The sequence below is a fragment of the Kosakonia sp. S42 genome (assembly GCF_016624785.1).
Lineage (GTDB): Bacteria > Pseudomonadota > Gammaproteobacteria > Enterobacterales > Enterobacteriaceae > Kosakonia > Kosakonia cowanii.
Map to the genome: position 1 here is coordinate 230,687 of NZ_JACVTW010000001.1, position 57,335 is coordinate 288,021.

The window sequence follows — 57,335 nt, forward strand, 5'->3', positions numbered from 1 at the left end:
TGCAACACTTTAGCAATCGCTGCAAATTGCCCCTGATTAACCAGCGCCGCACGCAGCGCATCGCCACGTTCGCCCATCAGCACCCGGTAATATAATTCCCGCACTAACTGCGGCCCCAGCACCTGCGCCTCCTGCTTTGACGAGAGCGCTTTCAGTAATCGCAATGCCGTATCGGCAAGATCGGCTTCGAGCGGCGTGGACATAATGCCTTCCGGCGCCGCCTCTGCGCGACCGGGCGGCAGATCCAGCGACAGCATCAGTTCAGAGAGCACCGTCATATCGAGATCCACCGTCAGCGCCAGTAGCGGCTTCTCAGGGCTGGCGTCCGTTTCCGTCGAGAAGGGGAGCGGCACCGATAACACCAGATAGTGCTGTTTATCGTAGTAATAAACGCGATTCGCCAGATAACCCCGTTTCTGCCCCTGGCAGACGATAACAATGCAGGGTTTGTAAACCACCGGTGTGCGCGCCAGCGGGCGGTCTGAGCGCATAAAGCAGACGCTCTCCAGCGTCGATCGTGTAGAGCCTTCGTGCGGTGCAAGCGCCCGCAGTAACGCGACCATCTCCTCCATTATTACTCCTCGTGTCTATTGATATTTGAGCAACCATTCTGCCGATTCACGCGCAACAAGTGAACAATGCGAAGAGAAACAGGCAATCATGGGATAAGAATGCGCCTGTTTTGTGAGTCGCGCGCTGGTTAACCTGCTTGCGTCACTTAATAGGGGAGAAGAGAGATGAGTAATCGCAAAATTATTCTGCTCACTGGCGCAAGCAGTGGGATCGGTGAAGCCACCGCACGTCGCCTGGTGCAGGCGGGTCATCATCTGGTCATTGGCGCGCGCCGCATTGAGCGTTTGCAGGCCCTGCGTGATGAACTGGGTAACATAGACTGTTTAGCCATTGACGTAACTCAGGCGGAGGATCTGGCGAAGATGGCGCAATTCGCGCTGCAGCAGCATGGCCGCATCGATGTTCTGATCAATAACGCTGGTGTCATGCCGCTCTCACCGCTGGCGGCGTTGAAAGTGGAGGAGTGGCGTCAGACTATCGACGTCAACGTTCACGGCGTGCTGAACGGCATTGCGGCAGTGCTGCCGACCATGCAGCAGCAGCGGGCAGGGCAGATCATCAACGTTGCCTCTATTGGCGCGCATGCGGTCTTTCCGCTCTCCGCCGTGTATTGCGCCAGTAAGTTTGCCGTTCGCGCGATCTCCGACGGGCTGCGCCAGGAGAGCGACTATATTCGCGTCACGGTAGTCAGCCCGGGTGTGGTCGCCTCTGAACTGGCCGATCATATTACCGATGCCAGTGCGAAAGCGTCGATGGAGGGTTTTCGCCGTATCGCATTACCCGCAGAGGCGATTGCCGATGCCATCGCGTGGTCCATTGAGCAGCCGGACAGCGTCGATGTCAGCGAGATCATTGTGCGTCATACGCAAAGCCCTTACTGAGCTTCGCATCATTGCAAGGAGCCGCTCGCGGCTCCTTTTTTTGTGATCCAGGGCGGCTGACGTGATTAAAGCGGGATTATCTGCGTCCACTCGCTGTGCGGTTGTGTCACACTTGCCTCATCGGGTTGAGATACAAGGACAAAGGATGAAACGTTTATTCTGGTCAGCCGCCATCGCCGCGGCCCTGGCATTACCCAGCGCGATGGCGCAACAAAAGACACCTGAGGGCTACAGCCTGCAACAGGTGGTGATTGTCAGCCGCCACGGTATTCGCGCGCCGCTGGCAAACAACGGCAGTGCGCTGGCGCAGGCCACCGCCAAACCGTGGCCAACCTGGAAAGTGGCGGGCGGGGAGCTGACGGATCGTGGTGCGCTGGTGGAGATCTTTTTTGCTCACCAGATGCGTAAGTGGATGACCAACGAAAAAGTGCTCTCTACCGAACAGTGCCCGACAAAGAAACAGTTTTTCGTCTGGGCAAACAGCCTGCCGCGCACCCATGACACCGCGCAATTCTTCGTCAGTAACACCTTTATTGCCTGCGATGTGCCGATCTTCCATCAGCGCAAAATGGGCGAAATGGATCCGCTGTTTAATCCGGTTATCACCGAGGACAACGAGGCGTTTCGCCAGCAAGCCGTTGCGGCGATGGAGGCCAGCCGCCAGCGTGTCGATCTAACTGAGAGCTATAAACTGCTGGAGCAGATTGTCGATTATTCAGCCTCGCCGGCTTGCAAAGCGCAAAGCGGCAAACCCTGTACCCTGAGTGATGAAAAGGATTCCTTCCGTGCCGATTACCGGCTGGAGCCCTCCGTCAGCGGGCCATTAAAAACGGCAAATGCGCTGGTGGATGCCTTTACCCTGCAATATTACGAAGGCTTTCCGCAGGATGAAGTTGCCTTTGGCGGGATAAAAAGTGACAAGCAGTGGCAACTGCTGGAGAAGCTGAAAAACAGCTATCAGTCCATTCTCTTTACCACGCCAGAGGTAGCGCGCAATGTGGCCAAACCGCTGCTTGAATACCTCGACCAACAGCTGGTGGAGAAGCCCGCCGCTGCGCCGAAAGTAACGCTGCTGGTTGGTCACGACTCCAATATCGCCTCACTGCTGGCGGCGCTGGATACCAAGCCGTGGCAACTACCCGGTCAGTTTGAGCAGACCCCCATCAGCGGAAAAGTGGTCTTCCAGCGCTGGCATGACAATAAGAGCAACCGCGATCTGATGAAGATTGAGTATCTCTACTTCACCGCCGAGCAGATGCGTAATGTGGCAAAAATGGGGTTTGATTCGCCGGTGCAACGTTACACGCTGGAGCTAACGGGCTGCCCGACCGACAGTAACGGATTCTGTCCGATGGAAAAATTCAGTGAAGTGATGCGTAAAGTCGCGAAGTAAAAAGCAGATACGCTCCCCCAACAATGGGGGAGCCGAAGCGCTACACGTTCTGGCGCTCAATGGTCTGTTCACCCCAGAAGAGGGAGTCTTTATCGGTCTTTTCAAAGGCGCGCATCAACACTTCATCGCTGCCCTCTTCCCAAATTTTCTCGGCGAGAACCTCGTCGTAATCAGCCAGTTCAAAGATCGCCTCGGCGATCTCTGGCGATGTATTACGCAGACTGGCCCATTCACCTACGCGATGAGCTTTTGCTTCCTGAGTTGGCATAAGCGCCTCCTGTTAAAGTTAGCCGTTCAGTTTGACTGCCAGGCCGGCAATCGTTGTCGCGCCATAAGGCCTGCCGCCGCGAATACGCGAAATATCAGAACGCTGTTTCGCGGCGTAGCCGATGGGAACAATCATCATCCCATGATGAGCAAGCGTAGTTCAGACTGAGGAAATTGTATGTTCCTGACTGCGCCAGTGCCGGTATTGGCTGTTGCTCCTGCTACGTTCATTGCGCAGCGATACGCTGCGTACCCTATTAAGGGTACGACGTGATGGCGAGAGTGCAAATCGACACGCGCCATTGCTGATAATTAAGACTATTTCCCCGCGTAAATGCACAGTTACGTTTTGACACATTTTTCGCGTCATTAATTTCCCCATACATAAGAATTATTTATTGGTTTCGCTTAAGTCATTTCTGCCGCTCGGCCCCGAAGCTGTTGCAAAATGTTAATGGAGAAGCACTGATGAGCCCCGTTCCACTAAACTTATTCTCACGCGGCGCAGTTAAAGGGTTAGCTTTAACGTCGTGAGGTGAAAGAGTCCTCTTTTACTGAATGCAGAAAGATGTCTGATATTTCACTAACACCGACTGGAGGTGAAGAGATGGCAAATCATCGTGGTGGTTCAGGTAACTTCGCTGAAGACCGTGAAAGAGCATCAGCAGCAGGTCGCAAAGGCGGCCAGCAGAGCGGGGGGAACTTTAAAAACGATCCTCAGCGCGCCTCAGAAGCAGGTAAAAAAGGGGGCAAAAACAGTCACGGTAGCCGGAGCAACAACGGCAACAACAGCTAGCGAGACCTGTCGGTAAATTTTACAGGTTACCGAAATGCCCGTCGCCGGGGAGACCCGGCGGTTTTTTTTGGCCTGCGATCGCCCATACCATCTTCAATCTTCCACCGGATAAAGCTGCTCAGAGGGTCGAGCCAGACGACGACCTTTGCTATGCTGCAGCCTGGTTAGGGTCATGGAGTGGGTATGGCAAAGGAAATGGGTAAACGTACGCGGGCAGTCAGCGAGAAAAGGCAGGCTATTCTCAGCGCCGCGCTGGAGGTTTTCTCCCGTCTCGGCTTTCACGGTGCGCGTGTCGAGCAGGTGGCCGAGCAGGCTGGCGTCTCGAAAACCAATCTCCTCTACTATTTCCCGTCAAAAGAGGCGCTATATATCGCCGTGCTACGTCAACTGCTCGATGTCTGGCTGGCCCCGCTCCGTGCGTTTCGTTCCGACTTACAGCCGCTTGCGGCGATCAAAGAGTACATTCGCCTGAAGCTGGAGGTTTCGCGCGATCATCCGCAGGCATCCCGTCTTTTCTGCCATGAAATGTTGCAGGGCGCGCCGCTGCTGAAAGCGGAGCTGACCGGCGATTTGAAAACGCTGGTGGAGGAGAAGTCAGCGATTATTGCCGGCTGGATCGCCAGCGGTAAGCTCGCCGCCGTCGATCCACACCATCTGATCTTTATGATCTGGGCCGCCACGCAGCACTACGCTGATTTCGCTACCCAGGTGGAAGCGGTCACTGGCGCGACCCTACAGGATGAAGCCTTTTTTCAGCGTACTGTCGACAACGTTCAGCGCATGATTATTGAAGGCATCCGCGTGCGTTAATTGGCGGGCGGGAGCGGGCAGCTCATATCGCCCTCTTCACACTGCAACAGCGAGGCGAGCCACGCTTCGCGTTCACTGGTTTTATCCGCCAGGCACTGGTTCAATACCATCGGTTGGCCGCTGCTGCCTTCGGTGCCGGAGCCCACAAACGCGCAGTCATTGTCACGTACGGCTATCCAGCTTTTCTCCGCTTTTTTCAACATCTCAGCCTGCTGGGGCGAAGAACGCTTTAGCGCCTCCTGATAAGTCTGGTTGAGCTTCTTATCTGCGGCTTCATATTGCGCAGCGGTACACATATTGAGCGCCGTCTGAGTGGAGGCGTCATCGCACTCATCAGCGTAGAGCGGTTGGCTGAGCAGCAACGCGGTCAGCATCAACAAAGATCGTTTCATTCTATTCCCTCCCTGATCACATTCATTCAGCGAATTTATTAACATAGCCCTTAAAAAATGTCACTTCGCCATTACCCATCCTGATGAACGGATTGCTCTATTCGTTTCAGCTCACAAAACTGATATTTTTCTGCTGGCGAAACGGGGCAGAAGCAGGCGCAAAAAAACCTCTTAAAGAGGCTTTAGTTAACTGGGTGTTAATTTTAAGTTAAAATTTTATCGTTATTTAACAACTAGCACGCGTAATCGTGAGTAGATATTTCTTCTTTTAACTTTAATTTAACTAATTATTTTCTTTAAATTAACATTTTTGGGCATGCATCACATTTATCGCATTTTCGCTGTTTTACCTCTTCCCTTCATTGTTAATCTCTCTCCGCGACTTTCCCTTAAGAAAGGTACAACCATGAAATTCAAACTCGCCCTGATTAGCGCAGCGATGATTTCTGCCAGCATGCTCTCGGGGCAGGCTTTTGCCGCTCAGAAGTATGAGATTGCCGTTGTAGCCAAAGTAACCGGGATCCCGTGGTTTAACCGCATGGAGACCGGCGTCAACGAAGCGGCAAAAAAACTGGATGTTAATGCTTACCAGACCGGGCCTTCCACACCCGATCCGGCGCAGCAGGTGAAAGTGATCGAAGATCTAATCGCGAAAAACGTTAACGCCATTATCGTGGTGCCAAACGACGCGAAGGTGCTGGAGCCGGTGCTGAAAAAAGCGCGCGACAAAGGCATTGTAGTACTGACTCATGAATCCCCGGACCAGCAGATCGGGCAGTGGGATATTGAAACCATCGACAGCGAAAAATATGCGCAGGCTAACGTCGATGAGCTGGCAAAAGATATGGGCGGTAAGGGCGGTTACGCCATTTACGTCGGCTCGCTGACCGTGCCGCTGCACAACGCCTGGGCTGATTACGCCATCAAATACCAGAAAGAGAAGTACCCGGATATGTTTGAAGTCACCTCGCGTTTGCCGGTGGCAGAGAGCATTGATAAATCCTATGCCACCACCCTTGACCTGATGAAAACCTACCCGGATCTGAAAGGGGTAATTGGTTTCGGATCGCTTGGGCCTATTGGCGCAGGGCAGGCCGTTCAGAAGAAACGCGCGAAAGATAAACTGGCGGTTGTTGGCATCGCGATGCCAGCGCAGGCTGCACCTTATCTGATGCGCGGCGACATCAAAAAAGCACTGCTGTGGGACCCGCGTGATGCCGGTTACGCACTGGTGACCGTCGCCGACCAGCTGCTACAAGGAAAAGAAGTGACGTCCGATCTCTCCATCGAGGGGCTGGGCAAAGCCGATGTTGATATGAATAAGAAAGTGATCCGCTTTAATAAGATCCTCGAAGTGACAAAAGAAAACGCTAAAACACTCGGTTTCTGAGCCTCACAGGCCACACCAGGGAACCGGAACGCCGGCCTTTCAGGCCGGCTCTTCCGCCGCAGATTTCATCCTCGCGTCCTTCACGGGCGCTGGCAGAGGTATTGTCGATGACCGACCCCACCGCATTTATCACTCTTGAGAATATCAGCAAGCAATTCCCGGGCGTGCTGGCGCTGGATAAGGTGAATTTAACCCTCAAAAAAGGCGAAGTTCACTGCCTGGCAGGGCAAAACGGCTGCGGGAAAAGCACCATTATCAAAGTGATTTCCGGCGTCTATCACCCGGAAAAAGGCGGCAGCATTGAGCTGGATGGCAAGCTCTTTCATCAGCTGTCGCCGCAGCTCTCCGCCCATTACGGCATTCAGGTGATCTATCAGGATCTCTCGTTATTCCCCAATTTCAGCGTGGCGGAAAATATCGCCCTCCATCGCTATCTGCCCGGTGGCGACATCTGGGTGCGCCGCGGCGCGATGCGCAAACAGGCGCTGGCCGCGATGGCACGCATTGGCGTGCGCCTCGACCCGGATAAAAAGGTCGAAAAACTCTCCATCGCCGACCGCCAGCTGGTGGCGATCTGCCGCGCGATTGCCGCCGAAGCCCGGCTGGTGATCATGGATGAGCCGACCGCATCGTTAACCCGTCAGGAAGTGAATGGGCTGCTGCGCGTAGTCAATGAACTGAAAGCCGCCGGTATCTGCGTCGTGTTTGTCAGCCACCGCCTCGATGAGGTGATGGAAGTAGCGGATCGCATCAGCGTGATGCGCGACGGCAAGCTGGTCGGCACCTGGCCCGCCAGCGAGCTCGATAGCCACGAACTGGCCTATCTGATGACCGGGCAGCGTTTCCACTACAGCCCGCTGCCGGAAAAACCACCGGTCGACCAGCCACCGATGCTGGAGCTGCGTCACTTAAGCCGTAAAGGAAAATACCGCGATATCAATCTGTCGTTGCGCAGCGGCGAGATCGTCTCGATTGTCGGGCTGCTGGGCTCCGGGCGCACCGAACTCTGCATGAGCCTGTTTGGCATGACCCGGCCTGAAGATGGCGAGATCCGCATCAATGATAAGCCGGTAAAAATGCGCAATAACCACGACGCCATTCGCCACGGCATCGGCTATGTCTCGGAAGATCGCTTAACCCAGGGGCTGATTATGGAGCAGTCGATCTATGACAACACCATTGTCACCGTCTTCGACAAGCTCCACACCCGCAGCGGCTTGCTCGATCACGCCAAAGCCGGGCAGCTGGTAAAGGATCTTATCGGTAACCTGAATATCAAAGTCTCCGACCCGCAGCTGCCGGTGAAAACTCTCTCCGGCGGCAATGCCCAGCGTATTGCTATCGCGAAATGGGTCGCCACGCAGCCGCGGATCCTGATCCTCGACTCGCCAACGGTTGGTGTTGATATTGCTAACAAAGAGGGCATCTATCAGATCGCCCGCCAGCTGGCAGAGCAGGGAATGGCCGTATTGATGATTTGTGATGAAATCCCGGAAGCCTATTACAACAGCCACCGCGTGCTGGTGATGCGCCGGGGTGAACTGGTAGCGGAGTTCAATCCGCACCGCTGTAGCGAAGAGGAGATCGCGGAGGTGGTCAATGCGTAACTCGCTCGCCCGCTTGATTGGGCAACATGAGTTCTGGCTTGGCGTGCTGGTGGTTGCGCTGGCGGTCGGTCTGACGATCCGTACCGATGAGTTTTTCACCCTCGGCAATTTAACGGATGTCGCGACCAGTTATGCGATCCTTGGCATTCTGGCCTGCGGGCTGTTTGTGGTGCTGATCTCTGGCGGTATCGACATCTCCTTCCCGGCGATGACGGCGATTGCGCAATATGCGATGGCCAGTTGGGTTATTGCCCACGGCGGCAACTTTGTGCTCGCACTGGCGTTAGCGATGGCGGTTGGCTTGCTGCTCGGCTTGATCAACGGCTTCCTCGTCTACTGGCTGCGCGTACCGGCCATCATTATCACCATTGCCACCCTGAACCTCTTTTACGGCCTGCTGGTCTACGCCACCAAGGGCACCTGGCTGTATGGCTTCCCGGACTGGTTTATGAACGGCATTAGCTGGTTCACCTTTACCGGCGCGGATGGCTATGACTACGGCTTAACCCTGCCGCTTATCTGCCTTGGCGCGACGATTATTTTTACCGCCGTGCTGATGAACTACACCCGTCTGGGACGACAGATCTACGCCATGGGCGGCAACCGCGATGCGGCGTCGCGTCTTGGGCTGAACCTGCTGAAGCTGCACTTCTATGTCTACGGCTATATGGGCATTCTGGCGGGCGTTGCGGCGGTGGTGCAGGCGCAGATCACCCAGTCGGTAGCACCCAATTCACTGTTTGGTTATGAGCTGACGGTGCTGGCGGCAGTGGTGCTGGGCGGGACCAGCATGTCCGGCGGGCGCGGCACCTTAATTGGTACGCTGCTGGGGGTGATTCTGCTCGCCTTCCTGCAGAACGGCTTAACGCTGCTTGGCGTCTCCTCTTACTGGCACACGGTCTTTAGCGGCGCGATCATTCTGGTCAGTATCAGCGCCACCGCGTGGCATGAAAAACGCAAACTCGCAAGGGAGCTATAAGATGAAATCCATCGTCCGAATTCTGCCCGGTGATGCCATCATCCGATTGCAGTGCGTGATTATTGTCGTCGTCGCGCTGATCTTCTCTTTCCTGCTCGGCGGGCGCTTTTTCAGCGTCGCTAACTTCCAGTCTATCGGATCGCAGTTGCCGATCCTCGGCATGCTGGCGCTCGGCATGGGGATAACCATGCTCACCGGCGGTATCAACCTGTCGATCATTGCCGGAGCCAACGCCTGTTCACTGGTGATGGCGGCGGTGATTGTGATGCACCCGGATAATCCGCTCTTTCTGGCATTAGCCCTGTTTGCCGGGCTGCTGACGGCGGTGGCGATTGGCGTGCTGAACGGCACCCTGGTCGCCTGGGTAGGCGTCTCGCCGATCCTCGCTACCCTCGGCACCATGACGCTTATCTCCGGGCTCAATATCCTGCTCTCTAACGGCACGGTGATCTCCGGCTTCCCGGCGGCAATCCAGTACCTCGGGAATGCCACGATTGTTGGTATTCCGGTGGCACTGCTGCTCTTTTTAGTGGTGGCCTTATTGCTGTGGGTGCTGCTGGAGCACACCACGCTCGGGCGCAGCCTCTACCTGGTGGGCTCCAACGAGCAGGCAACGCGCTACAGCGGTGTCAACACCGTGCGTGTGCAGATTGCGGTGTATGTCATCTCCGCGCTGCTCGGCTGGGTTGCCGCCATTCTGATGATGGCGAAATTTAACTCCGCGAAAGCGGGGTATGGCGAATCCTATCTTCTGGTAACCATTCTGGCCTCGGTGCTCGGCGGCATTAACCCGGACGGCGGCTTTGGTCGCGTGCTCGGGCTGGTGCTGGCGCTGGTGGTGCTGCAGATGCTGGAAAGTGGCTTTAATTTATTAGGAATCAGCAGCTATCTGACGATGGCGCTCTGGGGCGCAGTGCTGATCCTCTTTATCGCATTACAGAATCGTAAAGCCTGATTTCGGGAGAAAAAAAATGGCGAGCTACTTTATTGGTGTGGATGTAGGGACCGGCAGCGCCCGCGCGGGCATCTTTGACCTGACGGGCCGGATGGTCAGCCAGGCCAGCAGGAGCATTGAGATCTATCGCCCGCAGGCCGATTTCGTCGAGCAATCCTCCGACAACATCTGGCAGGCGGTCTGTAACGCCGTGCGCGATGCCATCAATCAGGCCGATATCAACCCGATTCAGGTCAAAGGGCTGGGCTTCGACGCCACCTGTTCGCTGGTGGTGCTGGATAAACAGGGCAACCCGCTGACCATCAGCCCCTCCGGGCGCAGCGAACAGAACATTATCGTGTGGATGGATCACCGCGCCATTGCGCAGGCGGATCGCATCAACGCCACCCATCACCGGGTGCTGGATTATGTTGGCGGCATTATCTCCCCGGAGATGCAGACGCCAAAACTGCTGTGGCTAAAACAGCACATGCCGAACACCTGGGCGAACGCGGGCTTCTTCTTCGATCTGCCCGATTTTCTCACCTGGCGCGCCACTGGTGATGATACCCGTTCGCTCTGCTCGACGGTGTGTAAATGGACCTATATGGGCCATGAAGATAAGTGGGATACCAGCTACTTCCGCCAGATTGGCCTTGAAGATCTGCTCGAACATGATGCGGAGAAAATTGGTCGCTACGTGAAAACGATGGGTGAACCGCTTGGGCGCGGGCTGTCGCAGCGCGCTGCTACCGAGATGGGGCTGATGCCGGGCACGGCGGTCAGCGTATCGATTATCGACGCTCACGCCGGTACGCTGGGCACGCTTGGTGCCAGCGGTCCGTCGGGTGAGATGGCGGATTTTGACCGCCGCGTTGCGCTGATTGGCGGCACCTCCACCGGGCATATGGCGATTTCACCGCAGGCGCGCTTTATCGGCGGCGTCTGGGGGCCTTACTACTCAGCGGTGTTGCCGGGCTACTGGCTGAACGAGGGCGGGCAGTCGGCAACCGGGGCGCTGATCGACCACGTCATTCAGTCTCACCCCTGTTACGACACGCTGCTCGCGCAGGCTAAAACCCAGGGGCAGACCATTTATGAAGTGCTCAATGCGCTGCTGCGTAAAATGGCGGGCGAGCCGGAGAATATCGCCTTTCTGACCCGCGATATTCATATCCTGCCGTACTTCCACGGCAACCGCTCGCCGCGTGCTAACCCGACGCTGACCGGCGTGATTAGCGGGCTGAAACTGTCGCGCACGCCGGAAGATATGGCGATGCACTATCTGGCGACCATTCAGGCTATCGCCCTCGGTACGCGGCATATTATCGAAACCATGAATCAAAGCGGTTACAGCATTGATACGGTAATGGCGAGCGGCGGCGGCACCAAAAACCCAATCTTTGTGCAGGAGCACGCCAATGCCACCGGCTGCGCGATGCTGCTGCCGGAGGAGAGCGAAGCGATGCTGCTCGGCGGGGCGATGATGGGCACCATTGCGGCCGGTGTGTTTGACAGCTTCCCGGAAGCGATGTCGGCGATGAGCCGCATTGGTAAAACCGTGACGCCGCAGACCAACCGTATCAAGCTCTATTACGACCGCAAATACACCGTCTTCCATGAGATGTACGCGGATCACATGAAGTACCGCGCGTTGATGCAGGAGGAGGCATGAGCGAAAGCTGGCAGCAGGCGTGCGATGCCTGGCGCATCTACAGCGAAGAGATGACCGCGCTGAGCCGCCATCTTGATCCCGCGACCTGGGCGGCGTTGATGGCTGAACTGCGCGGCTGCAAGGGAAAGGTTGTGGTTACCGGTGTGGGCACCTCCGGCATTGCGGCGCGTAAAATCGCCCATATGCTGGCCTGCGTTGAGCGCCCGGCTATCTATCTGAACGCCACCGATGCCGCGCACGGCGATCTCGGTTTTGTCGGGCCAGACGATCTGGTGATTATGCTCTCGCGCGGCGGCAACTCGGAGGAGTTAACGCGACTGTTGCCGGGCCTGGCGATGAAAGATACGCCGATCCTCTGCGTGACGGAAAACCCCTCCTCGGCGATAGCGCTCGCATCAAGGCTGGTGATCTCCACCGGCGTGCAGCGCGAGATCGATCCGCTCAATATGTTGGCCACCACCTCCATTGTGCTGGTGCTGGCGATTTTTGATGCCGCCTGCGCCTGCCTGATGAGCGAAAGCGGGTATTCGAAAGAGACATTGCTCGCCGTGCACCCCGGCGGTGATGTCGGTTTAACGCTACGAAAAAAAGCGCCGTAAGGCGCTTTTTTATTACAACGATTCTGTCATTCCTGACGCTCTGCCGGATGGCGGCTGATGCCTTATCCGGCCTACAAATGCGGTTCAAATCCACACCGTAGGCCCGATAAGCGCAGCGCCATCGGGCATTTCACCGACTTAACCAATCGTCATCAGGCTGGCGTTGCCACCGGCCGCTGCGGTGTTAACGCTGAGCGAGCGCTCCAGCCACAGGCGTTCGAGCAGGATATTGGTTTCACCCCGCGCAAAGCCCTGAACGGAGACGATCGCGCCATCGCGTGCTGCAACGCTTTCGCACAGATGCACCAGCTGATCGGAGTCGCCGTGGAAGATCACCGCGTCAAACGGCTGCGCCATCAGGCTTTCCGCTTTGGCGAATGTGATCCGCTGGCTGACGGTTTCCGGCAGTTGCTTAGCCAGATCGCGATGCAGCGTGTCATCCTGCCACAGCGCCTGGCTTCCGGAGGCCAGCACGGCGGCAAGCTGCACCAGCGCATCCTGCTCGTTATCGGCCACGCACAATACGCGATCGCGCGGTGCCAGCGTCCAGCTGTTGCGCTCTCCGGTTGGGCCAGGCAGCAGGCGCTGCGTACCCGCCTGCGCCAGTTCGCTAAACTGCTCGCACACCTTGTGTAATTCCGGGCGCTGCGTGGCGGCCCATGCGGTCAGCGCTGCCAGCGGCTGAGTCAGCACGGTTTTTACCTGCGCATCCAGCGGGCGCTCGGCGTCATGACGGTTAAGCGTTTTCAGCACCGCATTCTCCGGGCGGCTGCTCAGCAGGCGATAGAGATAGAGCGGCCCACCGGCTTTTGGCCCGGTGCCCGACAACCCTTCGCCGCCAAATGGCTGCACGCCAACCACTGCGCCGACCATGTTACGGTTCACGTAGAGGTTACCCACGTGAGCATTGCCGGTGACCTGAGCGATGGTTTCATCAATACGCGTGTGAACACCCAGCGTCAGACCGTAGCCGGAGGCATTAATCTGCTCCAGCAGCTGATCGAGCTGATTACGTGAATAACGCACCACGTGCAGCACCGGGCCGAAGATCTCTTTTTTCAGCTCGTCGAAGCTTTCCAGTTCAATCAGCGTTGGCGGCACAAACGTGCCGGTGCGCCACTCGCGGGCATCTTCGCTATTTTCACGCACTGCCTGGTAGACGGTGCGGCCTTTCGCCTGCATCGCCTGAATATGTTTTTCGATATTGGCTTTGGCTTCGACATCAATCACCGGCCCAATATCGGTGGAGAGGCGTCCCGGATTACCCATCCGGCACTCGGCCATCGCGCCGCGCAGCATGGTTAGCGTATGGTCAGCAATATCCTCCTGCAGGCAGAGCACGCGCAGCGCCGAGCAGCGCTGGCCGGCGCTATCAAACGCCGAGGCGACCACATCAATCACCACCTGTTCCGTCAGCGCCGAGGAGTCGACAATCATCGCGTTCATACCGCCTGTTTCGGCGATAAGCGGCGTCGGGCGACCCTGGGCATCCAGGCGGGTAGCGATGTTGCGTTGCAGGAGCGTGGCGACATCGGTCGAGCCGGTAAACATCACCCCACGCACGCGGGCATCGCCGGTCAACTGTGCGCCCACCGTCTCACCGCGGCCTGGCAACAATTGCAGCACGCCTGCCGGTACGCCCGCTTCAAGCAGGATCTTCACACCCTGAGCGGCAATCAGCGGGGTTTGCTCCGCCGGTTTTGCCAGCACGCTGTTACCGGCCGCCAGCGCGGCGGCAATCTGCCCGGTAAAGATCGCCAGCGGGAAGTTCCACGGGCTGATACAGACCACCGGCCCAAGCGGGCGATGGGTCTCATTATCGAAATCGCTGCTGACCTGGCCTGCGTAGTAGTGCAGGAAATCGACCGCTTCACGCACTTCCGCAATCGCGTTGCTGAAGGTTTTGCCCGCTTCGCGCACCAGAATACCAATCAGCGTCTGCAGGTTGTCTTCCATCAGCACCGCGGCGCGCTGCAGGATGGCACCGCGCTCCTGCGGAGGCGTAGCAAACCAGATTGGCGCATGGTTCACCGCGTTCTCCAGCGCCTGGTTCACCTGCGCTTCACTCGCTTCCACCACATAACCGACAACATCTTTCGGCTCTGCCGGGTTGATCACCGCAATCGCTTCGCCCTCCATTACCGCCTCTTCGAGCATCGGATGGGCATACCACTTCTGCGCCGCGCTGTTGAGCAGGGCAGAGGAGAGGGAGGCCAGACGGTGTTCGTTCGCCAGATCGAGACCAGCCGAGTTGATGCGGCCTTCGCCATAGAGCGCGCGTGGCAGGGCGATTTTCGGATGCGGCAGGCCAACCTGGCCCTCCTGGGCGGCGAGTTTTTCCACTTCCGTAACCGGGTCGGCGACCAGCGCATCGAGCGGCAGGGTGTTATCCGCAATGCGGTTAACAAACGAGGTGTTAGCACCGTTTTCCAGCAGACGGCGCACCAGGTAGGCCAGCAGGGTTTCATGGGTGCCGACCGGGGCATAAATACGGCACGGACGGTTGAGCTTGCCATCGGCGACTTTACCGACCACCTGCTCATAGAGCGGCTCACCCATGCCGTGCAGGCACTGGAACTCATACTGGCCGGGATAGTAGTTCTGCCCGGCCAGCTGGTAGATCGCCGCCAGCGTGTGGGCGTTATGGGTCGCGAACTGCGGATAGATCAGGTTCGGCACCGCCAGCAGTTTTTTCGCGCAGGCAAGATAGGAAACATCGGTGTAGACCTTGCGGGTATAGACCGGATAGCCCTCAAGGCCTTCCATCTGCGCACGTTTAATTTCGCTGTCCCAGTAGGCGCCTTTCACCAGGCGAATCATCAGGCGGCGACGGCTGCGGGTTGCCAGTTCAATCAGGTAATCAATCACAAACGGGCAGCGCTTCTGATAAGCCTGAATTACAAAGCCGATGCCGTTCCAGCCCGCCAGCTCTGGCTCGAAGCAGAGTTTTTCCAGCAGGTCGAGGGAGATCTCCAGCCGGTCGGCCTCTTCAGCATCGATATTGATACCGATATCGTACTGACGCGCCAGCAGGGTTAAGGATTTCAGACGTGGATAGAGTTCGTCCATCACGCGGTCGTACTGCGCGCGGCTGTAGCGCGGATGCAGGGCGGAGAGCTTGATGGAGATGCCCGGCCCTTCATAGATGCCGCGTCCGTTCGAGGCTTTACCAATGGCGTGGATCGCCTGCTGGTAAGAGACCATATAGGCCTGCGCATCGGCGGCGGTCAGCGCCGCTTCGCCGAGCATATCGTAGGAGTAACGGAACCCTTTCTCTTCCAGCTTACGGGCGTTGGCCAGCGCTTCAGCGATAGTCTCGCCGGTAACAAACTGCTCGCCCATCAGCCGCATCGCCATATCGACCCCTTTACGGATCAGCGGCTCGCCGCTCTTGCCGATAATGCGGTTCAGCGAACTGGAGAGATTAGCTTCGTTATGGGTAGAGACCAGGCGGCCGGTAAACAGCAGCCCCCAGGTGGCAGCGTTCACAAACAGTGAGGCGCTGCGGCCAATATGGGACTGCCAGTTACCGTTACTGATTTTGTCGCGGATCAGCGCATCGCGCGTCGCTTTATCAGGAATACGCAGCAGCGCTTCGGCGAGGCACATCAGCGCTACGCCCTCCTGCGAGGAGAGGGAGAACTCCTGCAGCAGGCTCTGCACCATGCCCGCGCGGCCGGTCGCTGTTTTTTGATTACGCAATTTTTCTGCCAGCTGGTAGGCCAGCTTATGGGCACTCTCGGCCACCGGCTGCGGCAGACGCGCCTGCTCAAGCAGCATCGGCACGGCATCGGTTTCCGACCAACGCCAGGCGCTGGTGATCGCCGCGCGGGAGACCGACTGCGGCAGGATCTGCTCGGCAAAATCGAGGAACGGCTGCGGGCTTTCGTCAATTACCGCGCTGGTCTCCTCTTCCTGCACGCTATGCGCCTGGGCGCCAGCAAGCTCAGGTAATCCTTCGCTGCTCTCCAGCTTTTCGAGGAAATTAAAAATCGCTTGTTTAATTAACCAGTGCGGCGTGCGGTCAATAGTCGCTGCGGCAGCTTTAATCCTTTCGCGCGTGGCGTCGTCAAGCTTAACCCCCATGGTGGTGGTGCCCATGCGTTGCTCCTGTTTATATGGTTTTTTGCACATTAGGCTGAAATATCCACCATGTTGCAACTTTGTGCAACCTTGTTAATTGTGAGCTGGCTGGCAAGGTGAGAAATGAATGAATTGTTAATTAACTAAACAGGTAACAGGAACGATGTAATCTGCTGCAAAGCCAGGATTTATGCGGTTGCTAACACTTTTCAAAGGTGCAACCTTTAAAAATGTGATGGAGTGCAACCTATAACAAAATCCTATTCCCCGAGGCATATCTTCGATGTAAATGGTGTGTTAAATCAATTGTGAATAACGGAGGGTTCCGGCAGGATACGGGCGCTTCTAATAATACATACGCACCGTCGCTACGTTCCGGCGATGGATAAAAGCGGCAAATAGACATTTGTCGACGAAGATCCTGGAGACTATTTTGATGGCAATAAGCACACCGATGATGGTGACCTTTCTTATTTATATCTTTGGCATGATCCTGATCGGTTTTATTGCCTGGCGATCAACAAAAAACTTTGATGACTATATTCTCGGCGGTCGAAGTCTCGGCCCATTAGTGACGGCGTTATCGGCCGGTGCCTCTGATATGAGCGGCTGGCTGCTGATGGGGCTGCCGGGAGCGATCTTTATCTCCGGCATCTCTGAAAGCTGGATTGCGATTGGCCTCACAGTTGGTGCCTGGGTCAACTGGAAGCTGGTGGCGGGGCGCCTGCGCGTTCATACCGAAGCGAACAATAACGCCCTGACGCTGCCGGATTACTTCACCGGGCGGTTTGAAGATAACAGCCGTCTGCTGCGCATTATCTCGGCGGTGGTAATTCTGGTCTTCTTCACCATCTACTGTGCTTCCGGCATTGTGGCGGGTGCGCGTCTGTTCGAAAGCACCTTCGGCATGAGCTACGAAACGGCGCTGTGGGCCGGTGCGGCGGCAACGATTATTTATACCTTTATCGGCGGTTTCCTTGCGATTAGCTGGACCGACACCGTGCAGGCCAGCCTGATGATCTTCGCCCTGATCCTTACTCCGGTGATTGTGATTATCTCCGTCGGTGGTTTTGGCGATTCGCTGGAAGTGATCAAGCAGAAGAGCATTGAAAACGTCGATATGCTCAAAGGCCTCAACTTTGTCGCCATCGTCTCGTTGATGGGCTGGGGGCTGGGCTACTTCGGCCAGCCACATATTCTGGCGCGCTTTATGGCGGCCGATTCCCACCACACCATTGTGCATGCACGTCGCATCAGCATGACCTGGATGATCCTCTGCCTTGCGGGCGCGGTAGCGGTCGGTTTCTTCGGCATCGCCTACTTTGATACCAATCCGTCGCTGGCGGGCGCGGTAAACCAGAACGCCGAGCGCGTCTTTATCGAACTGGCGCAGCTGCTGTTTAACCCATGGATTGCCGGGATCCTGCTCTCTGCAATCCTCGCGGCGGTGATGTCGACCCTGAGCTGCCAGCTGCTGGTCTGCTCCAGCGCGATTACGGAAGATTTCTACAAAGCATTCCTGCGTAAAGACGCCAGCCAGAAAGAGCTGGTGTGGGTTGGCCGTGCGATGGTGCTGGTGGTCGCGCTGGTGGCGATTGCGCTGGCGGCAAACCCGGAAAACCGCGTGCTTGGCCTGGTAAGCTATGCGTGGGCCGGGTTCGGTGCGGCGTTTGGCCCGGTGGTGCTGCTCTCGGTGATGTGGTCACGCATGACGCGTAACGGCGCGCTGGCGGGGATGATTATCGGCGCGGTCACCGTTATCGTCTGGAAACACTTCGGCTGGCTGGGCCTGTATGAAATCATCCCTGGCTTCATCTTCGGCAGCCTCGGGATTGTGGTCTTCAGCCTGATCGGTAAAGCGCCGTCTGCCGCCATGCAGCAGCGTTTCGCCGAGGCGGATGCCCACTACCACTCTGCGCCGCCGGTTCGCGCGCAGGCGAAGTAAATATTGCTATTAATAAAACCCGCTGCGGCGGGTTTTTTTGTTGCCAAATCATAAGGATTGCGTTGATATCTTCCAACAACAAACCGTGAGGGCAGGGGAATGAAAACAATAAAAGTGGCTATGGCATTGATGGTGGCAGGTCTGCTGGCGGGCTGTAATGCACCGGCGCAAAAGCCGCAACCAATGGCGCAACAGTGCGCACCGGCGGATCGCATGCAGCAAACGACGCTCTATTTCGGCCTTAATCGCCCGGCAGGTAAAGCGATTACCGCCGAGGAGTGGCAGCAGTTTGTCGATGGCGACGTGACGCCGCGTTTTCGTGAGGGGTTAACGGTGTTTGATGCGCGCGGCCAGTGGCTTGGCAACAATGGCAAAGTGGCGCGGGAGCCGAGTAAAGCGCTGATGCTGATCCACGCTGTGGATGCGCAAAGCGATAAAAAGATTGATGAGCTGCGCGGAGTCTATAAATCACGTTTCGCCCAGGAGTCGGTGATGCGCGTCGATCAGCCGGTCTGCGTACAGTTCTGACACACTCCCTCTCCCGCAACGGGAGAGGGAAATCACACCTTAGAGCACTACCCCGGCAAACGCTGCGGAGAGCAGGCTCACCAGCGTCGCGCCATACACCAGACGCAGGCCGAAACGCGAAACCGCATTACCCTGCTGCTCATTCAGCCCCTTGATGGCACCCGCGACGATGCCGATGGAGGCAAAGTTAGCGAAAGAGACCAGGAAGACCGAAAGAATGCCCAGCCCGCGCGGGCTCATCTGCGCCGCGACCTTTTGCAGTTCAATCATCGCCACAAACTCATTCGCCACCAGCTTGGTTGCCATAATGCTGCCAGCCGGGAGCGCATCACTTAGCGGGATGCCAATCAGCCACGCCAGCGGATAGAAGACGTAGCCAAGCAGCTGCTGGAAGCTGATGCCAAACAGCGCTGAGAAGAGGGCGTTAACGGCACTGATCAGCGCAATAAAGCCAATCAGCATCGCCAGAATAATCATCGCCACTTTAAAACCGGCAAGGATGTATTCACCGAGCATTTCGAAGAAGCTTTGCGATTCATGCAGCTTCTCCAGCTTGATCTCCGCTTCCTCCTGCCCGCGCGACGGGTTGATCACCGACAGGATGATAAAGGTGCTGAACATATTGAGCAGCAGCGCCGCGACCACATATTTCGCATCGAGCATCGTCATATAGGCACCGACAATCGACAGCGATACCGTCGACATTGCCGTCGCCGCCATGGTGAACATCCGGCGCGAAGAGAGATCCGCCAGAATGCCTTTATAAGCAATAAAGTTCTCCGACTGGCCGAGGATCAGCGAACTGACGGCGTTGAAGGACTCCAGCTTACCCATGCCGTTAAGCTTCGAGAGCAGTGTCCCAATCAGGCGAATAAAGATCGGCAGAATACGCCAGTGCTGCAAAATGCCAATCAGCGCCGAGATAAAGACGATAGGGCAGAGGACGCCGAGGAAGATAAACGCCAGCCCTTTTTCGCTCATGCCGCCAAAGACAAAACCGGTTCCTTCGGCGGCGAATTTCAGCAGCACTTCAAAGAAGCCAGAGACATATTTAATCATCGTTAACCCGCTCTGGGCATGTAAAAAGAACCAGGCCAGCGCCAGTTCGATCACAATCAGTTGCAGGATGAAACGAAACGGAATGCGCTTGCGGTCAAAACTCACCAGCCAGGCCAGCGCGAGGATCACCACCAGCGCCAGCAGAAAATGTAAAAAATTGAGCATAGTTGGGTGTAGCCAGGTAAACGAAACGGGCGTTTATTTAGCCACAGGCGTGAGGGACGGTAAACAGAAAGATAATGCTTCGTCAGCTAACTTTTTTCTGCTTTTCAACGGCTTCTGCATAAGGTTATGGGGAGAGTCGTTAGCCTGCTGGCTGGTTACATCCGGTTATCATTCTCAACATATTTTTCGCTTGAGTTTCTTCTTGGCGTAATGATAATCACTATCAATGCAATTTACCTTTCTTTGCAACCATTGACGGTGCATAACACAAAGGCGGTTCTATGTTTGTCCCATTCCTTATTATGTTGCGTGAAGGCCTGGAAGCGGCGCTGATTGTAAGCCTGATCGCCAGTTATCTGAAACGCACCCAACGCGGACGCTGGATCAGCGTGATGTGGATCGGCGTGTTTCTCGCCGCCGCGCTCTGTCTGGGCCTTGGTATCGCCATTAATGAAACCACCGGCGAGTTCCCGCAAAGAGAGCAGGAGCTGTTTGAGGGAATTGTCGCGGCGATCGCGGTAGTGATCCTCACCTGGATGGTGTTCTGGATGCGCCGCGTGTCGCGCAACGTCAAAGTGCAGCTGGAGCAGGCCGTCGATACCGCGCTGGCGCGCAGCAATAACCACGGCTGGGCGCTGATCCTGATGGTCTTCTTCGCCGTCGCCCGTGAAGGGCTGGAGTCGGTCTTCTTCCTGCTGGCGGCGTTTCAACAAGATGTCGGCATCTGGCCGCCGCTCGGTGCCGTGCTTGGCCTTGCCACCGCCGTGGTGCTCGGTTTTCTGCTTTACTGGGGCGGCGTGCGCCTCAATCTCGGCGCGTTTTTCAAATGGACCAGCCTGTTTATTCTTTTCGTTGCCGCCGGGCTTGCCGCGGGCGCGATCCGCGCTTTCCACGAAGCGGGCTTGTGGAACCACTTCCAGGATGTGGCCTTTGATTTAAGTAACGTGCTGACCACCCATTCGCTGACCGGCACGCTGCTGGAGGGCATTTTTGGTTACCAGGAGACGCCAAGCGTCAGCGAAGTGGCAGTCTATTTCCTCTATTTGATCCCGGCGCTGGTGCTGTTTGTCATGCCGCCGCGCGCCGGTGCGCAGCCCTCCCGCGCTGCGCCGTAAGCCTCTATAACGATTCTTAGTTACAACACACTTATTAAAGGGAAGGGTCATGGCAATTCTTTTTCGACGTAGCGCAGTACAACTCGGGGTCGCCGCGCTGATGGCGTGCGCGTTCGGGGCACAGGCAGCGGATGTGCCGCAGGTTAAAGTGACGGTGACGGATAAGCAGTGCGAACCGATGAACCTGACGGTCAACGCCGGCAAAACGCAGTTTGTAATCCTCAACCACAGCCAGAAAGCGCTGGAGTGGGAGATCCTTAAAGGCGTGATGGTAGTTGAAGAGCGCGAAAACATCGCGCCGGGCTTCAGCCAGAAGCTTACCGCCAACCTGCAGCCGGGCGAATATGAGATGACCTGCGGCCTGTTAACCAACCCGAAAGGGAAATTAGTGGTCAAAGGTGAAGCGACGGCTGACGCGGCGAAAGGCGATGCCCTGCTGAGCCTTGGCGAAGCGATCACCGGCTATAAAGCCTATGTCGTTGGCGAAACCGCGCAGCTGGTCTCCGGCACCAAAGCCTTTACCGATGCGGTGAAAGCGGGCGATATCGAAAAAGCGAAAGCGCTCTACGCGCCGACGCGCCAGCACTACGAGCGCATTGAGCCGATTGCTGAGCTCTTCTCCGATCTTGATGGCAGCATTGACGCCCGTGAAGATGATTACGAGCAGAAGGCCGCCGACCCGAAATTCACCGGTTTCCACCGCCTTGAGAAGGCGCTGTTTGGCGACAACAGCGTCAAAGGCATGGCGAGCTATGCCGATAAGCTCAATCACGATGTGCTTGAACTGCAAACCCGCATCAATGAGCTGGCTTTCCCGCCGTCAAAAGTAGTGGGCGGCGCAGCCGGGCTGATTGAAGAGGTGGCAGCGAGCAAAATCAGTGGCGAAGAGGATCGTTACAGCCATACCGACCTGTGGGATTTCCAGGCCAATATCGAAGGCGCACAGAAGATTGTCGATCTGTTGCGTCCGCAGCTGCAAAAAGAGAACAGCGCGCTGCTTGCAAAAGTGGATGCCAACTTCAAGAAAGTGAATACCATTTTAGCGAAGTACCGCACCAAAACGGGCTTTGAGACCTATGACAAGCTGACCGATGCCGATCGTAATGCGCTGAAGGGGCCAATCACTACCCTGGCGGAAGATCTGGCGCAGCTGCGCGGCGTACTTGGACTGGATTAATAATGAAGCAGCATGATGAAAACGACGTCAGCGAACCTTCGCGGCGTCGGTTGTTAAAAGGGATGGGCGCGCTGGGTGGCGCGCTTGCTCTCGCCGGCGGTTGTCCGGTCGCCCATGCGGCAAAACCGCAAAGTGCGCCGGGAACATTGTCGCCCGATTCACGTATGGAAAAGCAGCCGTTTTACGGCGATCACCAGGCAGGCATCTTAACGCCGCAGCAGGCCTCGATGATGCTGGTGGCGTTTGATGTGCTGGCGGCGGATAAAGCCGATCTTATCCGCCTGTTTCGCCTGCTCACCGATCGTATTGCCTTCCTGACGGCGGGCGGCCCGGCGCCACAGACACCAAACCCGCGTCTGCCGCCGATGGATTCCGGTATTCTCGGGCCTTTTATCGCGCCGGATAACCTGACGATGACGGTCTCTGTCGGGTCTGCGCTGTTTGATGAACGCTTCGGTCTCTCGGCGCAGAAACCGAAGAAGCTGCAGAAGATGATGCGTTTCCCTAACGACTCGCTCGATGCCGCGCTTTGTCATGGCGATCTGCTACTGCAAATCTGCGCGAATACGCAGGACACGGTGATCCACGCCTTGCGCGATGTGATCAAGCACACGCCGGATCTGCTCAGCGTGCGCTGGAAGCGGGAAGGGTTTATCTCCGACCATGCCGCGCGCAGCCGCGGGAAAGAGACGCCGGTAAACCTGCTCGGCTTTAAAGATGGCACCGCGAACCCCGACAGCAGCAATGCGCCGCTGATGGATGAGATTGTCTGGGTGACCGGCGTTCAGGGCGAGCCAGCATGGGCGGTAGGCGGCAGCTATCAGGCGGTGCGCATTATCCAGTTCCACGTTGAGTTCTGGGATCGCACGCCGCTGAAAGAGCAGCAGACCATTTTCGGGCGCGATAAACAGAGCGGCGCGCCGCTCGGCATGCAGCATGAGCACGATGTGCCCGATTACGCCAGCGATCCCGAGGGCAAGGTTATCGCCCTCGACAGCCATATCCGCCTGGCGAACCCGCGGACGAAAGAGACGCAGGCGAACCTGATGATGCGCCGGGGCTACAGCTACTCCCTCGGCGTCACCAACGCTGGCCAGCTCGATATGGGCCTGCTGTTTGTCTGTTACCAGCACGATCTGGAAAAAGGCTTCCTGACCGTGCAAAAAAGGCTTAATGGCGAAGCGCTGGAGGAGTATATCCGGCCGATTGGCGGCGGTTTCTTCTTCGCGTTACCCGGCGTGAAGTCAACCCAGGGCTATCTTGCCCAGTCTCTTCTCGAAGCGTGAAGATCCTATCCTGCCCGTCCGGGCAGGATATTCTGTTATCTGTAGCAATTTGACATACTTTTTCTGCCATCCACGCATAATTTTAATGTATTAGAAAGTATCTGTTATATTTCTGTAATATTCATCGAAGAGACTCTGTGAAACGACGCAGGGTGTGTGGCTGTTAATGTTTGGTAAAAACATTGTTGCATTGATGCTACGCTTTAGATGAGCAGTTCATTTGGTTATCCCTGCGGTGATGAAGTCTTCTGGAGATCGCGGATGGTAAAGTGCTGTAGTGGACAGACAAAACGACCTCGCAAAACCCGGCCCGGGGAGCACACCTCCGGCAACGACTTTTTCACCCCTGATTTCTCCTCCTCCTGTTTTTTAACTCCTTCTGACGATGTGGCAGACGGTTTTGCTGTTCGTTGCGCCATGTCATTTTTAAAGGCAAGCCATGGCTTACAAGGAAGCCAACCCTCAGACGTTTGTGCGCATAATCGCGTCGATTTCGATGCGTGTGATGTAAACCAACAACTCAAGGTGCTATCCATGGGAAGACAGAAAGCAGTGATCAAAGCTCGTCGTGAAGCGAAACGCGTGCTGAGACGTGATTCACGTAGCCATAAACAGCGTGAAGAAGAGTCGGTCACCTCGCTTGTGCAGATGAGTGGTGTAGAAGCAATTGGCATGGCGCGGGATTGCCGTGATAACTCTCCGATTGCTGCCCGCAATGAGGCTCAGGCGCATTATTTACATGCGATTGAGACTAAGCAGTTGATTTTCGCCACTGGCGAAGCGGGTTGTGGGAAAACGTGGATTAGCGCGGCGAAAGCTGCAGAGGCTCTGATCCATAAGGATGTGGAGCGGATTATCGTGACCCGGCCGGTCCTGCAAGCTGATGAAGATCTCGGCTTCTTACCCGGCGATATCTCGGAGAAGTTCGCACCCTATTTCCGGCCCGTCTACGACGTGCTGTTGAAACGTCTTGGTGCGTCCTTTATGCAATACTGCCTGCGCCCGGAAATAGGCAAGGTAGAGATCGCGCCGTTCGCCTATATGCGCGGACGTACGTTTGAAAATGCGGTGGTCATTCTTGACGAGGCCCAGAACGTCACCGCTGCGCAAATGAAGATGTTTTTGACGCGCCTCGGGGAAAACGTGACCGTGATTGTCAACGGCGATATCACCCAGTGCGATCTGCCCTCCGGTGTTAAATCGGGGCTGAGCGATGCGCTGGCACGTTTTGAAGAGGACGAGATGATTGGTGTGGTGCGCTTTAATAAAGACGACTGCGTACGCTCCGCCCTCTGCCAGCGCACGTTGAAAGCCTACGATTAAGCGGTGCGCAAATTACAGTTAGCGTTAAAACCCGGGAAACCGGGTTTTATTTTTTGTGGGGCAGGGAAGTTGGCCGAGACGCGTAGGCCTGATAAGGCGTAGCCGCCATCAGGCACTGGCTCCGCTGCCGACGCGTGCACCGGGGGGGATTGACTCGCTTCGCTCGCCCTGCGGGCAGCCCACTCGCTGTGCTCGTGGTCTGTCCAACGGGTTTCACCCGTTGTCGAACCCCGGTCGGGGGTTCTCATCCCCCTCGCGCGGAGGTACATGCGAAAAAAAAGCCCGCATTTTCATGCGAGCTCTTCTTCAAATAATGGCGGTGAGGGGGGGATTCGAACCCCCGATACGTTGCCGTATACACACTTTCCAGGCGTGCTCCTTCAGCCACTCGGACACCTCACCACGTTGTATTGTCACCCGCCATACAGGAGGGCAACGGGGCGCTACTATAGGGAGTTGCGCTGAAGCGGTCAAGCAGATTTTCAGCCGTGATGATTGTTCGCTTAAGGTGTGAGCAACGGCGTGGATTGGTGGCAGAAATGCCGAAATTTGCAGGGATAAAAATGCCGGATGGCGCTCACGCTTATCCGGCCTACGGAGCAGAGCAGGTTTGATGGTTGAGAAGGCACAATCACGTAGGCCTGATAAGGCGCAGCCGCCATCAGGCATTTAGACATGGCACGGTGTTGGCATTTTGAAATGTTTGGTGATGCAAGGGGGAGATCTGCGCGTAGGCCTGATAAGGCGCAGCCGCCATCAGGCACTGGCTCCGCTGCCGACGCGTGCACCGGGGGGGATTGACTCGCTTTGCTCGCCCTTCGGGCAGCCCACTCGCTGCGCTCATGGTCTGTCCAACGGGCTGTCGCCCGTTGTCGAACCCCGGTCGGGGATTCTCATCCCCCCTGGCGCGGAGGTACATGCGAAAAAAAAGCCCGCATTTTCATGCGAGCTCTTCTTTGAATAATGGCGGTGAGGGGGGGATTCGAACCCCCGATACGTTGCCGTATACACACTTTCCAGGCGTGCTCCTTCAGCCACTCGGACACCTCACCACATTGTTGTCCCGATGTCGTCGGGACGGGCGCTAATGTAGGGAAAACCCGTAACCGCGTCAATCTTCTTTTGCAATAAAGTAGTGCGTTTAGACAAACTTCAAACAACCTGCTTCTAAAACGTTCTGAAAACGCTTTTTTTCTCGCCCTGGCACTTAACACGCGCGCTGGGGAGGATATTTGTTATGCTTATCAGCCGCATAAAAATGCCTCACCCACAACAAGACCGGAGCGCCGATGGAGATCCTCTTTTATCACCCCTCATTTGATAACGCCTTTTGGGTGAATGCCCTGCGCGAAGCACTGCCGCATGCCAATATCCGTGTCTGGACGCCGGGCGATAATGGCCCCGCTGATTACGCGCTGGTCTGGCATCCGCCCGTGGAGATGCTTGCAGGACGGAAGCTGAAGGCGGTGTTTGCCCTCGGCGCAGGCGTCGATGCGATCCTCGGGCAACTTAAGGCGCATCCGCAGATGCTCGACGCCTCGGTGCCGCTGTTTCGCCTTGAAGACACCGGCATGGCGCAACAGATGCAGGAGTACGCCGTAAGCCAGGTGCTGCACTGGTTCCGCCGTTTCGATGATTACCATGCGCAAAAAGGCGAGGCGAAGTGGCAACCCCTTGAGGAGTATGCACTCAAGGATTTTACCGTCGGCATTCTTGGTGCCGGCGTGCTGGGTGCAAAAGTTGCCGAAGCGCTCCTGACATGGGGATTCCCGCTGCGTTGCTGGAGCCGCAGCCGAAAAGATCTGCCGGGCGTCACCAGTTTTGCCGGTGCACAAGAGCTTGGGGATTTTCTGCATGGCACACGCGTTTTAATCAACCTGCTGCCTAATACGCCGGAGACCGCAGGCATCATCAATCACTCCTTGCTCGCGCAGCTGGAAGAGGGGGGTTATCTGCTTAACCTCGCGCGCGGCGTGCATCTTGTGGAAGCGGATCTTTTGCAGGCGCTTGAGAGCGGCAAGGTGAAGGGCGCGATGCTGGATGTATTTCGTGAAGAGCCGCTGCCTGCGAATAACCCGCTGTGGGCGCACCCGCGCGTCGCCATTACGCCGCATATTGCCGCTGTGACCCGTCCCGATGAAGCGATTGATTATATCTGCCACACCCTTCGCCAGCTTGAGCGCGGCGAGGCGGTAAGCGGTCGCGTTGACCGGGCGCGGGGGTATTGAGACAGGCCCGGTCGTGCCGGGTTTTCATTAAACTGCATAACAATAGCTGCTATTCTTGCGCAATTGACTACAGGAGTGAGCCATGTACCCCGTTGACCTGCATATGCACACCGTCGCCAGCACCCACGCTTACAGCACGCTGCATGACTATATTGCCGAAGCGAAACGCAAAGGCATCAAGCTCTTCGCCATTACCGATCATGGCCCTGACATGGCCGATGCCCCTCACCACTGGCACTTTATCAATATGCGTATCTGGCCGCGGCTGGTCGACGGCGTCGGCATTCTGCGCAGTATCGAAGCCAATATTAAAAACCGCGCGGGCGAAATCGACTGCACCGGGCCGATGGTTGATGCGCTCGATCTGATCGTGGCCGGTTTTCATGAGCCGGTGTTCCCGCCGCAGGATAAAGCCAGCCATACCGAGGCGATGATCGCCACCATTGCCAGCGGTAATGTGCATATCATTAGCCACCCTGGTAACCCCAAGTTTGAGATTGATATTCCGGCGGTAGCCGCCGCGGCCGCGAAGTATGATGTGGCGCTGGAGATTAACAACTCCTCCTTTATCCATTCGCGCAAGGGCAGCGAAGCGAACTGCCGCGCCATTGCCGCTGCCGTGCGTGACGCGGGCGGCTGGGTGGCGCTCGGTTCCGACTCGCACACCGCCTTTACGCTGGGCGACTTCACGGAGTGCCGCAAAGTGCTGGATGAAGTCGGCTTCCCGGAGGATCGCATCCTCAACGTATCACCGCGCCGCATGCTCAGTTTCCTTGAGTCACGCGGTATGGCGCCGATTGATGAATTTGCTGAACTTTAATACTGACTGGAACAACTGAATGAACGAATTTTCTATTCTCTGCCGCGTGTTGGGCTCGCTCTTTTACCGCCAGCCGCAGGATCCGCTGCTGGTGCCGCTCTACACGATGATCCGCGAAGGAAAGCTGGCAGAGAGCTGGCCGCTTGAGCAGGATGCGCTGCTGGAGCGTCTGCAAAAAAGCTGCGATGCCCAGACGCTGGCCGCCGATTACAACGCGCTGTTTGTCGGCGATGAGTGTCGCGTCTCGCCGCTGCGCAGTGCATGGGTTGAAGGGGCGAGCGAAGCGGAGGTGCGCGAGTTTTTATCCAGCCGCGGTATGCCGCTGAGCGCCGCGCCGGCCGATCATATAGGTACGCTCCTGCTGGCCGCTTCATGGCTCGAAGATCACTCTGCGGAAGATGAGAGCGAAGCGCTGGAAACCCTCTTTGCGGAGTACCTGCTGCCGTGGTGCGGCACCTTCTTTGGCAAAGTGGAAGCCCACGCTACGACGCCGTTCTGGCGCACGCTGGCTGAACTCTCCCGCGATGCGATTGCCGCTATGTGGGAAGAGCTTCAGGAAGAGTCAGAGAATGAAGAGTGATTTGAGTCACAAATAATTTGCAACGATGAGTTCGTTGTTTAAATTTATGTGGTGAATGTCACTTTGCAGCGGCGCGAATCTGCTATGATGCGCGCCATGAACAGACTCTTCGCACTCGCATTGACGACAGGTATCCTCTCCGGGCTCTGGGGCTGGGTTGCCGTCGCTTCAGGACTTTTAAGCTGGGCCGGTTTTCTCGGCTGTACGGCCTATTTCGCCTGCCCGCAGGATGGGCTGAAGGGGCTGGCGATCTCTGCCTGCACGGTAATGAGTGGCGTTATCTGGGCGCTGGTGATTATGTACGGAAGCGCACTGGCTCCCCATCTTGAGATTGTGGGCTATCTGATGACCGGTATCGTGGCTTTTCTGATGTGTCTGCAGGCCAAAAACCTGCTGCTCTCTTTTGTTCCCGGCACCTTTATTGGCGCCTGCGCCACCTTTGCCGGGCAGGGCGACTGGAGAGTGGTAGTTCCTTCGCTGGCGGTAGGATTGCTGTTTGGCTATGCCATGAAAAACAGCGGTCTGTGGCTCGCTTCCCGGAGTCGTTCATCCCGCGCGGCGGCAGTGAAAAAAGCGTAATTAGCCGTTCGCTTTCCCTCTCTTCCTGACAATATTTCCTGCCGGCTCGCTTGCGGCGCCACCATTTCCGTTGCGCCAGTATACACTTAGTGCATGATCTCGGTTTTGCACCGACAAGGGAGCCATAATGGAATCACGTATGCAGGTTATTCAGGGGGATATTACAACCCTTGAGGTGGATGTTATTGTCAACGCCGCCAACGCGTCTTTACTCGGCGGCGGCGGGGTTGATGGCGCGATTCATCGCGCAGCCGGTCCGGCGCTGCTTGAGGCGTGCAAACAGGTTCGCCAGCAGCAGGGCGAGTGTCCGCCGGGCCATGCGGTGATCACCGCCGCCGGCAATCTTAACGCCAAAGCGGTGATCCATGCGGTCGGTCCGGTCTGGCGCGGCGGAAATGATAACGAAGCCCATCTGCTTGAAGATGCCTATCGCAACAGCCTGAAGCTGGCGGATGCGAATGGCTACGCCTCTATTGCTTTTCCTGCTATCAGCACCGGCGTGTACGGTTACCCGAAAGCGGCTGCGGCGGAGATCGCCATCAACACCGTTTCGGATTATCTAACCCGCTATTCTCTGTTACGGCAGATATACTTTGTCTGCTATGACGATGAAACTCTGCGACTCTATCAACGCCTACTCACCCAACACGGTGCCGACCCTGCACGCTGATTCCCGGCTTGGGCGCGCCGTTGCACCCGTTTGTGAGGCGCACCCCGGTCTTTGCGGTCTGCATATTCTCGATGACAGTATGGACGCCTTTGTCGCCCGCTACCGGTTAGCGGAGCTGGCGGAGCGCACGCTCGATGTGCAGTACTACATCTGGGAAGATGACACCTCCGGCCGCTTGTTGATGCTGGCACTGCTTGCCGCCGCCGATCGCGGCGTGAAGGTGCGTCTGCTGCTGGATGATAACAACACCCTCGGCATGGATGGCGTGCTGCGCCAGCTTGATAACCACCCCAATATTGAGGTGCGGCTATTTAACCCTTTCTCCTTTCGCTCCCTGCGTGCGCTCGGCTATTTAACGGATTTCGCGCGCCTTAACCGGCGGATGCACAATAAAAGTTTCACCGTTGATGGCGTGGTGACGCTGGTAGGTGGCCGCAATATTGGCGATGCCTATTTTGGCATTGGCGAAGAGCCGCTGTTTACCGATCTCGACGTAATGGCGATCGGCCCGGTGGTGAAAGAGGTGGAGCGGGATTTCTTGCGCTACTGGAACTCGGCCTCGGTCTCATCACTGCGCAGCGTACTCTCGCTGTCGCCGGAGGAGATTGCCGAACGCATTCGTCTGCCGGAGAGCTGGCGGGAAGATATCACCGCCGTGCGCTACCAGGAGAGGCTCGCTTCTACGCATTTCGCCGCGCACCTTGAAAACGGCACGCTGCCGCTGATGTGGGCAAAAACGCGTCTGCTGAGCGATGACCCGCGTAAAGGGGAGGGCAAAGCGCGCGAGCACACGTTATTGCCGCAGCGACTGCTGAATGTGATGGGTAAACCGGATCGGCAGATTGACATCATCTCGGCCTATTTTGTGCCAGGCCGCGCGGGCGTTGCCCTGCTGCTACAGCTGGCGCGTAAAGGGGTGAAGATCGCCATTCTGACCAACTCCCTTGCCGCCAACGATGTCACGGTGGTGCACGCAGGTTATGCGCGCTGGCGCAAAAAGCTGCTGCGCCACGGGATTGAGCTTTATGAGCTAAAGCCGACGCGCGGGGAAGCGCCCATTCACCCGGTGCATGACCGTGGTTTAACCGGTAACTCCGGCTCCAGCCTGCATGCGAAAACCTTCAGTATTGACGGTGAAAAGGTCTTTATCGGCTCGTTTAACTTCGACCCGCGATCCGCGGTGCTGAATACTGAGATGGGCTTTGTCATTGATAGTGAAACGCTGGCAAAGCAGATCCACCACCGTTTTCTGCGCAGCCAGAAAGATATCACCTGGCAACTACGCCTTGACCGCTTTGGTCGTATCAACTGGATTGAACAGCAGGATGGCGAGGAGATTGTGCTGAAAAAGGAGCCGCAAACCCGTTTGTGGCAGCGCATTCTGGTGCGCATGGTCTACTGGCTGCCGGTGGAGTGGCTGCTCTGAGATCAGAGCAGCCATGTGGCTTACCCGGCCTGCACCGGTGATTTCGCGGTCTTCTCCTGCGGCTTGCCGGAGAAGAGGAAGCGCAGCAGTGGGATGCGCAGGTGGATCTCATACAGCACGATGGCAATGCCGATCACAAATACCAGCCCGGTGAAAAAGCCCACCACGTTCGACTGAATATGCGGCGTAATCCATGCGCCGAACAGCAGCGTCAGCGGGTGATGCACCAGGTAGATAAAGAGCGAGGCGTTAACAAAGTAGCTGACGCGGGCAGACTGGAAATTGAGCAGCCGGTGACCAAGCGAGAAGACCACATTCACCATCCAGAAGCCCATCAGCATGGTAATCACCGCTTCTGTTTCATACATCCACCCCTCACCGCTGCCGTAGCGCTGATTGAGCAGGTAGGCGACAAAGGCCAGCGCCGACCCCACCATGCACCAGGGCGATGGCGTAACAAACAGGCTTTTCAGACGCGGGCTGATAAAGGTCAGGGCGCCAAGTAGGAAGAAGGGGATATAAAACAGCGTCTGCATCACGGTGAAATTAAACAGCGCGTCGCGCAATATTTCCGGATAGAAGAGGAAAACGCCGCGACGAAATGCCGCCCAGGCGATACCCAATAGCAGAAACCAGACAGAAAGCTTGCCGAGAGAAATGTCGTTAAGCAGGCGATCGGCGTTGTTTCTGATAGCGCGGAATAACCACAAGCTGATCGTCGTTAATATAACGAGCACCAGCAGGAACCATAAATGGGAGATCAATTCCCATGACAGCGTATTGAATTTGTCATAAGTCGACAGGGTGTGCCAGTTAGCGGTGTTCTCCTTAACATGTTGCAACATAATAAATTGCGGCAACGTCAGCAGTGGAATAGCCGTCAACATGGGAATGCCTACGCGTTCAACACGCACTTTCCACCAGCGTTTAAGCGGGTAGCGCAGGTAGAGCATATAGGAGAAGTAACCCGAAATGACGAAAAAGACCTGCATGCGAAAGGCGTGAATGAAGTCGTTAAACAGCGTCAGCCACCACGACGGATAGGTGCTGTTGACATGCCACATATGGCTCGAGTAAATGAGGGAAATGTGGAACGGGATCCCAAGCAGCATTAACCACGCGCGGATGGAATCAAGGAAATATTCACGTTGTGCGGGGGATTTAGACATATATCTCCGTGCATTCTCAGACTTTTCGTCTTATCCATAAGACAAATAATGATTACATTCCAAACCAACCCTACACTATGTCAGATAACCTGTCTCCAGGATAAGACTGCAAAAGGAAATGGGGGGCCGGATGCATTTGTTTAATCAATGAACGGTACCTGAGAACAAAGCAGGGATTCGGTTGTCGGATTGCCAGAGTTTCCATTAAAATGGATCGGATCGATTTAAGCACACAAAGGGGGAAGTGCTTAGTTATTATGAAACCTAAATTACGAATGATGAAAATGCATTGGGTAGGGGCAGCAGTACTGTTGTCACTTTATACGTCATCAGGCTGGGCCTTTTCTATCGACGATGTCGCAAAACAGGCGCAATCCCTGGCTGGCAAGAGCTATGAAGCACCCAAAAGCAATCTGCCCTCGCTGTTCCGCGACATGAAGTATGCGGACTATCAACAAATTCAGTTCAACCATGATAAAGCTTACTGGAACAAGACCAACACACCGTTCAAGCTTGAGTTCTATCATCAGGGGATGTACTTCGACACGCCGGTAACCATCAACGAAGTGACCGCGACCGCCGTGCATCAGATTAAGTACAGCCCGGATTACTTCAACTTCGGCAACATTCAGCACGACAAAGATACCGTTAAGGATCTCGGCTTTGCCGGTTTCAAAGTGCTTTACCCCATCAATAGCAAAGATAAAAACGACGAAATCGTCAGCATGCTGGGCGCGAGCTACTTCCGCGTGATTGGCGCGGGCCAGGTCTATGGTCTCTCCGCGCGCGGGCTGGCGATCGATACGGCGCTCCCTTCCGGCGAAGAGTTCCCGCGCTTTAAGGAGTTCTGGATTGAGCGTCCGAAACCGACCGACAAGCGTCTGACCATCTATGCGCTGCTCGACTCCCCGCGTGCTACCGGCGCCTACCGTTTTGTCATTATTCCGGGCCGCGACAGCGTGGTTGATGTCCAGTCTAAAGTCTATCTGCGTGACAAAGTGGGCAAACTGGGCGTTGCGCCGCTGACCAGTATGTTCCTGTTCGGGCCGTCTCAGCCCTCGCCGGCAATCAACTACCGTCCTGAGCTGCATGACTCCAACGGTCTGTCGATGCTGGCCGGCAACGGCGAGTGGATCTGGCGTCCGCTGAACAACCCGAAACACCTGGCCGTCAGCAGCTATGCGATGGAAAACCCGCAGGGTTTCGGTCTGCTGCAGCGTGGCCGTGAGTTCTCCCGTTTCGAAGATATCGATGACCGCTACGACCAGCGCCCGAGCGCGTGGGTCACGCCGAAAGGCGAGTGGGGCAAAGGGAAAGTCGAGCTGGTGGAAATCCCGACCAACGACGAAACCAACGACAACATCGTTGCCTACTGGACACCGGATCAGCTGCCGGAGCCGGGCAAAGAGATGAACTTCAAGTACACCATCACCTTTAGCCGTGACGAAGATAAACTGCATGCGCCGGATAATGCCTGGGTTAAGCAGACTCGTCGTTCAACGGGTGATGTGAAGCAGTCCAACCTTATCCGCCAGCCGGACGGTACCATCGCGTTCGTGATCGACTTTACCGGCCAGGATATGAAAAAACTGCCGCAGGATACGCCGGTAACGGCGCAGGCGAGCATTGGCGATAACGGTGAGATCGTTGAAAACGCCGTTCGCTATAATCCAGTGACCCAAGGTTGGCGTTTGACGCTGCGCGTGAAGGTCAAAGATCCGAAGAAAACCACGGATATGCGCGCGGCGCTGGTCAACGCCGATCAGCCCCTGAGTGAAACCTGGAGCTATCAGCTACCTGCCAATGAATAAGATAACTGAGTATATCGACGCGCTGCCGCTCCCCGAGGAGCGAAAAGCAGCGCTGCCGACGGATTCGATTCGCGGCGTGCATGAAGCGCTGGACGCGGAGCACACGGACTGGAAGCGTGAAGATGACACGCCGCTGGGATCGGTGACCGCGCGGCTGGAAAACAGCTGGCCGGATTCGCTGGCGCAAGGGCAACTGGCGAAGGACGACGAGGGACGCGCGCAGCTGCAGGCGATGCCGAAAGCCAAACGCTCCTCGATGTTCCCGGATCCCTGGCGCACCAACCCCCTGGGGCGCTTCTGGGATCGCCTGCGCGGTCGTGAGGTTCTGCCGCGCTATATGTCGCGTCTGACCAAAGAGGAGCAGGTTCGCGAGGAGAAGTGGCGTACCGTTGGCTCTATCCGTCGCTATATCCTGCTCGTGCTGACGATTGCGCAGACGGTGGTTGCGACCTGGTACATGAAAACCATCCTGCCTTATCAGGGCTGGGCGCTGATCAACCCTGCCGATATGGCAGGCCAGGATCTGTGGGTCTCCTTTATGCAACTGCTGCCTTATGTGCTGCAGACCGGGATCCTGATCCTCTTCGCCGTCCTCTTCTGCTGGGTCTCCGCCGGCTTCTGGACGGCGTTGATGGGCTTCCTGCAACTGCTGATTGGGCGCGATAAATACAGTATTTCCGCCTCGACGGTAGGCGATGAACCGCTCAACCCGGAACATCGCACGGCGCTGATCATGCCTATCTGTAACGAAGACGTTGATCGCGTCTTCGCGGGCCTGCGCGCCACCTGGGAGTCGGTGAAAGCCACCGGGCAGCAGAAGCACTTCGACGTCTATATCCTGAGCGATAGCTACAATCCGGATATCTGCGTCGCGGAGCAAAAAGCCTGGATGGAGCTGATTGCCGAAGTGCAGGGCGAAGGGCAGATCTTCTACCGCCGTCGCCGCCGTCGCGTGAAACGTAAGAGCGGCAACATCGATGACTTCTGCCGTCGCTGGGGCAGCCAGTACAGCTACATGGTGGTGCTGGATGCGGACTCGGTGATGACCGGTGACTGCCTGACCGGGCTGGTGCGCCTGATGGAAGCCAACCCGAACGCCGGTATTATCCAGTCTTCGCCGCGCGCGTCCGGTATGGACACGCTCTATGCGCGCTGCCAGCAGTTTGCTACCCGCGTCTATGGCCCGCTCTTTACCGCCGGTCTGCACTTCTGGCAGTTGGGGGAGTCCCACTACTGGGGCCACAACGCGATTATCCGCGTGCAGCCGTTTATCGAGCACTGTGCGCTGGCACCGCTGCCGGGCGAAGGCTCGTTTGCAGGCTCCATCCTCTCCCACGACTTTGTGGAAGCTGCGCTGATGCGCCGCGCCGGTTGGGGTGTGTGGATTGCTTACGATCTGCCTGGTTCTTATGAAGAGCTGCCGCCGAACCTGCTTGATGAGCTGAAACGCGACCGCCGCTGGTGTCACGGCAACCTGATGAACTTCCGTCTGTTCCTCGTGAAAGGAATGCATCCGGTTCACCGCGCGGTGTTCCTGACCGGCGTGATGTCCTATCTCTCGGCACCGCTGTGGTTTATGTTCCTCGCGCTCTCAACGGCGCTACAGGTGGTGCATGCGCTGACCGAGCCGCAGTACTTCCTGCAGCCGCGCCAGCTCTTCCCGGTCTGGCCGCAGTGGCGTCCGGAACTGGCTATCGCGCTGTTTGCCTCGACCATGGTGCTGCTCTTCCTGCCGAAGCTGCTGAGTATCATCCTTGTCTGGTGCAAAGGGCCGAAAGAGTACGGTGGTTTCTTCCGCGTCACGCTGTCGCTGCTGCTGGAAGTGCTCTTCTCCGTGCTGCTGGCGCCGGTACGTATGCTGTTCCACACGGTGTTCGTGGTCAGTGCGTTCCTCGGCTGGGAAGTGGTATGGAACTCGCCGCAGCGTGATGATGACTCCACCCCGTGGGGTGAAGCCTTTATGCGTCACGGCTCGCAGCTGCTGCTGGGCCTGGTGTGGGCAGTAGGGATGGCGTGGCTGGATCTGCGCTTCCTCTTCTGGCTGGCACCGATCGTCTTCTCGCTGATCCTCTCGCCGTTCGTGTCGGTGATCTCGAGCCGCTCAACGGTCGGTCTGCGCACCAAACGCTGGAAACTGTTCCTGATCCCGGAAGAGTACTCTCCGCCGCAGGTGCTGGTTGATACCGACCGCTATCTGGAGCTGAACCGCTCACGCTCGCTGGAAGATGGGTTTATGCACGCCGTGTTTAACCCCTCCTTCAACGCGCTGGCGACAGCGATGGCGACCGCGCGTCACCGTGCCAGTAACGTGCTGGAGATTGCCCGCGACCGTCACGTTGAGCAGGCGCTGAATGAAACGCCTGAGAAGCTCAACCGCGATCGTCGTCTGGTGCTGTTAAGCGACCCGGTTACGCTCTCACGCCTGCACTATCGCGTCTGGGAATCACCAGAGCGCTATTTGTCCTGGGTGAAGCACTACGAAACGTTGTCGCTTAATCCACTGGCGCTGAAGGCGAAATAAGCCATCATTAAGAAAATACCGGCATTAGCCGGTATTTTTTTATCTGCATAATCAGAAGGGGAACGCGGTGAGAGTGATGCTGGTGGTACTCATGGTGTGCGTGTTAAGCGGCTGCGGCAGTATTGTCAGCCGGACGATCCCAGGCCAGGGCCACGGGAATCAGTACTACCCCGGCGTGCAGTGGGACGTACGTGACTCCTCATGGCGTTTCCTGACCGTGCTGGATCTGCCGCTCTCGCTGGTGTTCGACACCCTGCTACTGCCGATAGACGCCCAGCACGGCCCCTACGAGTAATTAACGCTCATCCCACTCATCTGCCGCAGCCTGACCCTCTTCGGTATCCAGCGGCGGTTCGAGCTGGAATTCGCCCTCATCCCACTCGTGCAGGGTGTTCTCTTCCAGCCACTCCTGACGGATCTCGATCTCGTCAAAGTCGCCATCAAAGACGCTCTGTGCTGCTTCGCCGCTGTACATCGGCAGGCACTCGCCCGGTTGCTCTTCGTCGGCAAAAAATTCTGCCTGCCAGACGATATCGCCATCCTGCAGCACATACTTCTGGACATTGAACTGTTGCACATTGAGGTCATCTTCATCGACGTCGGGGTTGTTAGCGATAAACGCTTCGCGCGCCGCGTCAATGGCTTCGGCCAGAGTTGTGTAATAGTTCAGTTCAGAATCAGCCATGTAAAACGCTCCTTGATAACGATAGTAGACATGCAGAAATCTATAGTCGCTGGTGATGCCAGCGTCAAACTTCCTCGTCACTTTTATCGCAGCGCAAACTCGCCAGGCTCGCTGCCACGGCGGCGTTATGGCGCTGCAAATGTTCCGGTGTTTTACAGGGCGGCTGCTTCATCACAAACGCGGTACGGCGAGAGGAGAAGTGGAGATCGTCGGCAAAAAAGTTGCCTCTCATCCTGCTAAGCTCCTCCCGGCGATACGCATCCAGGGGACGCCCACGGCGCATCGCCTCCTGCGCCTGCGCTTTTGCCTTGAGCGAATCGGGCAGGGCGGCAGGCGCAATCATCGCGCTGGCATGGCTTACCACCGTCTCAAGAAACGCCTCGCGCGGGATATCAAGCACCGAGTCGACAAGGCCAAGCGCCGCCGCCTGCCTGGCGCTAATCGGCAGGCAATTCTCACTCAGCGCTACCGCCGCTTCAGCCTCTGCGCGCCAGGGTAGGGTTAAGGTCCAGAACTCCGACCCGTGCAGCCCCATGGTTTTGTAATGCGGATTAATCACCACGCCCGCCCGCATAAAGACCCGATCGGCCGCCAGCATCAGCATTGCACCGCCCGCGCCGGCATTAGCATTGACCGCGCTTATTACCAGCTTGTCGCGACAGGTGAGGATCGCTTCGGCAAAGTCATCGATCGCGTTGATCGATGCCCACCCCTCTTCAGCAGGGTTATCCGCCACATGAATGGAGTTAAGCTCAATGCCGTTTGACCAGAAATCATCTCCCCCGGCCAGCACGATGGCATCCACGCTGCTATCTCCGGCAGCGCGCACAAAGAGCGTGGTGAGGATCTGCGAGTCATGGACGGTAAACGCGCCGTTGAGCAGCGGGAAGTGAAGAATGGCGACACGCCCGCGCGTCTCAAGCCAGGGCTTGTTGGGGTGCTGCGCATCGAGTACCGGCAGCGAAGCGCACGCTGCGAGTTCGTCCCGCAGCGCTACAGCGGCGGGAAGTTTGACCTGCGCACAGGCGTGCTTGTCACTGCGGCGCAGGTGACCGATCCACAGCGCGCCATCGAGGGTGGCCACACAGAGCGCATCGCCGTCGCGGGCGAAAATCTCCCCGACGTGCCCACGTCGGCTGGCGACAGTAGCCTCAGCCTGCCAGGCGTTGAACACCCGCACCGGCACGCCTGCTAACTGCGTCGGCGCACCGGGCAGGCTGTCGCTGGCGCGGATTTTACGCAGCAGCAGGTCGGTGGGATCGCGCTGCCAGTCAAGGGTGCGCGCGCTTAACGGCAGTGCGGCTCTCTCACGGCCGCGCGTGGTGGCGCGGTCATAATCAAGGGGATCGCCATGCTGCTGGCCTTGCTGTAACTTCGCGATCAGCTCCCACAAACAGGCAACGGCAGCATCGGTAACCAGGTGGCGGTAAATACGGCTTTTCGCCATCGGCGGCAGGGGGAAGGTACGCGTCGCCCAGATGTCGCCCGCATCCATCACCGCGTTGGCTTCCAGCAGGGTTACACCCCATTCGAGCCACCCTTCAAGGATCGCCCAGTCAAGGGAGCTGGGGCCGCGGTCGCCAACAATACCCGGGTGCAGAATAAAGCATCGGAAGCGTTGCCAGACGCAGTCAGGGATAGCCCGTTTCAGAAACGGTGCGACGATAATGTCTGGCGGGTTCGCCGCAAGCCGCTGTTCAAGCGCGTCATCGCCGGTAAACACCTCAACGGTGACCTGATGACCGGCATCGGTGAGTTCGACAAAAAAACGTTGTGACAGGCCATTAAAGGCGCTGCAAAGCAGAAAAATATGCATGACTTTCCATCCTGGAAAAGGTATTCCGGTAGGGGATTACTCACCCACTATTTTTTTTCAGGCCTCGGGATAAAACAAGCAGAGCGGCGGTGATGCTGCCAGGCAACTTCTCACCCTGGCGTGAAAACTCTGAATCTGGCCTGTCGCATTCAGCTTCACATGCGGAGCAGGCTCCGCATGTGAAGAGAGAATTACGATTTCTTCTCTGTGCTATCGTAGACCTTCTCGCCGGCAAACCAGGTCTCGGCAATTTTCCAGTTACGGATATCCTGCGGCACCGGATCCTTGATTTTGCCGTCAACAATGGCGAAATCAGCCCACTTGCCGACGGTAATCGAGCCAATCTCTTTATCCCAGCCGCTGATTTTGGCCGGTGCCATGGTGTAGGCGTAGAGCGCTTCGTCGAAGGTGAGGGCGTTTTCGCCATACCACACTTTGCCCTCTTTCAGGCGTAACACGGCATCACCCAGTTGTGTCATTGGATTCTCTTTTGCCGTCGGCCAGTCGCTACCGAATACCAGGTTGCCGCCCGCCGTCAACAGCGATTGCCAGGCGTAACCGCGCTTCAGGCGCTCATTCCCCAGACGTGTCTCAAGGTAGTTAGGCGCAATGGCGTGATCGGGCTGCATCGACGGCACAATGCCGTTCTGCGCAAACTTGTCGATATTGGCGTACTTCGTCAGCTCAATATGTTCGATACGGTTAATTTTATCCTTGCCCTGCGGGCTGTTGCGAAACGCCTCCAGCGCCATGGTCACGGCATTATCGCCGATGGCATGAACGGCAACCGGGAAGCCATACTGATGAGATCGCTGCACCATCTCGTTCATCTTCTCCTGGGTATAGAGCGGGGTGCCGAAGTAGTGATCGTGGCGATCGGAGTAGTGCTCATGCAGAGCGGCGGTGTGGTTCATCAGGGTGCCGTCCATAAAATATTTATGGTAGCCATAGCGGAACTGCGGCCCTTTACCGATCGCTTTCTCTTTATCGGCGGCAAAAGCATTCATCTCTTTCTGCTTATCGGCCTGCGCTTTCCACGCCTCTTCACCACTGTTCTTTTCACTGGTATCAACCATATAGCCGAACCAGATGCGCATCGGGAAGCCACCTTTTTTCAGCATATCGGTGTAGATGTCTCCCGAGTTGGTCCACATATCATGGGCACCGGTGACGCCGAGGCTGTTGAAATGCGCCATCACTTTGCGCAAGCCCTCGCTTTTATCCCCCTGCGCGGCAATCACTTTTGGCGAGCGGTTGTAGATATCCAGGGCGTTCTCCAGCAGGATACCGGTCGCTTTGCCATTTTTATCCCGCTGAATGGTTCCGCCGACCGGATCGGGCGTCTTATCGGTGATCTCCAGCTCTTCCAGCGCTTTGCTGTTCAGCCACATGGTGTGGTAATCGACATCCACCAGTGCGACCGGGTTATCAGGCGCGACTTTGTCGAGTTCGGCTGCCGTGGGTAGCGTTTTCTCTGCGGTTAAGGTGGCGTCCCAGCGTCCGCCGAAAATCCAGCTACCTTTCGGCTGGGCATCCACTTTTTCCTTGATCATCTTCAGCCACGTCTGTTTGCTGCTGACGCCAAACAGGTCGACCCCATTGATGAGATCGATCCCGGCAATCAGGTGCGTGTGGGCATCAATCAGCCCCGGGATCACCGTTTTACCCTTAGCGTCGATCATTTTCGTCTTATCGCTTTGCAGCAGCTTGATATAGTGCGGGCTGCCTACCGCGATAAATTTGCCATCTTTAATCGCCAGCGCCTGCGCGCGCGGTTTGGCGGCATCGGAGGTGCGGATATCGGCATTCATAATAATGATATCGGCAGGGGTTGGTCGGTCATTGGGATCGTTAGGTACATCCTTTGCCGCTGTAGCGTTAAGAGAGGTGCTAATTAATGCCGATAACAGACTCACTTTGATAATTTTCTGTAGTGTACCCGTAGGTTTAAATAAACCCATATTGCGTTCTCCATTTAAAAGGCGGGAATAATAACGTTCGTCGCGATAATAAGCACAAGTGAATAGCGATACAAATGCGCTACCCAGAAAATAACCGCAATAATCGGGTGCTGTGGCAATAATAAAACGTTCTTCCCGGCAAAATGTTCTGTTTATGCAACAGGTGACATTTATTTAAAGATAAATCATGAACGCTTGCTTAAAGTGTTATTTGTTTACTTATAAGTAAAAGCTTAAGCGATGCGGTTTATTGACAATTAATAACGTCATTTGACGCTATTTAGTTATTTGCTTTTCATTTTGTAATTATCTTTATTGGCATGTTAATAGCGCCTTATTAACTCTCTGCAAGAGCGGGTTAAAAGTGACCCACATCAATGTGTTGTAATAAGAAAGCCCTTAAACCTGTTCCTGCGGAATGAGCAGCGGATGCCCTGGCGTCAGGCTCATCACAATAATGGGAAGAGGTAAGGACGCAAACAGCATGAAAAAAAGCGATCTGATTATTGAAAATAAAGCGCTCTGCGCATTTGTCGCCGCCGCAGAAACAGGAAGTTTTCTGCAGGCGGGGCAACGAATGAATCGCTCGAAATCAACAATTAGCCGCTGGATAAAAGAGCTGGAAGATATTCTCGGCTACCCCTTATTTCACACCCGTGGTAATGGGTCGGTGGTCAAAATTAACAGCAACGGCAAGCGACTGTTGCCAAAAGCACAATCAATGGTAAACAGCTGGCAGCGGCTCGAGGCCTTCTCCTTATCATTACAAACACGCCGCGAACCGGAAATCGTCAGGCTGGCCTTTAATGAACTGATCCCGCAAGAGGTGGTGGCCGATATTTTGCTCGCCGTGAAGGCGGCCTATCCGCAGATGCTGCTGCACGTTATCCATACGGACTTATATGACACCGAGGCGAGCTTACGCGCTAAGCGCGTCGACTATGTGCTGGGGCTGCATTTGCCGGTCATGCCCTGCGGGCTGCAGGGCTGCGTGGTGGGCGATCTGCAAACCATACTTATTGCCCATCCTCAGCACTGGCTGGCGCAGCAGCGCCACATCGATGCCTTTCAACTGGATGGTGAGACGCTTATCTATCCCGCCTTTCCGGATGAAAATAATGACCATCGCTATCCGCTGCACGCCCCGGCGGAAGCGATGCTGGTAACGGATTACACGTTGAGCGCGATGCTGGCGAAAAAGGGGCTTGGCATCGCCTGCGTGCCGGATCATATTGCGCGCCCGGAGCTGTTGGCGAAGCGAGCGGTCGCCCTTGATGTCAATAATGATGAATTTAATAACCTGCACTCGCTGATGTTATTCTGGCGCGAAAACGAGGATGACGCGGCGCTACGTTCGCTGATTGTTGGCAGCTTAAAAGAGTGGTTCGGTTATTGTTAAAGGTACCCGGCTTTATTCTGCCGCCAGGCAGACGATTCTGCGCGGGAGAACATTTTGCTTTTGAGATTTGCCTGAGGGTTATGCAAAAAAGCGGAAATGTAACGTCAGCGTTATATTTTCTGGCGCAGCGGTTTATAATCACCGCTTGCAAAGGTTACCCATAATCTGAGTCGGGTGTGCCACACGCGTCGTTAGCGAATTATTTATCTAAGGGATGGAGAAAAGGTGTCAGTGACGATGATTTCGCGCGCAGGAGCAAGGCTGTGAAAGGGATCGCAAAACGTCTGCGCGGGGCCGCGCTCATGCTCTGCTGCTTACTCTCCGGCTGCGGCTTACCGCCCGCTATCCCGATTCTGGGCGCGTCATTTCCCGCCTGGTTCTTCTGTTTTCTCGCCGCCGCGCTGCTGCTTATTCCGTGTCATCTGCTGATTGTGCGTAAAGGCTGGCAGGCGCGTTTTTCGCCGCTGGTTATAAGCTATCTGGCTCTGCTGTTTCTCTTTGCCGCGCTTTTCTGGTTCTTACTTTTTTAGATATGAAGGCCTATGACTGATTCCAGCTCAACGCTGTTACGGAGAAAGTGGCCGCTGCTGCTCATTGTGATTGGCGCTATCGTGGCGCTGATTGCGGTGATCTGGCATCTGCAGACTTCTCCGCAAACCAACGATGCCTATGTCTACACCGATACGATCGATGTCGTGCCGGAAGTGACGGGACGCATTGTCGAGATGCCTGTGCGCGACAACCAGCGCGTGAAAAAAGGCGATCTGCTGTTCCGCATCGATCCGCGACCTTACCAGGCGATGCTGGCGGATGCGAAATCGCGGCTGGCGGCGCTCGATGCGCAAATTACCCTGACCGGACGCACCATCAAAGCGCAGGAGTATAACGCGCAGTCTGTTGCCGCCGCGGTGGCGCGCTCGCAGGCGCTGGTCGATCAGACCCGCTCAACGCGCAGCCGGCTGGAACCGCTGGTGCCGCAAGGGTTCGCTTCGCAGGAGGAGCTGGATCAGGCGCGTACGGCGGAGAAAGCTGCCCGCTCTGAGCTGGCAGCGATCCAACTTCAGGCCAGCCAGGCAGCTTCAGCCGTGCTCGGCGTCGATGCGATGGTGGCCCAGCGGGAAGGGGCGCTGGCGCAGATTGCGCTGGCAGAGCTGCATCTGGAGTTTACCGAGGTGCGCGCGCCCTTTAACGGTGTGGTGGTAGCACTGAAAACCACGGTCGGCCAGTACGCTTCGGCGTTAAAACCGGTCTTCACGCTGATGGATGACGACCGCTGGTATGTGGTGGCCAATTTCCGCGAAACGGATCTACAGGGCATTCGCGCCGGGACACCAGCGGAGATCACCGTGATGACCGACCACAGCCAGCGCTTTAGCGGCCGCGTCGAGTCGGTCGGCTTTGGCGTGCTGCCAGAGGGCGGAACGGTGATTGGCGGTTTACCGATTGTGCCGAAAAGCATTAACTGGGTGCATGTCTCGCAGCGCTTCCCGGTAAAAATCGCCGTTGAACACCCCGATCCGGCGCTGTTCCGCATGGGCGCTTCCGCAAGCGTTACCCTTAAACCGCAGTGAGTATCGCGATGGAGCGCGCCTGGGGCTATCTGCAAAAAGAGCTGCGCGCCACGCCGGGGCGGGGCAACTACACCCTGCGTATGACCCTCAGCTGCGCGATCCTGATTGCGCTGTTTATGAGCCTGCAGATCCCCTTTCTGGCGATAGCCCTGATTGTCGTTTTTTATGTCAGCCAGCCCAACGTAGTGATGATTTCGCTGGTCAGCGTCGCCTTTATGCTGGTGGTGACGCTGGTACTGGGCGGCGTGCTGCTGATTATCAAGTGGACCTATGACTATCCGCTGGTGCGCCTTGTCGCCTCGGTGCTGCTCTTCTCGCTTGCCGTCTATCTGATGCGCATTATGGGCAAGCTGGGGCTGGCCTTTTTTGTCGTGGCGCTGGCGGTGATCTATGCGCAAACTTTCCCCTCCATGACCGGGCAGAGCGAGATCCTCGTGCGCCTGCTGCTGTGGCTGTGGGTGGCGATCAACAGCGCCATTGTGGTGACGCTGCTGGTCAATGCCTGTTTTGCGCAGGCGTTTCCTGGCTGGCAGTTCAAAAGCGCGCTCGCCGCGATGCTGCGCCAGACGGCGACCTGCCTGACGCAAACCGATGCTGACTCCCTCGAACAGACCCGCCCCACCTTTAGCGCCATTGCCCGCCAGGTTGCGCAACTGCACACGCTGTTTAAGCTGGCGCGGCTCTCCAGCACAGAAATTGCTGACAATTTGCAGAAGTGGCAGAGCGTGATGGCGTTTACCCTGCGCAGCTATCAACTGATTGCGCTCCTGCAACCCGGTGCGGACAATGCGGCGCGGCGGCCGCTTGCCGATGCGCTGTTTGCACTGGCGCAGCAGGTGGAGGAGGGCAACCTGCCGGCAGGACAAGAGAGTTGCGATCCCGTTGACAGTAAGCATGATGTGATTGTGCGCGAGATTGCCGAGCTGTTGGCCTCGCTTCAGCGCGGAGAAAGCGTTGCCTTGCCGCCAGGCGAGGGGGAGAAGATAGCCTTAATGCCGCCGGATGCCTGGCGCAACCCGGCCTATCTGCACTTCACTTTGAAAACCGTGCTGGCCACGCTGCTCTGCTACGTCTTCTATACCGCGACGGACTGGCAGGGCATCCACACCATTATGCTGAGCTGCGTGATTGTGGCGCAGCCGGGGCTTGGCGCGACGATGCAGAAGATCGCGCTGCGTATTGGCGGCGCGCTGCTGGCAACCCTGCTGGCGCTGCTGCTGATTCTCTTCATTCAACCGTGGACAGAGTCGCTGGTTGGCCTGCTGGGGATGGCGCTGCCGGTAATGGCGCTGGCCGCCTGGCTGGCGGGCGGTTCAGAGCGCATTGCTTATGCCGGAATCCAGCTGGGTTTTACCTTTGCGCTGGCCTTTTTAAGCTGGTTTGGCCCGCTCACCAACTTAACCGAGCTTCGCGACCGGGTGATCGGTATTCTGCTCGGCGTGCTGGTCTCGTCGCTGATCCACCTCTATTTATGGCCGGACAGCGAAGCGCCACAGCTCAAAGCCAGCCTCGCGCGCCTCTACCGGCGTATTGCCGGGCTGTTGCGGGCGAAAGATCGGGAATCCACGACACCAATGCTGTTTGCGAGCCTGACCGAGAGCGATGCGCTGCTTAACCGTGTTGCCGCCGAGCCGCTCAACACCTGGGCGCATCCTCATGCAGAAGCGAAAGCCTGGCCGCGCGGCGAGACCTTTGCCAGCGCGCAGGAGCTGGTGCGCCTGAGCGAAGGCTATCGCCTCTATGCCGCAGCGGACGATCCCTTTTTACCCCGCTGCGCAGAGTATGTTGAGGCCTACGCCGCGGCTATCGATCATGCGCAGCCGAAGCCGGATCTGAAGGCACTGCGCGCCGATGCAGCAAACCCCTATGGCCCGCCGCTGATGCAGGTGCTCTCCAGCCTGCCTGCGTGGCCATCTCCCTTTTCACTGAGTTCGCGACAGGCAGAGTAAGGTATGCGCGCAAAAATGATCTCTTCGCGTTTTCGCTGCGGCACGCTGGCCGCATTTGGCCTGCTGCTGTTATCGGGTTGTGCGCTGGTGCAGGACGATCCGGGGCAGGTGACCATCGTCAACCCGCAGAAGGCGCAACTGGCGCAGGCGATCCATCTGGCAAACAGCGGCTGGCCCGCGGCACGCTGGTGGGAAAACTATCACGATCGCCAGCTAACCATGCTGGTCAACCGCGCGTTGCAAAACTCGCCCACCATGCAGGCGGCGCGCCTGCGCGTCGGCCAGTCGCAGTCAACGGTGGCGCTGGCGCAGTCGGCAATGGGCGTGCAGGCTGGGGCCGTTGCCGCGCAAAACTACATGCGCGTGTCGGACAGGGATGCGAAAGCGACCTGGCCCTACGCCTATTCGCTGCCGGTTGATAAACAGGGCCCGTGGTACACGCTGAATACGGTGGGCGTGGGCGCGTCGCTCAATCTCGATCTCTGGGGTTCGGACCGCGCGCGCGTGGCAGCCGCGATTGGTGAGCAGAATGCGAGGCTTGCCGAGACGGCGGCGATTGAGCTGGATATCGCCAGCAGCGTTGCTCAGCTCTACTTTGCGATGCAGGCGACTTTCGCGCGCATCGCCCTGCTCAATGAGCAGCAAGAGATTGCCCGCTTCTCCGAGCAGGCGCATCAGCAGCGTGCGGCGCGCGGGCTGGAGGATAGTGTCGATCTCGCCGGTGCGCAGGCTGAACGGCTGGCGGCGCAGCAACAGCTGGTGGAAGCGAACGGCGCGTTAACCCGCTACCGCGAGACCCTGCGGGCGCTGATTGGCGCGGACGCGCAGAGCATGCCTGACATTCATCCGGTGGCGCTGCCGCAACTTCAACAAACGCTGCCCGCGTCGCTCTCCTTTGAACTGCTGGCGCGCCGCCCCGATCTACAGGCGCTGCGCGGGTATGTCACTGCCACCATGAGCCAGGTGGACTCAGCGAAGGCAGCGTTTTACCCGCACTTTGATATCAAAGCTTTCTGGGGTTACAACGCTTTTGATGTCGGCGATCTCTTCCGCTACTCCTTCCAGCAGCTCAATATTCTGCCTGCGCTCACTTTGCCGCTGTTTGACGGCGGGCGGTTAAATGCCCACCTGAAATCAGTCCGTACCGCCAGTAACATCCTGATCAAACAGTACAACCAGGCAGTGCTCGACGCGGTGCGCGACGTGGCGATCACCTCCAGCCAGCTTAACGATCTCAACCAGATGGTGGCGATGCAGCAGGAGAAAGTGCGCGCGGCGATGACGGCAACCAACAGCGCCGCGGCCCATTACCAGCGCGGACTGCTGAGCCGCTTCAGGGCGCAGGAGGCGCGTCGTTTAGCGCTGGCGCAACAGCTTCTGCTGCTCGATATGCAGGCGCAGCAGCTCAGCACCGATATCACGCTGATAAAAGCGCTGGGCGGCGGTTATCGTAACGAGAATGAAAAAGGTGAGGAGAAGCCGTAACAGAAGCGGCTCCGCCCGTGGTTCACAGGCGGAGCGGGGCGGTTAGTAGCGGGAAGGCACGCCCTGCGGGCGGGTTTTGAAGCGGCGATGCAGCCACATATATTGCTCAGGTGCCATCATAATGCAGCGCTCCACCACTTTGTTCATCCACGCGGCGGTGGTTTCGGCATCGTCCAGCGGCGGTGAGCACTCCGGCTCAAGCATAATCAGCTCATACCCTTTACCGCCGGGTTTGCGGCGCGGCACAAACGGCACCACGCAGGCCTGCGACATGCGCGCCAGCATCCAGGTGCCGGAGGTGGAGGCAGCCTGCTCGACGGCGAAAAAGGGGACAAAGACGCTGGCGCGCGGGCCGTAGTCATGATCCGGCGCGTACCACACCACTTCACCCGCTTTCAGTGCGCGGATCATCCCTTTCAGATCTTTACGATCAATCATGCTTTTATTGGAGCGCATGCGCCCCCAGGTTTGCAGCAGATCGATAACCGGGTTGTCATTCGGGCGGTAGACGCCGATGCCCGGCTCATTCAGACCAAACATCCGCGCGCCAATCTCCAGCGTCAGGAAGTGGACGCCAATCAGCAGAATACCGCGGCCCTGCGCCTGTACGTTACGCACATGTTCGAAATGGGAGACATCCATCCAGCGGCGCATGCGGCGATCGGACCAGAACCAGGCCATGCCGGTTTCAATCAGCCCCATGCCGACGGATTCAAAATTCTTCGCCACCATTTTCTGCCGCTCCTCCTCGCTCATCTGCGGGAAGCAGAGCGTCAGGTTGCGGTGCGCAATGTGCGCGCGGCGTTTCATCACGCGCTGTGCAAGGTGGCCGAGCGCGCAGCCTAAGCGGTAAAGGAGCGGATAGGGAAGTTGAACCACCAACCACAGCACGCCGATCCCGAACCAGGTTGCCCAGTAGCGGGGGTGCAGCAGCGATGCCGAAAATTTGGGTAAATGCGTCATGACTGTCCTGTGTATAGCTACAATGGCCTGTATTCTCGCACTTTTTTTGTAATTCGCAAAAACCAGGGGGTAGAGCCGCGTTCCATAAGCGCAACGCGCATTACAGTGTGAAATGAATGGGTTGAAATGTAGCGCAAAATGTGGGGATGTAAATTAACACTATTTGCTTTATGATGCCGCCCGTTTTTCACTCTCCACTCTGCAGGATACGTACACCATGCCAGTGTTACACAACCGCATCTCCAATGATGAACTGAAAGCCCGCATGCTCGCCGAAACCGAGCCGCGCGTCACCGTCTCGTTTTACAAATACTTCACCATTGTGAACCCGCAGGCGACGCGCGATGCGCTCTACCAGACCCTGTCGCAGCTGAGCGTTTTTGGGCGCATCTACCTCGCCCATGAAGGGATCAATGCGCAGATCAGCGTGCCGCAGAGCAAATTCGAGGCGTTTCGCGAAGCGCTCTATACCTTCGATCCGGCGCTGGATGGGCTGCGTCTGAATATCGCCATTGATGATGACGGTAAATCCTTCTGGGTGCTGCGCATGAAGGTGCGTGATCGCATCGTGGCGGACGGCATTGAGGATGAGACTTTTGATGCCAGCGATGTTGGGGATTACCTGAAAGCGGCGGAAGTGAACGCAATGCTTGACGATCCTGACGCGGTGTTTATCGATATGCGCAACCACTACGAATATGAAGTGGGCCACTTCGACGGTGCGATGGAAATTCCGGCCGATACCTTCCGCGAGCAGTTGCCGAAAGCGGTTGAGATGATGCAGGAACACAAAGATAAAAAGATTGTCATGTACTGCACCGGCGGCATTCGCTGCGAGAAAGCGAGCGCCTGGATGAAGCATAACGGCTTCAACAAAGTGTGGCATATCGAAGGCGGTATTATTGAGTACGCCCGCCGCGCCCGCGAGCAGGGTCTGCCGGTGCGCTTTATCGGCAAAAACTTTGTCTTTGACGAGCGTATGGGCGAGCGCATCTCTGACGATGTGATTGCGCACTGCCACCAGTGCGGCACGCCGTGCGATGCCCACACCAACTGCCTGAATGATGGCTGCCACCTGCTGTTTATTCAGTGCCCGAGTTGTGCTGAGAAGTTCGACGGTTGCTGCAGCGAGTTGTGCAAAGAGGAGCGCGCGCTGCCGGAAGAGGAGCAGCGTAAACGCCGCGCCGGGCGCGAGAATGGCAATAAGATCTTCAATAAATCGCGTGGTCGCCTGAACACCAAACTGGGCATTCCGGACCCGGAATAATGCAGAAGGAGAGGGGAACCCCTCTCCTTTTTTTACGCCTGCTTACTTCTGGCGCACACCTTCAACCGAAATAATCAGCTCAACATCCTGCGATGCCGGGCCGAGATCGGTGGTGATGTTAAAGTCTTTCAGCTTGATCTTGCCGGAGGCTTCAAAGCCTGCGCGCACGCCGCCCCACGGGTCATTGCCCTGGCCCAGCAGTTTCGCTTCCAGCTCAACCGGTTTGGTGACGCCGTTCAGGGTCAGGTTGCCGGTAATATCCAGTTCATCACCATCCTTTTTCACCGACGTTGAGGTGAAGGTCGCTTTCGGGAACTTCGCCACGTTGAGGAACTCTGCGCTGCGCAGGTGTTTATCACGCTCGGCGTGGTTGGTGTCGACACTGTTGGTATTGATGGTGACATTCACTTTGTCGGCCGCCGGGTTGGCCTCATCAAAGGTAAAGCTACCGTCGAAGTCCTTAAACGTACCGTATAACCAGCTGTAACCAAGGTGCTGGATACGGAAGTTAACGAAGGCGTGCTGGCCCTCTTTATCGATCTTGTAGTCTGCCGCTACAGCAGAACCGGTGGTGAACAGCAGCGAGGCGAGAGCGAGTCCCGGCAGGATCTTCTTCATACTTATGCTCCAGAGTCAGGTGACGATTTTCCCAGCATCCGCTTGAGAGTGGCGTCTTTATCAATGAAATGGTGTTTAAAGGCAGCAAGGCCGTGCAGCACGGAGAGAACCACTACGCTCCAGGCCAGCCACAGGTGAATGGTTCCGGCGAGATCCGCCTGCGAGCCGGCATCGGCAAGCGTGGCAGGGATCTCAAACAGGCCAAAGACGTTAATCGGTTTACCATCGGCGGTGGAGATGAGATAGCCGCTAAAGACGATGCTAAATAACAGCAGGTAGAGAACGATATGGGCAACCACCGCGGCGATGCGCGTGGCGGTGGAGTAGCTTTTCAACGGCGGCGGTGGCGGGGAGATAAAGCGCCAAAGCAGGCGGATCACCAGGCCAAACATCAGCAGAATGCCGATACTTTTATGGATTTCGGGTGCCTGATGATACCAGCCATCGTAATAGCTAAGCGTGACCATCCATAACCCTAAGGCGAACATGCCATACACTACGATGGCGACCAGCCAATGAAGCGTCACGGAAATAAAACCGTAGCGCGCCGGAGAGTTGCGAAATTGCATAACGGGTCATCACTGTTAACCAAAAGTTAATTTAAAATGGCGTCAGTGAGCAAATATTGCAACTCAAAAATAACGAATTGGATTGTTATTTTTTCTATAACATAAATTTTGAATAAGTTTGTTAGTTTATATTCAGGCTATTAGAAGGTTGAAACGTTTAAGGCGGGATTAGCAGCAGGTTAAGCCTTTTGTCATACTTCTGAAGTATTCAAAAATATTGTCTTTAAAAGGCGAATAAATCGCTAAGTGTCAGCTTTTGTAAGCATTTTGGCGTGCATGAAAGCCAGCAAAATTAATAAAAAGCCGACGGGTGAGAATATATGCCGCCACATTTTCACGCAGGTGATTACTTTATTTGCCACCAAAAGAAACGGCCCCGAAATAGGGCCGCCGTGAAGTTAACGCGTAAAACGGGCGAGAGAGAAGGGCTGTAGATCGAACTCCAGCGTTTTCTGCTGCGCGAAGGCGCTGGCAATCTCGCCGAGCACCGGAGCAAATTTAAAGCCGTGACCGCTCAGGCCGGTAACCACCAGCGTGTTCGGCGCATCTGGCAGGGTATCGATAATAAAGTCTTCATCGGGCGAGTTGTCGTAGGTGCAGGACGCGCCATACAGGCAGCCGCCGATGCCCGGCAGATGCTGGCGTAAAAAGGAGAAGCACTCCGAGCCGTCGCCAGCTTCTGCGCCAAACGGCGTGCGCTCGTCGGCCGCGTTAATCACCTGTCCGCCGTTGTGGCGGCCAATCTTTAACTCATTCTCAACCGCCGGGAAGCCGTAGTAGTGCTCGCCGTTCGGAATCTCACCGGTAAACGCCGGGAAGTTATTTTTCACGCTGTAACGGCCATCGGCCTGGAACCAGGCAAATACTTTGCGCACCGGCTGAATCGGCAGGGTTGGCAGCAGCGTTTTCGCCCAGGTGCCAGCGCTCACCAGCGCTTTTTTGCCGGAGAAGCTCCCTTCCGGGGTATCAATAGTGACGCCATCCTGATGATGGTGCAGGGCGGTCACCGGGCAGTTGAAGAGCTGCGCGCAGCCTGCCTGTTCAGCCAGCTGGACCCAGCTTTTGATCGCCAGTTCACTGTGCAGCACGCCGGAGTCGGCTTCATAGAGACCGATGTAATCATCCGGAACGCGGATCTCCGGCCAGCGGGCCATTAGCGAGGCGGCATCCAGCTTCTCAAGCGTTAGCTTCCACTGTGCGGCACTGGCGGCGACGTTGGCGAGGAAGGAAGAATCAGCCGGGCCAAAATTGATGACGCCAGTGCGCTCAAACACCGCTTCGCCGGTGAGCGTATTCAGTTCATCCCATAACTGCTGGGCGCGCAGCACCAGCGGAACATATTTCTCGCCTTCGCCATAAGCGTGGCGGATCAGGCGCGTATTGCCGTGATGGCTGCCTTCACTGTGCGGTGGCATATGCGCATCGGTCATCAGCACCTTAAGCCCGGCGCGCGTGGCGTAGTAGCCCGCTGCTGCGCCAACGGATCCGCTGCCGATAATAATCAGGTCGTATGTCATGGTTCTCTCCAGGCAAATGCGTGTTCAGGAGGGTAAATAACCTGGGGGGCTTATACAAGGGCAGAAAAAAGAAAGGCACCGCGAGGGTGCCTGATGTTGAGTATGCGCAGATGGTGTTAATGCCTTTTATACTCGTCTTTTTCGTAATCGCCTGATTCAATCTTGGCAATGCCCGCTTCCAGAATCGAAATAAACTGGCGGGCAACATCGGTTGTTAACCATAACGTCTGACCGATTTCAGTCCCTTCCTGAGCGGCTCTGTTCGGGGTCTGGTAATGCAACCGGAGCATCAGTGCGTCATAGCTGTCTACGGTGCTGATGTCCCATCCGACCAGTGGATGGGTCTGGATGACTTCATTATTCTTTACCATCATAACCCCCTGTTTGGCGTGTTTTAATTAGACAACGACGTTCGAGGTTCAATGCGTGTTTTAATTTGAAGCCTTTTCAGTATATCAACAACCCGACCCGGTGATCGAAAAAATAAACACTCTGCAACATCTTTTTTGTAGTCATAGATTTTTCTTAAGGGAGTGGCGAAAAGATAAGCGACTCATTTCGCTAGGAAAATCAGATGTTACGGTTTTGCTTAAAATTGAAGCAAAAAAAGCCGGGGCGACCCGGCAATAACTTCAACTTCAGAGGGAAATTAATCGGTGATAAACCAATCGTCAGCGCTTTCCCAGGTCTCTTGCAGGATTTCGCTAACACGGTCTTTATCTTCTTTCGCGCCGCCAAGGACGGAGAGATTATTTGCTGACGCATAACGGACAGAAATTTTATTTTCGCGATCGGGATAGTGGTCATTCAGACGGCGGGATAACTCACCTGCCAGCGCATCGATAGCGCCTGCGGGTAAAGATGTGGTTCTGGCAATCGTCACTTCAATGCGCATAACAGCCCCCTGTGTAAGATACTGTATGTTTATACAGTTAATCGGAACGCATTACAACAGGGGGCATAAGAATATTTAGCGTTTTACCTGCCAGCGCACGGTTTCACCGGCGAGGAAGGGCACCAGCGTATCGTCCGCCAGCGCAATCGACTCCGGCACCACGTACTCTTCCCGCACCAGTTCAACAAACTCCTCATTCACCGGCAGGCCATAGAAGCGCGGCCCGTTGAGGGAGCAGAAGGCTTCGAAGTGCTGCAGCGCGTTCATCTCTTCAAACACCGTGGCGTAGCTGGCCAGCGCCGTTGGCGCATTGAAACAGCCTGCACAGCCGCAGCTCGCCTCTTTGCGATGGCGGGCATGCGGAGCCGAGTCGGTGCCGAGGAAAACGCGATCGAACCCGCTGGCGACCAATTCACGCAGCGCCTGCTGGTGGATATTACGCTTGAGGATCGGTAAGCAGTAGAGGTGCGGACGCACGCCGCCCACCAGCATATGGTTGCGGTTAAACAGCAAATGCTGCGGGGTGATGGTGGCGGCCAGCCGCTCATTGCCGTCGCGCACATAGTCGGCGGCATCTTTGGTGGTGATGTGCTCGAATACCACCTTCAGGCCCGGCAGACGCTTGCGCAGCGGCTCCATTACTGTCTCAATAAAGCGCGCTTCACGATCGAAAATATCGATCTCGGCGTGGGTCACTTCGCCATGCACCAGCAGCGGCATGCCGAGCTTCTCCATACGCTCAAGCACCGGCATGATGGCATCAATACTGGTGACGCCGTGGCTGGAGTTGGTGGTGGCGTTTGCCGGATAGAGCTTTGCTGCAGTAAACACCTTTTCCGCAAAGCCGCGTTCGATCTCATCAGGATCCAGGCTGTCGGTCAGGTAGCAGGTCATCAGCGGTTCGAAGTGCTGACCGGCAGGCACCGCGTCAAGGATGCGCTGACGATAGGCGATAGCCGCCTCAACGGTAGTTACAGGGGGAGCCAGGTTCGGCATCACAATGGCGCGGGCGTAGGTTTCGCTGGTCCACGGCACCACGGTTTTCAGCATATCGCCGTCGCGCAGATGGAGATGCCAGTCGTCAGGACGGCGGATTTTCAAAACCTGAGGTTGTGTCATTGGAGGGCTCCGGCTAAGTGAGAAAGGGCTGTTTTTGCCGGAGACCAAGCATAAGGGGAAACGTTTTCGTTTGCATCCTTTTCCTGAAAAAAAGGGCGCCAGGCGCCCAGTGATTCAGTCGGTAAGCGGGATGACAATCTCGCCCGGCTTCACCTCAATGCCTTTAGCATATTTCTTCGCCAGCGCTTCGCCTTTGGTACTGTCTTCTTTCAGCACATAGGCCGGGCGCTGGTTAAAGTAGTTGCGCAGAGACTGGTTCAGGTAAGGCATCACGGTTTGCAGCACGGTCTGCATCTTTTCCGGCGTTACCGTCGCGTCCACCACTTCCATCTCATGCAGGTAGATTGCACCCTGATCTTTATCAAAGGTCGGCAGCGCTTTCAGCTTCAGCTTGATCACCGCTTTTTGATTGCCGAATAGTGAGGTCATATCCAGGTTGGCATCGCCCGTTAAGGTGATTTTATTTGGCTCTTCGCGGCCAATCGCGCTGGCAAGATTGCTGAGAACAATATGCGCATCAGCCACGCCCGGCACGCCAATATCTTTGGCAAAGTTATTCCGTTTCTCCAGGGCCTGGTTAATCTCCTGTTCGCTGATTGTGTATTGGGTCAATTGATTGCACCCCACCAGCACGCCGCTCAGCATGAGTGCTGCGGCCAAAATCATCTTCTTCATGAATTCCTCAACGTGGTCGTGATGCCTCGATCGAGGTGTAGCATGCGCGACGGCCGACGCAAAGGCCAGCAGAAAATACTTAAAGAAGGGGCGGAAGCGGGTCGCTTCCGCCATGAACGGCTTAGATAGCCATGGAAGAGAGAAGGTTAACCTGGGTCTGTTTCGCCATGTTGTCGCGGTAATCGGCGACGCGGGTCGGCCACGTAATGCCGCTGACAATCGTCAGGTTACGCAGCAGCGGGAAGAGATGAATATCATCTTCCGACAGTTCGCCGTTGACGGCGTTCGGCTGCACGATGTGCTTCTCCAGCGCGCGCAGATCGTCGCTGATATTCTTCACCAGCCCGGCAGAGTGGGAGAGGTGATCGGCGAAATCGCCAATCGCCGCCTCTTTTTTGGCGGTGAAGTAGGCACGTGCCTGCGGGGTAGAAAACTCGTCAAACGGGGCCTGCGCAAAACGCGGGATCAGCAGCTTATTAACGTAGCCATTCACCTTACGCAGCCACTCCTCGATCTTCGGATTGCGGGAGCCGGTCAGCAGCGGTTGACCGTCGAGCTTATCAACGTAGTGAACAATATCGAGGCTTTCGGGCAGGTAGCGGCTGTCATCTTTTTGCAGGATCGGCGCCATCTTCTGACCAATCATGCGGGTCGGCGTCGCTTCGTCATCGCTTTGCAGGACATGGAGTTCAACCGGGAGATTCTTAAGGCCGAAAATCATGCGGGCTTTTACACAGAAAGGGCAGTGATCGTAAATGTAGAGTTTCACGTTTCTCCTCCATACTGGTTTATCCATCACTAATCAGTATGGAAGAGAGGTAGAGGTGGCGCAAATCAGGCACCCGGTTCGAGCATCGGCGGCTGAACGCGGCGGGGGGCAAACTGCCACAGCAGCGCAAGGGAGGTGATAAGCCCAATTACGCCGAGCATCATCCACGGCAGCTCCGGCTGGCGAAAGGCTTTCCCGGCGTCAAACAGCCAGCCGCCGCCCGCGTAGCCAAGCGCGCCGCCAAAGGCCAGACCTAAGCGGCTAAAGCCCATATAGCTACCGCGCGCCCGCGCATCGGCCAACTGCGCGCTCAGGGTCTCCCGCGCCGGTTCGGCGATAATCGAGCCGATATAGAAGGTGCAGATAAGTGTAAAAAGCTGTTGCAGGGAGCCGACCATGCCCATCGGAAAGAGGCTGAATGACATCACCACCAGGCCGAACATCAGACGCTGCTCAAGGCGAAAGCGCTTTTCGCTCCAGCGCGCAATCGGGTAGAGCAGCGTCAGCGAGAGACAGGCCTCAATGGCGTACATCCATTTGACCGGCGTCGGCGATCCGGCAACGTCGTTGACCATAATCGGCAACATCAGCATCACCTGCACCGCCAGCATGTAGTAGCCGCTGAGGGTTAACACATAAGTGACGAACTTCTTGTCACGCAGCACGCGGGCTAAGCCTTCGCGCACCGGTGTTTTCACCGTCGACAGCTTCCATGCTGGCAGCAGCCAGGCGTTAAAGCCGGCGCAGAGGATAAACATCAGCGCCCCGGCGGCGCACACCAGACGGAAATCATACTGCAGCAGCCAGCTGCCGAGCAGCGCGCCGATAACTGCCCCGGCGCTATCCTGCATCATCAGCAGCGAGAAGAAGCGACCGCGCTGACGCGGACGCACCAGTTTGACCACCAGCGCCGAACGCGGCGGGTCGAACAGCGTGCCGCCAAGCCCGGAAAGGATACAGGAGAGCCACAGCACCCACGGCTCATGTGCCATCCCCATCGCCGCGAATCCTGCTGCGCGCATCAGCATGCCGGTGACAATCAGCGGTTTTGCGCCAAAGCGGTCAGCGATCGCGCCGCCAAACATGCCTAACCCCTGCTGAATAAACTGACGCAGGCCGAGCGCGATCCCGACCATCAGTGCGGCCCAGCCAAGTTGATCAACAAAACGAATGGAAATCAGGGGGAAGACAACAAAAAAACCGAGCACCACCAAAAAATTATCGACCAGCAGGAAATATTTACCCAGGCTCCTTGCCTGCGAGATGCGCGCCATTTCCCCTCCGGGAAATCAGAAA

General features: G+C 56.7%; 50 protein-coding genes, 2 tRNA genes and 1 pseudogene (1 of these 53 cut by a window edge). 31 read left to right on the forward strand and 22 right to left on the reverse strand.

All coding sequences use genetic code 11. The annotated features are described in order from the left end of the window. Window positions 1–572: the 5' portion of an AraC family transcriptional regulator gene (locus tag IAE50_RS00995; RefSeq protein WP_232045006.1), read on the reverse strand. It extends 319 nt beyond the left edge of the window; the window shows 572 of its 891 coding nt (coding positions 1–572); it begins with the start codon at window positions 570–572; its stop codon lies beyond the left edge, outside the window. Between the two features lie 165 nt (window positions 573–737). Here IAE50_RS00995 and IAE50_RS01000 point away from each other — a divergent pair, with 165 nt between their 5' ends. Further along, window positions 738–1,454 carry an SDR family oxidoreductase gene (locus IAE50_RS01000; RefSeq protein ID WP_200579330.1) on the forward strand — a complete coding sequence of 239 codons (717 nt, stop codon included), beginning with the start codon at window positions 738–740 and terminating at the stop codon, window positions 1,452–1,454. A 145-nt stretch (window positions 1,455–1,599) separates the two neighbouring features. Continuing rightward, window positions 1,600–2,847: a bifunctional glucose-1-phosphatase/inositol phosphatase gene (agp, locus tag IAE50_RS01005; protein WP_200579331.1), complete on the forward strand. Its 1,248-nt coding sequence runs from the start codon at window positions 1,600–1,602 to the stop codon at window positions 2,845–2,847. A 40-nt stretch (window positions 2,848–2,887) separates the two neighbouring features. Here the strand turns inward: agp and IAE50_RS01010 are convergent, their stop codons facing one another. Both IAE50_RS01010 and IAE50_RS01015 read right to left on the reverse strand, forming a co-directional pair. Continuing rightward, window positions 2,888–3,115, reverse strand: a complete 228-nt coding sequence (locus tag IAE50_RS01010; RefSeq protein WP_023481800.1) for a YccJ family protein — start codon at window positions 3,113–3,115, stop codon at window positions 2,888–2,890. A 42-nt stretch (window positions 3,116–3,157) separates the two neighbouring features. Beyond that, a pseudogene (locus IAE50_RS01015) lies at window positions 3,158–3,321 on the reverse strand (NAD(P)H:quinone oxidoreductase); the annotation flags it as partial. A gap of 400 nt (window positions 3,322–3,721) precedes the next feature. Here IAE50_RS01015 and IAE50_RS01020 point away from each other — a divergent pair. Next, on the forward strand, window positions 3,722–3,910 hold the full coding sequence (locus IAE50_RS01020) for a general stress protein (protein WP_200579563.1): 189 nt from the start codon (window positions 3,722–3,724) through the stop codon (window positions 3,908–3,910). Window positions 3,911–4,093: 183 nt separating this feature from the next. Beyond that, entirely contained in the window at window positions 4,094–4,720 is a 627-nt protein-coding gene (rutR, locus tag IAE50_RS01025; protein ID WP_200579332.1) for an HTH-type transcriptional regulator RutR, read from the forward strand. On the opposite strand, the gene IAE50_RS01030 is transcribed toward rutR, so the two are convergent. After that, the gene (locus tag IAE50_RS01030; protein WP_200133943.1) at window positions 4,717–5,112 is read right to left on the reverse strand and encodes a lysozyme inhibitor LprI family protein; all 396 of its coding nucleotides are present in this window, start codon (window positions 5,110–5,112) and stop codon (window positions 4,717–4,719) included. The genes rutR and IAE50_RS01030 overlap by 4 nt on opposite strands. A 406-nt stretch (window positions 5,113–5,518) precedes the next feature. Here IAE50_RS01030 and IAE50_RS01035 point away from each other — a divergent pair, with 406 nt between their 5' ends. The 6 genes from IAE50_RS01035 to IAE50_RS01060 all read left to right on the forward strand — a co-directional run bounded on the left by IAE50_RS01035 (window position 5,519) and on the right by IAE50_RS01060 (window position 12,296). Further along, the gene (locus IAE50_RS01035) at window positions 5,519–6,502 is read left to right on the forward strand and encodes an autoinducer 2 ABC transporter substrate-binding protein (RefSeq protein ID WP_023481662.1); all 984 of its coding nucleotides are present in this window, start codon (window positions 5,519–5,521) and stop codon (window positions 6,500–6,502) included. Between the two features lie 107 nt (window positions 6,503–6,609). Continuing rightward, window positions 6,610–8,109 carry a sugar ABC transporter ATP-binding protein gene (locus tag IAE50_RS01040; protein ID WP_042713500.1) on the forward strand — a complete coding sequence of 500 codons (1,500 nt, stop codon included), beginning with the start codon at window positions 6,610–6,612 and terminating at the stop codon, window positions 8,107–8,109. Then, entirely contained in the window at window positions 8,102–9,088 is a 987-nt protein-coding gene (locus IAE50_RS01045; protein ID WP_023481635.1) for an ABC transporter permease, read from the forward strand. Before IAE50_RS01040 ends, IAE50_RS01045 begins: the two co-directional genes overlap by 8 nt. Window position 9,089: 1 nt before the next feature. Next, entirely contained in the window at window positions 9,090–10,043 is a 954-nt protein-coding gene (locus IAE50_RS01050) for an ABC transporter permease (RefSeq protein WP_023481569.1), read from the forward strand. A gap of 16 nt (window positions 10,044–10,059) precedes the next feature. After that, a complete protein-coding gene (locus IAE50_RS01055) occupies window positions 10,060–11,697 on the forward strand; it encodes an FGGY-family carbohydrate kinase (protein ID WP_200579333.1) in 1,638 nt (545 codons plus the stop codon). A 50-nt stretch (window positions 11,698–11,747) separates the two neighbouring features. After that, window positions 11,748–12,296, forward strand: coding sequence for an SIS domain-containing protein (locus IAE50_RS01060; protein WP_375286297.1), 549 nt, complete (start codon window positions 11,748–11,750; stop codon window positions 12,294–12,296). A gap of 138 nt (window positions 12,297–12,434) precedes the next feature. On the opposite strand, the gene putA is transcribed toward IAE50_RS01060, so the two are convergent. Further along, complete coding sequence (putA, locus tag IAE50_RS01065) at window positions 12,435–16,397, reverse strand: trifunctional transcriptional regulator/proline dehydrogenase/L-glutamate gamma-semialdehyde dehydrogenase (RefSeq protein WP_200579335.1); 3,963 nt, start codon at window positions 16,395–16,397, stop codon at window positions 12,435–12,437. A gap of 418 nt (window positions 16,398–16,815) precedes the next feature. Here putA and putP point away from each other — a divergent pair, with 418 nt between their 5' ends. Beyond that, a complete protein-coding gene (gene putP, locus IAE50_RS01070) occupies window positions 16,816–18,324 on the forward strand; it encodes a sodium/proline symporter PutP (protein WP_094420265.1) in 1,509 nt (502 codons plus the stop codon). A gap of 99 nt (window positions 18,325–18,423) precedes the next feature. Beyond that, window positions 18,424–18,852 (forward strand): DUF3574 domain-containing protein, encoded by a 429-nt coding sequence (locus tag IAE50_RS01075; RefSeq protein WP_042713518.1) that lies wholly within the window; start codon window positions 18,424–18,426, stop codon window positions 18,850–18,852. Window positions 18,853–18,891: 39 nt separating this feature from the next. Here the strand turns inward: IAE50_RS01075 and IAE50_RS01080 are convergent, their stop codons facing one another. After that, window positions 18,892–20,076, reverse strand: a complete 1,185-nt coding sequence (locus IAE50_RS01080) for a NupC/NupG family nucleoside CNT transporter (RefSeq protein WP_200579336.1) — start codon at window positions 20,074–20,076, stop codon at window positions 18,892–18,894. Between the two features lie 281 nt (window positions 20,077–20,357). On the opposite strand from IAE50_RS01080, the gene efeU reads away from it, so the two are divergent. From efeU to phoH, 4 genes are all read left to right on the forward strand, one after another. Further along, window positions 20,358–21,191, forward strand: a complete 834-nt coding sequence (efeU, locus tag IAE50_RS01085) for an iron uptake transporter permease EfeU (RefSeq protein WP_042713521.1) — start codon at window positions 20,358–20,360, stop codon at window positions 21,189–21,191. A 49-nt stretch (window positions 21,192–21,240) separates the two neighbouring features. Continuing rightward, on the forward strand, window positions 21,241–22,368 hold the full coding sequence (efeO, locus tag IAE50_RS01090; protein WP_200579337.1) for an iron uptake system protein EfeO: 1,128 nt from the start codon (window positions 21,241–21,243) through the stop codon (window positions 22,366–22,368). A gap of 2 nt (window positions 22,369–22,370) precedes the next feature. Continuing rightward, window positions 22,371–23,654: an iron uptake transporter deferrochelatase/peroxidase subunit gene (efeB, locus tag IAE50_RS01095; RefSeq protein ID WP_200579338.1), complete on the forward strand. Its 1,284-nt coding sequence runs from the start codon at window positions 22,371–22,373 to the stop codon at window positions 23,652–23,654. A gap of 534 nt (window positions 23,655–24,188) precedes the next feature. Beyond that, a complete protein-coding gene (phoH, locus tag IAE50_RS01100) occupies window positions 24,189–24,977 on the forward strand; it encodes a phosphate starvation-inducible protein PhoH (RefSeq protein ID WP_023481530.1) in 789 nt (262 codons plus the stop codon). A 314-nt stretch (window positions 24,978–25,291) separates the two neighbouring features. On the opposite strand, the gene IAE50_RS01105 is transcribed toward phoH, so the two are convergent. Both IAE50_RS01105 and IAE50_RS01110 read right to left on the reverse strand, forming a co-directional pair. Beyond that, window positions 25,292–25,379, reverse strand: a tRNA-Ser gene (locus IAE50_RS01105). A gap of 562 nt (window positions 25,380–25,941) precedes the next feature. Further along, window positions 25,942–26,029, reverse strand: a tRNA-Ser gene (locus tag IAE50_RS01110). A gap of 237 nt (window positions 26,030–26,266) precedes the next feature. Here IAE50_RS01110 and ghrA point away from each other — a divergent pair. From ghrA to IAE50_RS01140, 6 genes are all read left to right on the forward strand, one after another. Then, window positions 26,267–27,205, forward strand: coding sequence for a glyoxylate/hydroxypyruvate reductase GhrA (gene ghrA / locus IAE50_RS01115; RefSeq protein ID WP_200579339.1), 939 nt, complete (start codon window positions 26,267–26,269; stop codon window positions 27,203–27,205). 82 nt (window positions 27,206–27,287) lie between these two features. After that, window positions 27,288–28,025, forward strand: a complete 738-nt coding sequence (locus IAE50_RS01120) for a phosphatase (protein ID WP_200579340.1) — start codon at window positions 27,288–27,290, stop codon at window positions 28,023–28,025. A 19-nt stretch (window positions 28,026–28,044) separates the two neighbouring features. After that, window positions 28,045–28,605: a molecular chaperone gene (locus IAE50_RS01125; RefSeq protein ID WP_200135523.1), complete on the forward strand. Its 561-nt coding sequence runs from the start codon at window positions 28,045–28,047 to the stop codon at window positions 28,603–28,605. 87 nt (window positions 28,606–28,692) lie between these two features. After that, window positions 28,693–29,184, forward strand: coding sequence for a DUF1097 domain-containing protein (locus IAE50_RS01130; RefSeq protein WP_225975764.1), 492 nt, complete (start codon window positions 28,693–28,695; stop codon window positions 29,182–29,184). Window positions 29,185–29,311: 127 nt separating this feature from the next. Next, window positions 29,312–29,854 (forward strand): O-acetyl-ADP-ribose deacetylase, encoded by a 543-nt coding sequence (ymdB, locus tag IAE50_RS01135; RefSeq protein ID WP_023481602.1) that lies wholly within the window; start codon window positions 29,312–29,314, stop codon window positions 29,852–29,854. After that, complete coding sequence (locus IAE50_RS01140; RefSeq protein ID WP_370569044.1) at window positions 29,787–31,280, forward strand: phospholipase D family protein; 1,494 nt, start codon at window positions 29,787–29,789, stop codon at window positions 31,278–31,280. Before ymdB ends, IAE50_RS01140 begins: the two co-directional genes overlap by 68 nt. A 20-nt stretch (window positions 31,281–31,300) precedes the next feature. Here IAE50_RS01140 and mdoC read toward each other — a convergent pair whose 3' ends face one another. Beyond that, complete coding sequence (gene mdoC / locus IAE50_RS01145; RefSeq protein WP_094420255.1) at window positions 31,301–32,449, reverse strand: glucans biosynthesis protein MdoC; 1,149 nt, start codon at window positions 32,447–32,449, stop codon at window positions 31,301–31,303. Window positions 32,450–32,724: 275 nt separating this feature from the next. On the opposite strand from mdoC, the gene mdoG reads away from it, so the two are divergent. The 3 genes from mdoG (at window position 32,725) to IAE50_RS01160 (ending at window position 37,076) form a co-directional block, all read left to right on the forward strand. Beyond that, window positions 32,725–34,260, forward strand: a complete 1,536-nt coding sequence (gene mdoG, locus IAE50_RS01150; protein ID WP_094420254.1) for a glucans biosynthesis protein MdoG — start codon at window positions 32,725–32,727, stop codon at window positions 34,258–34,260. Continuing rightward, window positions 34,253–36,781 (forward strand): glucans biosynthesis glucosyltransferase MdoH, encoded by a 2,529-nt coding sequence (gene mdoH / locus IAE50_RS01155; RefSeq protein ID WP_076769671.1) that lies wholly within the window; start codon window positions 34,253–34,255, stop codon window positions 36,779–36,781. Before mdoG ends, mdoH begins: the two co-directional genes overlap by 8 nt. Before the next feature lie 76 nt (window positions 36,782–36,857). Continuing rightward, window positions 36,858–37,076, forward strand: a complete 219-nt coding sequence (locus IAE50_RS01160; protein ID WP_233631695.1) for a YceK/YidQ family lipoprotein — start codon at window positions 36,858–36,860, stop codon at window positions 37,074–37,076. Here IAE50_RS01160 and IAE50_RS01165 read toward each other — a convergent pair whose 3' ends face one another. The 3 genes from IAE50_RS01165 to IAE50_RS01175 form a co-directional block, all read right to left on the reverse strand. After that, window positions 37,077–37,451, reverse strand: coding sequence for a MysB family protein (locus IAE50_RS01165; RefSeq protein WP_094193033.1), 375 nt, complete (start codon window positions 37,449–37,451; stop codon window positions 37,077–37,079). 79 nt (window positions 37,452–37,530) lie between these two features. Then, entirely contained in the window at window positions 37,531–39,282 is a 1,752-nt protein-coding gene (locus IAE50_RS01170) for an enoyl-CoA hydratase-related protein (protein WP_200579341.1), read from the reverse strand. Between the two features lie 191 nt (window positions 39,283–39,473). Next, a complete protein-coding gene (locus tag IAE50_RS01175; protein WP_309228080.1) occupies window positions 39,474–41,198 on the reverse strand; it encodes an amidohydrolase in 1,725 nt (574 codons plus the stop codon). 529 nt (window positions 41,199–41,727) lie between these two features. Here IAE50_RS01175 and IAE50_RS01180 point away from each other — a divergent pair. The 5 genes from IAE50_RS01180 to IAE50_RS01200 all read left to right on the forward strand — a co-directional run bounded on the left by IAE50_RS01180 (window position 41,728) and on the right by IAE50_RS01200 (window position 47,647). After that, window positions 41,728–42,642, forward strand: coding sequence for a LysR family transcriptional regulator (locus IAE50_RS01180; protein ID WP_200579342.1), 915 nt, complete (start codon window positions 41,728–41,730; stop codon window positions 42,640–42,642). A 302-nt stretch (window positions 42,643–42,944) separates the two neighbouring features. After that, window positions 42,945–43,172, forward strand: coding sequence for a YtcA family lipoprotein (locus IAE50_RS01185; RefSeq protein WP_083699469.1), 228 nt, complete (start codon window positions 42,945–42,947; stop codon window positions 43,170–43,172). 12 nt (window positions 43,173–43,184) lie between these two features. Next, complete coding sequence (mdtN, locus tag IAE50_RS01190) at window positions 43,185–44,213, forward strand: multidrug transporter subunit MdtN (RefSeq protein ID WP_200579343.1); 1,029 nt, start codon at window positions 43,185–43,187, stop codon at window positions 44,211–44,213. Window positions 44,214–44,221: 8 nt separating this feature from the next. Next, complete coding sequence (locus IAE50_RS01195) at window positions 44,222–46,162, forward strand: FUSC family protein (RefSeq protein ID WP_200579344.1); 1,941 nt, start codon at window positions 44,222–44,224, stop codon at window positions 46,160–46,162. Window positions 46,163–46,165: 3 nt separating this feature from the next. After that, the gene (locus IAE50_RS01200; RefSeq protein ID WP_200135518.1) at window positions 46,166–47,647 is read left to right on the forward strand and encodes an MdtP family multidrug efflux transporter outer membrane subunit; all 1,482 of its coding nucleotides are present in this window, start codon (window positions 46,166–46,168) and stop codon (window positions 47,645–47,647) included. Between the two features lie 42 nt (window positions 47,648–47,689). Here the strand turns inward: IAE50_RS01200 and IAE50_RS01205 are convergent, their stop codons facing one another. Next, the gene (locus IAE50_RS01205) at window positions 47,690–48,610 is read right to left on the reverse strand and encodes a Kdo(2)-lipid IV(A) acyltransferase (RefSeq protein ID WP_023481328.1); all 921 of its coding nucleotides are present in this window, start codon (window positions 48,608–48,610) and stop codon (window positions 47,690–47,692) included. Between the two features lie 217 nt (window positions 48,611–48,827). Between IAE50_RS01205 and IAE50_RS01210 the strand changes: the two genes are divergently transcribed. After that, the gene (locus IAE50_RS01210) at window positions 48,828–49,877 is read left to right on the forward strand and encodes a rhodanese-related sulfurtransferase (protein WP_042714757.1); all 1,050 of its coding nucleotides are present in this window, start codon (window positions 48,828–48,830) and stop codon (window positions 49,875–49,877) included. A 42-nt stretch (window positions 49,878–49,919) separates the two neighbouring features. Here IAE50_RS01210 and IAE50_RS01215 read toward each other — a convergent pair whose 3' ends face one another. The 9 genes from IAE50_RS01215 to mdtH all read right to left on the reverse strand — a co-directional run bounded on the left by IAE50_RS01215 (window position 49,920) and on the right by mdtH (window position 57,313). Beyond that, window positions 49,920–50,495: a YceI family protein gene (locus tag IAE50_RS01215; protein ID WP_023481320.1), complete on the reverse strand. Its 576-nt coding sequence runs from the start codon at window positions 50,493–50,495 to the stop codon at window positions 49,920–49,922. 2 nt (window positions 50,496–50,497) lie between these two features. Continuing rightward, window positions 50,498–51,064 (reverse strand): cytochrome b, encoded by a 567-nt coding sequence (locus tag IAE50_RS01220; RefSeq protein WP_094420246.1) that lies wholly within the window; start codon window positions 51,062–51,064, stop codon window positions 50,498–50,500. Window positions 51,065–51,462: 398 nt separating this feature from the next. Continuing rightward, on the reverse strand, window positions 51,463–52,581 hold the full coding sequence (solA, locus tag IAE50_RS01225) for an N-methyl-L-tryptophan oxidase (RefSeq protein ID WP_200579345.1): 1,119 nt from the start codon (window positions 52,579–52,581) through the stop codon (window positions 51,463–51,465). A 116-nt stretch (window positions 52,582–52,697) separates the two neighbouring features. Continuing rightward, the gene (gene bssS / locus IAE50_RS01230) at window positions 52,698–52,952 is read right to left on the reverse strand and encodes a biofilm formation regulator BssS (RefSeq protein ID WP_023481711.1); all 255 of its coding nucleotides are present in this window, start codon (window positions 52,950–52,952) and stop codon (window positions 52,698–52,700) included. Between the two features lie 278 nt (window positions 52,953–53,230). Then, window positions 53,231–53,476 (reverse strand): DNA damage-inducible protein I, encoded by a 246-nt coding sequence (dinI, locus tag IAE50_RS01235; protein WP_042714746.1) that lies wholly within the window; start codon window positions 53,474–53,476, stop codon window positions 53,231–53,233. A gap of 75 nt (window positions 53,477–53,551) precedes the next feature. After that, window positions 53,552–54,595 carry a dihydroorotase gene (pyrC, locus tag IAE50_RS01240; RefSeq protein WP_200579346.1) on the reverse strand — a complete coding sequence of 348 codons (1,044 nt, stop codon included), beginning with the start codon at window positions 54,593–54,595 and terminating at the stop codon, window positions 53,552–53,554. Window positions 54,596–54,709: 114 nt separating this feature from the next. Beyond that, entirely contained in the window at window positions 54,710–55,270 is a 561-nt protein-coding gene (locus tag IAE50_RS01245; RefSeq protein ID WP_054803152.1) for a lipoprotein, read from the reverse strand. 121 nt (window positions 55,271–55,391) lie between these two features. Then, on the reverse strand, window positions 55,392–56,039 hold the full coding sequence (gene grxB / locus IAE50_RS01250; RefSeq protein WP_023481875.1) for a glutaredoxin 2: 648 nt from the start codon (window positions 56,037–56,039) through the stop codon (window positions 55,392–55,394). A gap of 65 nt (window positions 56,040–56,104) precedes the next feature. After that, window positions 56,105–57,313, reverse strand: coding sequence for a multidrug efflux MFS transporter MdtH (gene mdtH / locus IAE50_RS01255; protein WP_076769678.1), 1,209 nt, complete (start codon window positions 57,311–57,313; stop codon window positions 56,105–56,107). Window positions 57,314–57,335: the final 22 nt, after the last annotated feature.

Coding starts and splice junctions, on each gene's coding strand:
- IAE50_RS01000 (WP_200579330.1), top strand. CDS start 738: ATGAGTAATCGCAAAATTATTCTGCTCACTGGCGCAAGCAGTGGGATC.
- agp (WP_200579331.1), top strand. CDS start 1,600: ATGAAACGTTTATTCTGGTCAGCCGCCATCGCCGCGGCCCTGGCATTA.
- IAE50_RS01010 (WP_023481800.1), bottom strand. CDS start 3,115: ATGCCAACTCAGGAAGCAAAAGCTCATCGCGTAGGTGAATGGGCCAGT.
- IAE50_RS01020 (WP_200579563.1), top strand. CDS start 3,722: ATGGCAAATCATCGTGGTGGTTCAGGTAACTTCGCTGAAGACCGTGAA.
- rutR (WP_200579332.1), top strand. CDS start 4,094: ATGGCAAAGGAAATGGGTAAACGTACGCGGGCAGTCAGCGAGAAAAGG.
- IAE50_RS01030 (WP_200133943.1), bottom strand. CDS start 5,112: ATGAAACGATCTTTGTTGATGCTGACCGCGTTGCTGCTCAGCCAACCG.
- IAE50_RS01035 (WP_023481662.1), top strand. CDS start 5,519: ATGAAATTCAAACTCGCCCTGATTAGCGCAGCGATGATTTCTGCCAGC.
- IAE50_RS01040 (WP_042713500.1), top strand. CDS start 6,610: ATGACCGACCCCACCGCATTTATCACTCTTGAGAATATCAGCAAGCAA.
- IAE50_RS01045 (WP_023481635.1), top strand. CDS start 8,102: ATGCGTAACTCGCTCGCCCGCTTGATTGGGCAACATGAGTTCTGGCTT.
- IAE50_RS01050 (WP_023481569.1), top strand. CDS start 9,090: ATGAAATCCATCGTCCGAATTCTGCCCGGTGATGCCATCATCCGATTG.
- IAE50_RS01055 (WP_200579333.1), top strand. CDS start 10,060: ATGGCGAGCTACTTTATTGGTGTGGATGTAGGGACCGGCAGCGCCCGC.
- IAE50_RS01060 (WP_375286297.1), top strand. CDS start 11,748: ATGACCGCGCTGAGCCGCCATCTTGATCCCGCGACCTGGGCGGCGTTG.
- putA (WP_200579335.1), bottom strand. CDS start 16,397: ATGGGCACCACCACCATGGGGGTTAAGCTTGACGACGCCACGCGCGAA.
- putP (WP_094420265.1), top strand. CDS start 16,816: ATGGCAATAAGCACACCGATGATGGTGACCTTTCTTATTTATATCTTT.
- IAE50_RS01075 (WP_042713518.1), top strand. CDS start 18,424: ATGAAAACAATAAAAGTGGCTATGGCATTGATGGTGGCAGGTCTGCTG.
- IAE50_RS01080 (WP_200579336.1), bottom strand. CDS start 20,076: ATGCTCAATTTTTTACATTTTCTGCTGGCGCTGGTGGTGATCCTCGCG.
- efeU (WP_042713521.1), top strand. CDS start 20,358: ATGTTTGTCCCATTCCTTATTATGTTGCGTGAAGGCCTGGAAGCGGCG.
- efeO (WP_200579337.1), top strand. CDS start 21,241: ATGGCAATTCTTTTTCGACGTAGCGCAGTACAACTCGGGGTCGCCGCG.
- efeB (WP_200579338.1), top strand. CDS start 22,371: ATGAAGCAGCATGATGAAAACGACGTCAGCGAACCTTCGCGGCGTCGG.
- phoH (WP_023481530.1), top strand. CDS start 24,189: ATGGGAAGACAGAAAGCAGTGATCAAAGCTCGTCGTGAAGCGAAACGC.
- ghrA (WP_200579339.1), top strand. CDS start 26,267: ATGGAGATCCTCTTTTATCACCCCTCATTTGATAACGCCTTTTGGGTG.
- IAE50_RS01120 (WP_200579340.1), top strand. CDS start 27,288: ATGTACCCCGTTGACCTGCATATGCACACCGTCGCCAGCACCCACGCT.
- IAE50_RS01125 (WP_200135523.1), top strand. CDS start 28,045: ATGAACGAATTTTCTATTCTCTGCCGCGTGTTGGGCTCGCTCTTTTAC.
- IAE50_RS01130 (WP_225975764.1), top strand. CDS start 28,693: ATGCGCGCCATGAACAGACTCTTCGCACTCGCATTGACGACAGGTATC.
- ymdB (WP_023481602.1), top strand. CDS start 29,312: ATGGAATCACGTATGCAGGTTATTCAGGGGGATATTACAACCCTTGAG.
- IAE50_RS01140 (WP_370569044.1), top strand. CDS start 29,787: ATGACGATGAAACTCTGCGACTCTATCAACGCCTACTCACCCAACACG.
- mdoC (WP_094420255.1), bottom strand. CDS start 32,449: ATGTCTAAATCCCCCGCACAACGTGAATATTTCCTTGATTCCATCCGC.
- mdoG (WP_094420254.1), top strand. CDS start 32,725: ATGATGAAAATGCATTGGGTAGGGGCAGCAGTACTGTTGTCACTTTAT.
- mdoH (WP_076769671.1), top strand. CDS start 34,253: ATGAATAAGATAACTGAGTATATCGACGCGCTGCCGCTCCCCGAGGAG.
- IAE50_RS01160 (WP_233631695.1), top strand. CDS start 36,858: ATGCTGGTGGTACTCATGGTGTGCGTGTTAAGCGGCTGCGGCAGTATT.
- IAE50_RS01170 (WP_200579341.1), bottom strand. CDS start 39,282: ATGCATATTTTTCTGCTTTGCAGCGCCTTTAATGGCCTGTCACAACGT.
- IAE50_RS01180 (WP_200579342.1), top strand. CDS start 41,728: ATGAAAAAAAGCGATCTGATTATTGAAAATAAAGCGCTCTGCGCATTT.
- IAE50_RS01185 (WP_083699469.1), top strand. CDS start 42,945: ATGCTCTGCTGCTTACTCTCCGGCTGCGGCTTACCGCCCGCTATCCCG.
- mdtN (WP_200579343.1), top strand. CDS start 43,185: ATGACTGATTCCAGCTCAACGCTGTTACGGAGAAAGTGGCCGCTGCTG.
- IAE50_RS01195 (WP_200579344.1), top strand. CDS start 44,222: ATGGAGCGCGCCTGGGGCTATCTGCAAAAAGAGCTGCGCGCCACGCCG.
- IAE50_RS01200 (WP_200135518.1), top strand. CDS start 46,166: ATGCGCGCAAAAATGATCTCTTCGCGTTTTCGCTGCGGCACGCTGGCC.
- IAE50_RS01205 (WP_023481328.1), bottom strand. CDS start 48,610: ATGACGCATTTACCCAAATTTTCGGCATCGCTGCTGCACCCCCGCTAC.
- IAE50_RS01210 (WP_042714757.1), top strand. CDS start 48,828: ATGCCAGTGTTACACAACCGCATCTCCAATGATGAACTGAAAGCCCGC.
- IAE50_RS01215 (WP_023481320.1), bottom strand. CDS start 50,495: ATGAAGAAGATCCTGCCGGGACTCGCTCTCGCCTCGCTGCTGTTCACC.
- IAE50_RS01220 (WP_094420246.1), bottom strand. CDS start 51,064: ATGCAATTTCGCAACTCTCCGGCGCGCTACGGTTTTATTTCCGTGACG.
- solA (WP_200579345.1), bottom strand. CDS start 52,581: ATGACATACGACCTGATTATTATCGGCAGCGGATCCGTTGGCGCAGCA.
- bssS (WP_023481711.1), bottom strand. CDS start 52,952: ATGGTAAAGAATAATGAAGTCATCCAGACCCATCCACTGGTCGGATGG.
- dinI (WP_042714746.1), bottom strand. CDS start 53,476: ATGCGCATTGAAGTGACGATTGCCAGAACCACATCTTTACCCGCAGGC.
- pyrC (WP_200579346.1), bottom strand. CDS start 54,595: ATGACACAACCTCAGGTTTTGAAAATCCGCCGTCCTGACGACTGGCAT.
- IAE50_RS01245 (WP_054803152.1), bottom strand. CDS start 55,270: ATGAAGAAGATGATTTTGGCCGCAGCACTCATGCTGAGCGGCGTGCTG.
- mdtH (WP_076769678.1), bottom strand. CDS start 57,313: ATGGCGCGCATCTCGCAGGCAAGGAGCCTGGGTAAATATTTCCTGCTG.